Origin of the sequence: Acidovorax sp. sif1233, from assembly GCF_019218755.1 — a bacterium.
Lineage (GTDB): Bacteria > Pseudomonadota > Gammaproteobacteria > Burkholderiales > Burkholderiaceae_C > Acidovorax.
This window is the reverse complement of record NZ_JAHUWZ010000001.1, coordinates 962021-1018935: the sequence shown is the minus strand read 5'-3', so window position 1 is coordinate 1018935 and position 56915 is coordinate 962021. Positions and strand designations below refer to the sequence as shown.

The window sequence follows — 56915 nt, the reverse complement described above, 5'->3', positions numbered from 1 at the left end:
GCAAGCCCGGGGGATTGGTTTCCGATTTGGGCAACGCTTCCTCCAGCAGACTCCAGCGCTGCAGCGCCTGCGTGTACTTGCCGTTCTTGATGAGCCCATTGGTGGCCAGCGTCAGCGCATCGGCCAGGCCCGAGCCCTTGCGCGTGGTGATGGCCACGTCGGACTTGAGCGGCCAGCCCGCGTTCACCGTGCCCACGAGCTTGATCTTGCCGTCCTTGGCCGCGTGGTAGGCCTGCGGCGCGTTGGGGTTGAAGTTGGCGTCGGCCCGGCCCGACACCACGCCCAGCAGCCGCGCGGCGTCGTCGTCGAAGTACACGGGCTCCACGGGCTTGAGGCCTGCGGCGACGTTCTGCTTGTTCCACTCCAGCAGGACGCGCTCCTGGTTGGTGCCCGATCCGGTGATGACCTTGAGCCCCGCAATGTCCTTGGGCTCCTTGATGGAGGTGATCTTGCTGTCGGCGCGCACATAGAAGCCGTGCAGCCCCAGGCGGTAGGTGGAGAAGTCGTACTTCTCCTTGCGCTGCTCCGTCACGCCCACGTTGGAGATCACCGCGTCGTACTTGCCCGAGGTGAGCCCGAGCGGCCAGTCGGCCCAGGCAATCGGCAGCAGTTCGAGCTTGAGCCCCAGCGCGTCGGCAATCAGCTGCGCATAGTCCGGATCGAACCCCACCACGGTCTTGGCGTCGCTGGCATACGTGGCGATGGGCGGCGCAAACGGCGCGATCGCCACGGTGAAGACGCCTTCCTTCACGAACTTGAAATTCTTCGGAATGGACTGGACGGCCGCTGCGTCTTTCTCGGCGCGGATGCGGCCCTTTTGCCCGGGGCTGAAGTCAAACGCGGTGGCCGCACCGGCCACGGTCCACGCGCAGGACAGCGCACACACAGAGGCAAGGGCCACCAAGCTGCGGCGCGACAGGGAATGGAGAGTCATGGATGGTCCTTGAAGGCTGCAGGCTTACTTCTTCGGCAAGCCAGGAGGGTTGGTGCGCGAGACCTGGATGGCCTCGGACTGCAGGTTCCAGCGCTCCAGCGCCTTGGCGTAGTTGCCGTTCTTGATCTGCGCGTTCAATGCCGTGGTGATCGCGTCGGCAATGCCCGAGCCCTTGCGCGAGGTCACGGCAATCTCGGCCGCCTGCGGCCAGCCGCCCGAGAAGGTTCCCACCAGTTTCGTCTTGCCATCGCGCGCGTTGTGCGCGGCGATGCCGTTGGGGGCCAGGTACGCGTCGGCGCGGCCCGAGGCCAGCGCCAGGTACAGCACCACATCGTCGTCGTAGTACTGGATGTCCACCGGCTTGAGGCCCGCGGCGATGTTCTGCTGGTTCCAGCGCAGCAGGATCTGCTCCTGGTTGGTGCTCGCGCCGACCACCACCTTCAAGCCCGCCACATCCTTGGGCTCCTTGACGGACGTGATCTTGCTGTCGGCCTTCACGTACACGCCCAGCTGGTCATTGCGGTAGGTCGAGAAGTCGAACTTCTCCTTGCGCTCCTCGGTCACGGTGACGTTGGAGATCACCACGTCGAACTTGCCGGATTGCAGGCCCAGCGGCCAGTCGGCCCAGGCCACGGACACCAGCTCCAGCTTGCGCCCCAGGCTATCGGCCACCAGCTGCGCGATGTCCGGCGCGTTGCCCACGGGCGTCTTGTTGTCGGTGGCATAGGCGCCGAACGGCAGCCGGCCCGTGGTGGTGCCCACGGTGAGCACACCCTCCTTCGCAAACTTGAAATCCTTGCCGACGAGCTTGATCGCCTCGTCCACCTTCTGCGAGCGGGGGCGCGTGGGCTGCTCGGGACTCAGGTCGATGGCCTGCGCAGCCGCGTGGATGGGTGCCAGTGCGGCGATGGACGCAGCGGCCAGTGCAAGGGCTGCGAGGGTTCGGTTCACAAGGGTCATGGATCGGCTCCGGGGATGAAATGGATAGGTCAGGAAAACAGGCAAAGGAAGGAAGCAAAAAAATCGGGCAGATCACAGCGGCGCCCATGCCGCAGCCCGGCCTGGGCCAACCCAGAGGGCCGCTGCGGGTGGGGGACGATGAGGGTGAGGCGGCCGGCGGCTCAGAGCACCTTGGCCAGGAACTCCGCCGTGCGGGGGTGGTCGGGCTGGCTGAATACCTTGGCGGGGGTGCCGGTCTCCAGCACGCGGCCCTGCTCCATGAAGACGACCGTGTCGGCCACCTCGCGGGCAAAGCCGATCTCGTGCGTCACGATGATGAGCGTGGTGCCGGTGCGTGCCAGTTCCTTGATCACATCGAGCACCTCACCCACCAGCTCCGGGTCCAGCGCAGACGTGGGCTCGTCGAACAGCAGCACCTTGGGCTTGAGCGCCAGGGCGCGTGCGATCGCCACGCGCTGCTGCTGCCCGCCGGAGAGCTGCCGCGGGTAGCTGTGCGCCTTGTCGGACAAGCCCACGCGCGCCAGCAGCTCCAGCGCCAGGGCTTCGGCCTCGGCACGCGGCAACTTGCGCACGGTGACCGGTGCTTCGACGATGTTCTCCAGCACCGTGAGGTGCGGGAACAGGTTGAAGTTCTGGAACACCATGCCCACGTCCACCCGGCGTTGGAGGATGTCCTTCTCGCCCAGCTCGTACAGGGTGTCCGCGTCCTGGCGGTAGCCGATCAGCTCGCCATCGATGGCAATGAAACCATCGTCCACCCGCTCCAGGTGGTTGATGGTGCGCAGCAAGGTCGACTTGCCCGAGCCGGACTGCCCCAGGATCACCGTGACGCTGCCGGGCGGCACCGTCAGAGTCACGTCCTTCAGTACGCGCAAGGCGCCGTAGCTCTTGGACACGCCGTGGATGGTGACTTCACCACCGCGGTTGCGCTCGCCCGTCCAGCGCGGCACGGTGGCGACGGCGGGCGCGGGCGCCGCCACGGTGCGTTCAGCTACTGCATCTCCCTGGACGGCCACGCGCCGCGCAGGCCACAGGCGCTGCGCCATGCCGCTGAAGATCGACGGCGGCAGGCTGCGCAGCGCGCCCTTGGAAAAATGGCGCTCGATGTAGTACTGCAGCAGCGACAGCACCGTGAGGATCACCAGGTACCACACGGTCGCCACCATCAGCAGCGGAATCACCTCCAGGTTGCGGCGGTAGATGATCTGGATGGTGTAGAACAGCTCGGGCAGGGCCAGGATGTACACATTGGACGTGCCCTTGGCCAGCCCGATGATGTCGTTGAAGCCCGCGGGCAAAATGGACCGCATGGCCTGCGGCAGCACGATGCGAAACGCCTGGCGGCGGCGCGGCAGGCCCAGTGCGGCCGCCGCTTCAAGCTGCCCCTGGTCCACCGACAGGATGCCGCCGCGCACGATCTCCGATGCAAACGCTGCCTGGTTCAGCGTGAGGCCGATCAGCGCCGCCACGAAGGGGCTGATGAGCTGCGTGGTGGGGTACGAGAAGAACGCCCAGCCGGTGAAAGGCACGCCCAGGCTCACGGTCTCGTACAGGTAGCCCAGGTTGTTGATGATGAGCAGCAGCACGATGACCGGGATGGACCGGAAGATCCAGATGAAGGTCCACGACAGCCCCGCCAGCAGCGGCGAGCGCGACACGCGGGCCAGCGCCAGCGCCGTGCCCAGCGTGAAGCCGAACAGCGCCCCCAGCGCGGTGAGCAGCAGGGTGCGGCCCAGGCCCACCAGCACGGGCTCCGAGAAGAAATACTCGCCGAAGATGCTCCAGCCCCAGCGCGGGTTGGTGAACACCGAATACAGCACCAGCCCAATGACCACGGCGGCAAACACCGTGCCGGCCGCCCGTGCCCGGTAGCGCGCGGGCACGACTTTGTAGTGCGAATAGTCACCCTTCACCGGGGCAGGTGCGGGGGAGGACGAGGGTGTCGGGGCAGGCGTGCTGAGCGCATGGCTGTGGACACCAGGGGGCGCGGCATGGCCGGGGCCCAGCGGCAGACCGGCAGCGGCGTCCAGGGTGGTGGAGGTGGACATGGTGGTGAGGTCTCGCGGTCTGTCGAGGTTCGTGGAAAAGAGCGGGGTGGGCTGGGCAGGTGTCTGTGGCGGGCTTCAGGCCGCTTGCGCCACGACTGCAGCGGGTCCCACGCCCAGGGCGTGCGGTGTGGCGTGTGCCGTCAACGTGGGGGTGGACTCCAGGCCGTCCACGGCGCGCAGAGTCTTCTCGAACGGCAGGTGGCGGTACGTCGCGTGCGGCAGCGATGTGTCGAACAGTGCCGTGTACCCATGGCCCAGATACAGCCCGACGGCCTCGGGCTGGCGAAAGCCGGTGGTGAGGTACAGCCGGGCATAGCCCTGACGCAGCGCCTGCGCTTCGAGCTCCAGCAATACCTTGGCGGCGACCCCCTGGCGGCGGTGGGCCGAGTGCGTCCACACGCGTTTGAGCTCCGCCGTGTGCGCGTCGCTGTGGCGCTTGAAGGCACCGCCGCCAATCGCCTGTCCGCTGCGCAGCAGCAGTACAAAGTTGCCGCCATGCTCCGGCGTGAACAGCTCGGGCGGGTACTTCTCCATCTCACGCTGCCCGCCTTCGCGGTCGTAGAACTCGCCGTAGCGCGACTCGTACTCGTGCGACAGCTCGTCGATGAGCGGGCGGGCCAGGGGATCGGCGGGCGAGGTGTAGATGAAGCTGTCATTCATGGGGAGGGCTTTCTCGTGAAAGGGTCTCAGGCCAGAAACCGCTCGGCCAGCCGCACCCAGTACGTGGCCGAGGGCGCCAGGATGGCGTCGTTGAAGTCGTAGTACGGGCTGTGCAGCGATGCGCCATCGCCATTGCCCACGAACACGTAGCTACCCGGGCGCTTGAGCAGCATGAAGGCGAAATCCTCGCTGGCCGTGCGCGGGCGAAAGCCTGCGTCCACGCGGGCTGCGCCGAAGGTGTCGATGGCCACACTGCGTGCCAGCTCCGTCTCGGCTTCATGGTTGAGCACCGCCGGGTAGCCGGGCCGGTACAACACATCGGCCGTGGCGCCAAAGCTCTCGGCCTGCGCGCGGGCGATGGCCGGAATGCGCTCCTTGAGCACCTCGCGCACCTCGGGCTTGAAGGCGCGGGCCGTGAGCTTGAGCTCCACGCTCTCGGGCACCACGTTGGGTGCGTTGCCTCCGTGGATCGAGCCCACCGTGACCACGCCCATGTCGAGTGGATCCACGTTGCGCGAGACCACCGTCTGCAGCGCGGTGATGATGTGCGCGCTGGCCACCACCGGGTCCACCGTCTCGTGCGGTGCGGCGCCGTGGCCACCCTTGCCGCGCACGGTGATGGTGATCTGGTCCACCGAGGCCATGGCCGGCCCCGTCACGCAGCCGAAGTGCCCCGCGCCCACGCAGGGCCAGTTGTGCAGGCCAAACACCGCGTCGCACGGAAAGCGCTCGAACAGTCCCTCGCCGATCATGCGATTGGCGCCGCCGCCGTTTTCCTCGGCGGGCTGAAAGATGAGGTTCAGCGTGCCGTCGAAGCGGCCCGACTCGGCCAGGAAACGCGCGGCCGCGAGCAGCACCGTGGTGTGCCCGTCGTGTCCGCAGGCGTGCATCACACCGGCGTTCTGGCTGGCATAGGGCAGGCCCGTGGCCTCGGTGATGGGCAGTGCGTCCATGTCGGCACGGATACTCAGGGTCTTGGTGCCCTGCCCTTTGCGCAGCGTGCCCACCACCCCCGTGCCCGCGATGCCGGTGGTCACCTCGTAGCCCCAGGACGCGAGGCGCTCGGCCACAATGGCCGAGGTGCGGTGCTCCTGGAACGACAGCTCGGGGTGCTGGTGCAGGTCCCGGCGCAATGCCTGGAACTCGCCGATGAAGGCCGCAATGCCCTCTTCCACACTTTTCACCCGCTGCACGTCGTGCGCCGAAGCCGCTGCAGGCAATGCTGCGCCCATCACGCCACCTTCTTCTCTGGCGCCGTGGCTGCGTCCGCATCGGCCTGCGCATACCGGCTGGCCTTGCGCGGCAGGCCCAGGTGGTCGCGCAGGGTGTGGCCCGGCAGCGTGCGCTGGTAGCGGCCGCGCGCCTCCAGCACGGGGATCACGTGGGTGATGAAATCATCAAGCCCCTGCGACAGCACGGGGAAGCCCAGGATGAAGCCATCGGCCGCGCCCTCATCCACCCAGCGGATGATCTCGTCGGCCACGCGCTCGCCGGTGCCCACGAACTGCGAGCGCGGCGTGGCGGCCTCCAGCGCCACCTGGCGCAGTGTCAGGCCGCGCGCCTTGGCGTCGGCCTTGATGCGGTCGGTGGTGGAGCGAAAACTGTTGCGGCCTATCTCGCCCAGCTCCGGGAAGGGCGCGTCCAGCGGGTACTGGCTGAAGTCGTGGTGGTCGAAGTAGCGGCCCAGGTAGGCCAACGCTTCATCGACCGTGAGCAGCTCGCGGATGGCCTGGTACTTGGCGTCCGCCTCTTCCTGCGTGGCGCCCACCACGGGCCCGATGCCGGGGAAGATCTTCACATCGTCGGCCTGGCGGCCATGCACCACGGCGCTGGCCTTGACCTTGCGCAGAAAGCTGCGCGTCTCCTCCACCGAGGGCGAATGCGTGAACACCGCATCGGCGTACCTGCCCGCCAGGCCGATGCCGGCGTCGGAGGAACCCGCCTGGAAGATCACCGGCTGCCCCTGCGGCGACCGGCCGATGTTGAGCGGCCCCGCCACCTGGAAGAAGCGGCCCTTGTGGTTCAGCGTGTGCAGCTTGGCGGGGTCGAAGAACTGGCCCGTGGCGCGGTTGCGCACCACGGCGTCTTCGTCCCAGCTGTCCCACAGGCCTTGCGTCACCTGCAGGTATTCGTCGGCGATCTCGTAGCGCAGCGCATGGTCGGGATGGTTGCGGCTGTAGTTGCTGGCCGTGCCCTCCAGCGGTGTGGTCACCACGTTCCAGCCGGCGCGGCCCTTGCTGATGAGGTCCAGCGACGCGAACTGCCGCGCCACCGTGAATGGCTCGCTGTACGAGGTGGAGATGGTGCCCGCCAACCCGATCTTCGACGTCGCCACGGCCAACGCCGACAGGATGGAGATGGGCTCGAAACGGTTCAGAAAGTGCGGGATGGACTTCGCATTGATGAACAGCCCGTCGGCCACGAAGGCGAAGGCGATGCCGTTGGCCTCGGCCTTCCGCGTGGTCTCGATGTAGAAGTCGAGGTTGACGCTCGCGTCCGCGGGGCCTGCGGGGTGCTTCCACGAATTCATGTGGCCGCCTGCGCCATGCAGCATGACGCCGAAGCGGATGGGTTGTGGGGTGTTGCTCATGGTGTCTGTTCCTGGGAAAAAGGGGGCGGCCAGCGGGTCAGGCCTCGGCGGTGGCGTAGGCGCCCGCCAGCAGCTCCACCGAGGCCAGGCGCTCGGCAAAGCCCGTGACCGGCGTGTCGACCACGAACTCTTCGATGCCGTAGCGCTCACTGAGCGCATCGAGCTGCTCGCGCACATGCTCGGGCGAGCCGGCAATCACGTGGGGCCGGGTTTCTTCGAGCCGGTAGTCCGCCACGCCGGCCTGGCGCGCAAACTCGGCGGCGGCCTGGGCGCTGGGCAGGTTCACGCTCTGTCCGGTGGACAAATGCAGCTTGAAGACACGCAATGCGCCCACCAGGCTGTCGGCCTGCGCCTGGGTAGGGGCCACGAGCGCATAGAGCGCCAGCGAGGGGGCGCGGCCAGCGGCTTCGCGGTACACGCGCACCGTGCGCTCGATGTTGACGGGGTCGCCATTGAAATGGCCCGCGTACGTGAAGTGCCAGCCATGGCGCGCCGCCAACGCCGCGCTGTCGGGGCTGCCGCCGAGCAGGTGGCGCTCGGGCAGGCTGGGCGGCGCGGGGTAGGCAACGGCACCCGCCAGCGCGTGGTCCGGGTCCAGCGTGCCGTGCAGAAAGGCGTCCAGCTCCGCAAAGCGCGCGCCAAAGTCCGCAGGCCGGGATTTATCGTGCAGCGCCTGCAGCGCCCGGGTGGACAACGGCAGGCCGCCGGGCGCCTTGCCCACACCCAGGTCCACGCGGCCGGGCGCCAGGGATGCGAGCACCTTGAACGCCTCGGCCACCTTGAAGGGGCTGTAGTGCTGCAGCATCACACCGCCAGAGCCGATGCGAATGCGCGAGGTGCGCGCCAGCAGGTGGGCCACCAGCACTTCGGGCGCCGAGCCGGCCAGGCCCGGGTTGCCATGGTGCTCGGCCACCCAAAAGCGGCGGTAGCCCAGCTGCTCGGCGCGCTGAGCCAGCGCTACGGTGCGCTGCAGCGCCTCGGCCGCCGTGGCCCCGTCGGGGATGGGACTTTTGTCGAGGAGGGAAAGGGCGTAGGACACGGTGGAGGCAGCGATTCGCGCATGGGTGATCAATGCGACAAATTCTGTGGCCCGACGGCCTGCACCGGTTGCGCTAACTTTTCATATCGATATGCGGCGCGCGCTGCGCAGGCAGCACTGCACACGCTCGCGAGGCTCTGCGCTCCCCTCTGGCGCGCGCTCCGTGCATGAGCATGCGCCCCGTCAGAGCCACCGTGGAACTGGCTTTGCCAGGCCACGGGTGGCGTCCCCCTGCGGGGGAAGGCGCCGAAGGCGACTCAGGGGGGTTTAGAACCTTGTCATGGTGCAGCTGTGGGGCTGCTGCGCCTTGGCGGCAGGGATCTGCCGCACCACGCGAAAGCCGTAGCCCGAGCCTTCCACATCGAACTTCACGCCCGGTGCGCCCTTCTTGTCCATCACGCCCACCACCAGCGCCTGCTGGAACTGGTGGTCCGCCGCGCGCATGCTGCCGCCCTGGCCCGACAGCTGCACGTTGGCGCTCTCCATCTGCCGCGCCACGGCCACGGCGTCGGTGCTGCCCGCGCGTTCGATGGACTGGGCCAGCGCCTCGACCATGAGCTGCATGCGCATGTGCACGTAGTCGTCCTGCGGCTTGGGAAAGCGCGTGCGGAACGACTGGTAGAACGCCTCGCTCTGCGCGCCCGGCACGTTGGGCAGCCAGTCGGCCACGGCCACCACCTTGCCGATGCCCGCGTCGCCGATGGCGGCGGGCGCACCCAGCGCATTGCCGTAGAAGGTGTAGAAGCTGCCTTCGTAGCCCACTTCGCGCGCGGCCTTCACCAGCAGCGTGAGGTCGTTGCCCCAGTTGCCGGTGACCACGGCCTGCGCGCCGCTGGTCTTGATCTTCACGGCATAGGGCGCGAAGTCCTTCACGCGGCCGATGGGGTGCAGCTCGTCGCCCACCACCGTCACATCGGGGCGCTGGGCGGCCAGCTGCTTTTTCGCCTCGCGCAGCACGGCCTGGCCGAAGCTGTAGTCCTGGCCGATGAGGTACACGCTCTTGATGCCCTTGTCTTCGCGCATCACTTCCATGAGCGCGGCCATGCGCATGTCGGCATGGGCGTCGAAGCGAAAGTGCCAGAAGCTGCATTTCTCGTTGGTGAGGATGGGGTCCACCGCCGAGTAGTTCAGGAAGATCACGCGCTTGTTCGGCTCGCGCTCGTTGTGCTTGTTGATGGCTTCGATCAGCACCGCCGCCGTGGCCGACGAATTGCCCTGCAGGATGACCTGCGCGCCGTCGTCGATGGCCGCGCGCAGTGCCGACAAGGCCTCCTCGTTCTGGCCCTTGCTGTCGTAGCGCTCCAGCGCCAGCGGGCGGGGGCCGCCGCTGCTGGCGGGCAGCTGCACGCCGCCGCGTGCGTTGACGCGCTCCATGGCCCAGTAGACGTTGCGGTACACGGCCTCGCCGGTGTTGGCGAACGCGCCCGAGAGGCTTTCGATGAGCGCCACCTTCACCGGTTTGGCCGGGGCCGCGGCCGTGGTGCCGGGCGCGGTCTGGGCATGGCTGGCGGAAAGGGGGGCCACAGCGCAGACCAGCGCCGCGGCCAGCGCCAAAACCGGTTGACGTAATGCCGCTGCGCCTGTTTTCAAGCCCACGGAGCGCAATTTATTCATGCCATTTTTCCCTTGAAAAGCAACCCGGCCGTACACAACTCCTTGGCATGCGGCGACCACGTCGAGAGCCGCGCAGTTTATAGGAGTTACCCATGATCTTCGCCCCCGTGATCCGCCGTGCCGCTTATGCCCAGTCCCCCCGTTCCGCCGACCTGGCGCTGCAGCGTTTCCTGATGGGCGCACTGGCCGCACCCGCAGCCCCGGCCTCTGCCGGCTGCGCCGTGACGCAGGACGAAAAGACCACCACCTTGCAGCTGGATGTACCGGGCCTGGCCCGCGAGCAGCTGTCCATCAGCATCGAAGGCAACCAGGTGCGCCTGCAAAGCGTGGAGGGCGCGCCCCGTCAGGTGCAGCGCGCCTGGGAGCTGGCCACTGATATCGACGTGGCCAACAGCTCCGCCAAGCTGGAAAACGGCGTGCTGACGCTGACGCTGGCCCGCCTGGAGCCCGTGAGCCGGGCCACATCGCTGAGCATTCAGTAAACGGCAGCGCCTGCACAGTTACCCGCCCGCCCGCACAGGGCGGGCCGCCTGTTGCCAGCACGAATGCTATTGATTCAGTAGCTGAAAGCGCCCCTGCCGCAAGCGGCAGGGGCGCTTTTTCTTATGAAGCGACCTGCCGACAGGCCTGCGCAGCGGCCGGAGAGCGCGCTCAGTGTGGCAATGCCGGAACCCGGGCCCGCGTGCGGTATTCGCTGGGGCTGCAGCCCACATGTGCGCGGAACACACGGCTGAAATGGGCGCTGTTGGAGAAACCCCAGGACAGCGCAATGTCAGTCACCGACCGCTGCGCCTGCGCGCTGCTGCGCAGGTCTTGCAGGCACGCCTCCAGCCGCCGGTGCTGGATCATGGTGGCCAGCGTGTTCTCCTCGTCCGCCACCGCGTTGTACAGGTGCCGCTTGCTGCAGTTGAGCGCCTGCGCAATACGGTCGATGGTGAGGTCCGGGTCTGCGAGGTGGCGGTCGATGTACTGGCCGATACGGTCCCGCAGGGCCTCGCGCTGCGACACGGCGCTGTGCTGGCCGTTGCGCTCCAGCAGCGACAGCTGCACCAGGTGCGTGATCACGTCGGCCACGCCGTCGGCAGCGGCGTCGGACATGCTGGGCAGCTCGGTGAACGCCGCGCGCATGGTGTCCCACGCCAGGCGCGACACGCCCGTGGTGCCTGAAAACCGCTGCACCATCAGGTCGTCGAGCTTGAGCTTGCGCTCGGGCAGTTGTTCCTTCGGGATCATCAGCACCATCTGGCGCACGGCCTCGGGATTGCTCACGGCGTAGGCGCGCGTGGTGTCGTACACGCTCCACTCGCCGGGCGACAGCCACACCTGGCGGCCGTTCTGCTCGAAGCAGGCGCGCCCTTCGAGCTGCGCCACCACCTTGATGTAGGCCCGGTCGCTGCTGCGGATGAGGCTGGGGGTGCGCACCACGCGGTGGCGGCTCACGTCGAGCTGGCACAGGTTGACGTAGCCCGCGTGGCCCGACGTGATGTGGCCCGCGAAGGCCTCGTCGCCGAAGGCATCGGACTCCAGCCCGCCAATGAGGCGCCACACCGCATCGCCCCAGAGGTGCAGGCGGTCGCGCGGTGGCACGGTGTCGGTCGATACCTCGGTCAGAGGGTGGGCCATGGGTGTCTCCAGTCGTCATGCAGACGGTGCCGCCTGTCTCAGCGGGATTATCGGCCGCGCCGCTATTCCTGCGGCGGGCACGGAAATCCGGGTAAACCCCCTGCGCCGTGCACGCTGGGACAAAGCTTTTGTGCACGCTCAGCCCAGCGTACCGGGCGGCGTCTTCCTACGATCCGGGTACGGCCTGCACTGCGCGGGCCTCCCATCCGAGGAGACACACAATGACAACGCATTCACCATCCCAACCCTCCAAGCGCCAATGGATCAAGGGGGCCGCCGCCACCGTGGGCGCGCTGGCCGTGGCGCCGCAGCTGCTGGCCCAAGGCAGTGGCAGCGCCCCCGTGCGCATCGGCTACGCGATTGCCCGCACGGGCCCCTGGGCCGCAGGCGCCCAGGTCAGCCAGGAGCCCAACTACCTGCTGTGGGCCGAGCAGGTCAATGCGGCGGGCGGCCTGAGCATCAAGGGCGCCAAGCGCCCCATCGAGCTCATCGGCTACGACGACCGCAGCGAGACCGAGACCTGCGTGCGCACCTTCGAGAAGCTCATGGGCAGCGACAAGGTGGACCTGATCCTGCCGCCCTGGGGATCGGGCGCCAACTTCGCCATCGCACCGCTGGCCAACCGCTTCGGCTACCCGCTGCTGGCGCCCACGGCGCTGTCGCGCAAGCTGATCGACATGAATCTGCCCTACTTCTTCTCCCTGCTGCAGCAGCCCGACAAGATGATGGGCGCGCTGGTGGACATGCTGGTGGCCAACGGCGTCAAGTCGGTGGCCATCGTCTACATGGACGACCTGTTTGGCCTGGAGAACTTCGCGGCGCTGAACAACGCGCTCAAGAAGACCAGCATCCAGGTGGTGGAACGCAAGAGCTACCCGCTGGGCGTGAAGGACCTGGCGCCCGTGCTGCGCGGCATCAAGGACCTGAACCCCGATGCCTTCATCGGCATCACCTACCCGCCCGACACCATCTTGGCCAGCCGCCAGGCGCGCGAGGTGGGGCTGAACCCCAAGTTCTTCTACGCCTCGGTGGGCACCGCCTTCCAGCTGTACAAGAACGTGATGCAGGCCAACACCGAAGGCGTGATCGGCATGGGATCGTGGAGCGTGAAGACCAGCCCCGAGGCCAAGGCGTATTTCGACGCGCATGTGAAGAAGTTCAACAAGGAGCCCGACCGCTGGGCCAGCGGCCATGCCTGGGCAGGCCTCGAAATCCTGCAGCAGGCCGTGGAGAAGGTGGGCCTGGACCGCAAGGCGCTGCGCGAGCACATCGCCAAGAACGAGTTCAAGACCATTCTGGGCGGCATCCGCTTTGCGGGCAGCGAGAACGCCTCCATCCCCGGCACCGTGAGCCAATGGCAGGGCAGCGACTTCGAGGTGGTCTGGCCCAAGGACCGCGCCACGGCGCAATTGAACACCAACAAGCCTGCCTGGAAGTAACACGGAATGTCCCTGACCTCCTGGGCCGAACTGGTCGCCAGTGGCCTCATTACCGGCGGCATCTATGCGCTGGTGGCCATGGGCCTGAACCTGCAATACGGGCTGATGCGCATCATGAACATCTCGCATGGCGAGTTCCTGATGCTCGGTGCCTTCATCACCTGGTGGGCGCACACCGCCTGGGGCTGGTCGCCGTTGCTGCTGATGCCCATCGCCTTCATCGCGCTGTTCGTGCTGGGGGTGGCGGTGCATGCGCTGTGCTTCAAGCGCCTGGCGGCGCGCGCGCCGAACGTGGACGTGTTCGAGGCGCGCAGCCTGATGGTGGGCTTCGGCCTGATGTTCCTGGTGCAGAACACCGCCCTCTTGATCTGGGGTGGCGACCTGCGTGGCTACGAGTACCTGGCCGACCCGGTGCAAGTGGCGGGCATGCGCTTCACCGAAAACAAGCTGGTGCTGTTCGGCGTGGCGCTGGCGCTGTCGGCCGCGCTGATCGCGCTGCTCAAGCTCACCTTGCTGGGCAAGGCCGTGCGGGCGCTGATGCAGTCGCCCACGGGGGCGCAGCTGGTGGGCATCAACACCCGGCGCCTGCACCCCATGATGTTCGGCATTGGCCTGGGCCTGTCGGGCGTGGCGGGGGCCCTGCTGTCGATGACCTACGAGATCTCTCCCTCGATGGGCGAGCCCTATACCGTGACGGCGCTGATCGTGATCACGCTGGGCGGCTTCGGCAGCCTGGCGGGCAGCCTGGCCGGCGGCCTGCTGCTGGGTGTGGTCGAGGCCCTGGGCATGCACTTCAGCAGCCCGTCTCTCAAGATGCTGCTGAGCTATGCGGTGTTCATCGGCGTGCTGATCTGGCGCCCCAACGGACTGTTCAAGAAATGACACCCCCTGAGCCGCTTCGCGTCTTCCCCCTCTCCTTCGGGAGGGGGACGCCACCCCTGGCCTGGCAAAGCCAGTTCCACGGTGGCACTGGCCTTGATCGCGCCGTATCCCATCGCCCATGGCGAAACAAAGCACAACCAACAACTCCATGAATAATTCATCCTCAAGGCCCTGGCTCGCGCTGGCCGCGGGCACGGCCGTGGTCGGCACCCTGCCCTGGCTGGTGTCCGAGTTCGTGGCCTCGGTGCTGCTCAGCTGCCTGATGTACATCGCGCTGGCCACCAGCTGGTCGCTGTTCTGCGGCGCCACGCGCTACCTCTCGCTGGCCACATCGGCCTTCTTCGGCATCGGGGCCTATGCCAGCGCCACATTGCTGGAAGTGCTGCCCTGGCCGTTGGTGATCGTGGCCGGCGCGCTGATCGCCGCCGTGGTGGCCGTGGTCATGGGTGCGGCGGTGCTGCACCTGCGCGGCACCTACTTTGCGGTGCTGACCTTCGGCATGACGGAGCTGATCCGCCATGCGGTGACCTTTGTCGAAAAGCAGGTCTCGGGCACGGTGGGCCGTGTGCTCACGGTGGTGCCCAGCAACGAGACGGTGTACCTCACGGTGCTGCTGATCGCGGCGGCGGCCATTGCCACGGCCATCGCCATCCAGCGCAGCCGCTTCGGCCTGGCGCTCTCGGGCATCGGCGCCGACGAGCAGCGCGCGCAGACGCTGGGCGTGGACACGCGCCTGGCCAAGATCGCGGGCTTCGGCATCACCGCGGCCTTCGCAGGCGCTGTGGGCGCGGCCATGGCCGTGCGCTGGACCTACATCGAGCCGGCGGCAGTATTCAGCCCCTTCATCGGCTTCCAGACGGTGCTGATCGCGCTGATCGGTGGCGCGGCCAGCATCGGCGGCCCGGTGCTCGCGGCCATCGTGTTCAGCCTGCTGGCCGAGACGCTGCGCCTGCAGCTGCCCTACGGTTACATGATGGTGCTGGGGCTGCTGCTGATCCTGTGCGTGATGTACCTGCCCAACGGGCTGGCCACGCTGTGGCAGCGCAAGCGGGCGGCCACGCCTGCCACGGAGGCCGGCCATGTCTGAAGCCCTGCTGACCATCGACAGCGTGACCGTGCGCTTTGGCGGGCTGACCGCCGTGGACGGCGTGAGTGCCACGCTGCATGCCGGCGAGCTCATCGGCATCATCGGCCCCAACGGCGCGGGCAAGACCACGTTCTTCAACGCCATCTCGGGCGTGCAGCCACCGACCTCGGGCACGCTGCACTGCGGGGCCGACAACCTCACGGGCAAGGGCCCCCACCACTATGCGGCCCACGGCATCGCGCGCACCTTCCAGACGCCGCGCGTGTTCCCGGACATGACGGTGCGCGACAACGTGCGCTTCGGCATGCAGTTCGCGGGCCGCCACCGCCAGGGGCCTGTGGGCCTGCGCAATGAGGACGAGATCCTGGCCATGTTGGGCCTGTCAGCCCTGGCCGACCGGCCCGCTGCCGACGTGACGCCCTCGCAGCAGCGCCTGCTGGAGATCGGCATGGCCCTGGGCACGCGCCCGCGCCTCTTGCTGCTCGACGAGGTGGCCGCCGGCCTGACCGAGGCCGAGGTCGACGCCATGGCCCAGCGCATCCGCCGCCTGCGCGACGACTGGGGCCTCACGGTGGTGTGGATCGAGCATGCGGTGACCACGCTGCTCAAGTACGTGGAGCGCGTGCTGGTGCTGCACCAGGGCCGCAAGATCGCCGATGGCACGCCCGCCGAGGTGGTGCGCAACCCGGAGGTGATCGAGGCCTACCTGGGCGATGAGATGGGCACACAGGCAACGCCCGAAGGAGCCACGGCATGAGCGGCGCACACCTCACGGTACAAGGGCTGGTCACGGGCTACAACGGCTTCCAGGTGCTGCCGGACCTGTCGCTTGAGGCCCAGCCCGGCATCACGGTGATCGTCGGCCCGAACGGTGCCGGCAAGACCACGTTGCTCAAGGCCCTGGCCGGCCTGCTGCCGCGCCAGGGCACGGTGCAGCTCGACGGCCAGGCCGTGCCGGCCCTCAATGCGACCGCCTGCGTGCAGCGCGGTCTGGCCCTGGTGGCCGAGGGCCGCCAGCTGTTCCCGCAGATGACGGTGACCGAGAACCTGGAACTCGGCGGCTGGCTGGTGCCCTCGCGCGTGCGCGCCGAGCGCCTGGCCCAGGCCTTCGAGGACTTTCCGCGCCTCAAGGAGCGTGCCCAGCAACTGGCCGGCACCATGAGCGGTGGCGAGCAGCAGATGGTGGCCGTGGCCCGCGCCATGATGAGCGGCCCGCGCCTGTTGATGCTGGACGAGCCCTCGCTGGGGCTGGCACCGCGCATGGTGGACGAACTGCTGGCCATCGTGCAGCGCATCGCGGCACAGGGCGTCACCGTGCTCATGGTGGAGCAGAACGTGCGCAAGGCGCTGCAGGTGGCCCAGCGCGGCTATGTGCTGGAGCGCGGGCGCATCGTGGCCTCGGGCGATGCCGCCACGCTGCTGCAGTCCGACGCCGTGCGCCAAGCCTACCTGGGCGTTGCCTGAACGTCCCGCACCCCATCCCCATCCGACTTTTCCTTCCTATTCATCCAGGAGACATTCCATGATTGCCATTTCCATGCTGATCAACGGCGAGCGCGTGCAAGCCACCGGCGGCGCGACTTTCGAGCGCCGCAACCCGCTGGGCGGCTCCGCGGCCACCACGGCCCCAGCGGCCACCGTGGCCGATGCCAAGGCCGCCGCCGACGCCGCCGCCCAGGCCTTCCCGGCCTGGTCGGCCCTGGGGCCCAACGCGCGCCGCGCGCTGCTGCTCAAGGCGGCGCACGCACTCGAAGCCAAGGGCGATGCCTTTGCTGCCGCCATGGCCGCAGAAACCGGCGCATCGGGTCTGTGGGCCGGCTTCAACGTGCACCTAGCGGCAGGACTGCTGCAGGAGGCTGCGGCCCTCACCACGCAGATCGCCGGCGAGGTGATTCCGTCGGACGTGCCCGGCAGCCTGGCCATGGGCGTGCGCCAGGCCGCGGGCGTGGTGCTGGGCATCGCGCCGTGGAACGCGCCCATCATCCTGGGGGTGCGCGCCATTGCCACGCCGCTGGCCTGCGGCAACACGGTCATCTTGAAGGGCTCGGAGCTGAGCCCGGCCACGCACGGCCTGATCATCGAGGCGCTTCAGGAGGCCGGCCTGCCGCCAGGCGTGGTGAACTTCGTGACCAATGCACCCGCAGACGCCGGTGCCGTGGTCGAGGCCATCGTGGCCCACCCGGCCGTGCGCCGCGTGAACTTCACGGGCTCGACCAAGGTCGGCCGCATCATCGCGCAGACGTGTGCCAAGTACCTCAAGCCCGTGGTGCTGGAGCTGGGTGGCAAGGCACCCTTGCTGGTGCTGGACGATGCGGACGTCGATGCCGCCGTGGCCGGCACCGTGTTCGGCTCGTTCGCCAACTCGGGCCAGATCTGCATGTCCACCGAGCGCATCATCGTGGACAACGCCGTGGCCGACGAGTTCGTGGCCAAGCTCGGCGCGCGCGCCAAGGCCCTGCCCCTGGGCGACCCGCGCAAGGGCCCGGTGGTGCTCGGCTCGGTGGTGGACATGGCCACGGTGCACCGCTGCAACGCGCTCATCGACGACGCGCTGGCCAAGGGCGCCACGCTGGTGTGCGGCGGCAAGAGCGATAGCACGCTGATGCAGGCCACCGTGCTCGACCACGTGACGGCCGAGATGGACATCTACCGCGAGGAGTCGTTCGGTCCCGTCAAGCCCGTGGTGCGCGTGAATGGTGTGGAAGAAGCCATTGCCTGCGCCAACGACAACGAGTTCGGCCTGTCATCCGCCGTGTTCAGCCGCGATGTGGCCAAGGCGTGGAACGTCGCGGCGCGCATCGAGTCGGGGATCTGTCACATCAACGGGCCGACGGTGCATGACGAGGGGCAGATGCCGTTCGGTGGGGTGAAGAGTTCGGGGTACGGGCGGTTTGGGGGGATGGCGGGGGTGCGGGAGTTCACGGAGCTGCGCTGGATCACGGTGCAGACAACCCCGAGGCACTATCCATTTTGAGGGCGTTGAAACGGCTCCCATGTACGGTGGACGGGCATGAGCGTCCACCTGAATGCCGCGCGCCTGGTCAATGTCGGTCAAGCCGCCATTCACCCCCCTGCGTCCGAGCTTGAGAGGCGTATTCAAAGGTTTCTGGGAAAGGTGCACAGAAATCAGCGCCCGTCGCACAACCCCGCGGGCATCGCCGATGCCTGCGCTTTTTTTCTTGACAGCTGGTAGCCCACCCCATAAGGTTGTTAGCGATTGTTTCAGCATTCATCGGCTAGTGCGCCGGCCCGGAAATAGCTGCATGCAACGAAGTCGATGGCTTCATTCTCAAAAAAGCAGGCGCCCCCCTCAGTGACCACCGCAGCGGTATCGAGGACTTGCAGTGCGGTACCGAGTGTGAAAATCCGATTTCGTGAACATGTGGCTTGAGCGGTGACAGCACACTAGATTCGCGCAATGTGCTGTCCAGCATGAATGGCGCGACAAACGAACCGCCGCAAATGTGCCTCCCACGGGAGCGGACACGCATCAGCGTTGTCAATCACTACAGCGGACAGCCAGACATGAGCAGGATTTGTTTTCGTATTGCCACAATGATTCTCTTTGTGGTTGGTTTTTCCAGCCAGGCCTGGGCCCAGGCATTCACAGAGGATTTTGACAACATCACGTTGCTCACGGGCAATGGATGGTTCATGCAGAACAACAGCACCCCGGCCGGCTCAACCAGCTGGTTCCAGGGGACAGCAACCACAGCGACGCCAACCCCCGGCCCCTTCAACGCGTATAGCGGCGCAGCCAATGCATACATTGGCGCCAACTACAACAACACCGGCAGCACCGGCACCATCAGCAACTGGCTCGCGATGCCAAACCGGACGCTGCGCAATGGGGATGTGCTGACCTTCTTCACAAGAAAACCCACGGGGACCGACTATCCCGATCGGCTGGAAGTCCGGCTGAGCACCAATGGCGCAAGCACAAATGTGGGATCAGGCGCCACCGCCGTGGGGGACTTCACGGCGCTGCTGCTCAGCGTCAACCCAACGCTGGTGGCCGGCGGCTATCCCCAGACTTGGACGCAATACACCATCACTATCTCGGGACTTCCAGCCCCCACCTCTGGACGCATGGCGTTTCGCTATTTCGTCACCTCGGCCGGTGCTCTCGGAACGAATTCCGACTACATCGGTATCGACAACACGGTGTACACACCCTATGTGTGCCCGGCATTCACGATGACACCGGGGGGCGCGCTGGCCCCGGCTGTCTGGGGTCAGGCCTATAGCACCCCCCTTTCACAGACGGGTGCACTGGGAGCGCCAAGCTATGCGGTGACTGCTGGTGCTTTGCCCCCCGGGTTGACGCTGGGTGGTAGTGGCACCATCTCCGGCACGCCAACGGCCACTGGAACCTTCAACTTCACAGTGACAGTCGCGGACGCCAGCGGCTGTTCGGGTTCGCAGTCCTACTCCATCCAGGTCGAGGCCAACGTGCCTGGTGCGCCCCAGAACGTCAGCGTCACGGCTGGCAACGGGCAAGCGACCGTGAACTGGCAAGTACCATCCCACGATGGCGGCAGCGCCATCTCCGGCTACACGGTCACAGCGGTGCAAGACGGCAGCAAAACGTGTACGACCTCGGGTGCGCTCGGCTGCACGGTCTCTGGCCTCACCAACGGATCGGCGTACAGCTTCCGCGTCGTGGCTACCAACAACAAGGGGCCTTCCGCCGCAGGCATCAGCAATGTGGTCACACCAACACTTTCGACGGTGACCGGCACGGTACCTGGCATGTCAGGCACCGGCTCAGTCACCCTCGCTGGCGGAGGCGCAAGCTGTACGCTGGATTCCAGCTCCGCATTCACGGTGCCTTCTACGGCCCCCGCCAACCGCACCTTGCCTCATGGCGCGTTCGAGTTCCTCGCCACCGGCTGCACCGGCAGCGTCACCATCTCCATCACGTACCCGACTCCGTTGCCTGAAGGCGTGCAGTTCTGGAAGTTCGGACCGGCTGCGGCAGGAGCACAGACCTCCACCTGGTTCTTATGGACCGAGGCAGTGCTCAGCCCGGACCGCCGCACAGTGACGTACAGCATCACTGACAACGGCATAGGTGATTCAGACATTGCCGCAGGGCGTATCCGCGATCCGCTGGCTCCGGCACTGGGCTCTGATCCCACCAGCATCCCGGTCAACAACCCGTGGGCACTGGCTGCACTGGCTGCCATCCTGGGTTGGATGGGACTGCGCAGGCAACAGCGCGGTTCTGCAGGATAGTTTTGTCGACGGGGCTGGAATGACCAGCCCATTTCAGCCGACTGGCACGATGGAATCCAGCGGCCACCGCGGCTTCACATCAAACGCATAGTCGGTGTTCGCCTCCTGCTGCCCCGCCTGCAGCCGCATTGCCGCCGCCATGGCGATCATGGCCCCGTTGTCGGTGCACAGGTGCAATTCGGGGTAGTGCACCCGCACCCTGGCCGCCGCGCAGGCGGCATTGAGCTGCGCCCGCAGATGCCGGTTGGCGCCCACACCACCGGCCACCACCACGCGCTTGAGTCCGGTCTGCTTGAGCGCCGCCAGCGTCTTTTTCACCAGCACCTCGACGATGGCGGCCTCGGTGCTGGCCGCCAGGTCGGCCTTGCGCGCTTCGAGCCCGTCGCCCAGTTTCTTGGCCTGGGTCAGCACGGCGGTCTTGAGCCCGGCAAAGGAGAAGTCGAGATTGCCGCTGTGCAGCAGCGGGCGCGGCAGCTTGAAGGCCGCCGGATCGCCCTGCTCGGCCAGGCGTGACAGCGCCGGCCCTCCCGGGTAGCCCAGGCCCATGAGCTTGGCCGACTTGTCGAAGGCCTCGCCCGCCGCGTCGTCGATGGTCTCGCCCAGGATCTCGTAGCGGCCCACGCCGTCCACCCGCATGAGCTGGGTGTGGCCGCCGGAGACCAGCAGGGCCACGAAGGGGAACTCGGGCGGGTCCGCGCTCAGGAAGGGCGAGAGCAGGTGCCCCTCCAGGTGGTGCACGCCCAGCACCGGCTTGTCCAGCGCCGCGCCCAGCGCGCAGGCCACGCCGGCCCCCACCAGCAGGGCACCCGCCAGGCCCGGGCCGCGCGTGTAAGCAACCACGTCCACGTCCGCCAGCGTCTGGCCGGACTCCGTCAACACTTGCGTGGTCAGCGGCAGCACGCGGCGGATGTGGTCGCGGCTGGCCAGCTCGGGCACCACGCCACCATAGGCCTGGTGCATCTCGATCTGGCTGTGCAGGGCGTGGGACAGCAGGGTGGGAACGGCATCGCCCGTGGAGCGCACCAGCGCCACGCCGGTCTCGTCGCACGAGGATTCAATTCCGAGGATCAACAGACTCATGCCCCGAGTGTAAAACCCGGGCTCGCGGGGGGCCTGATGCAAAAACCCCTGCCGGCGGTGGCCGGCAGGGGTCGTGCATCCCCAGGGTCGCAGGCCGCGCCTACCAGCGGTCCGAGCGCATGCGCAGCTCCCAGCTGCCGCTGCGCAGTTCGTACACGCCCACCGCGCCGTAGCGCTGCTCGCCCTTGTCATCCCAGGTCATCGTGCCGATCACGGGCGCGTAGCCGTTGATGCCGTGCATGGCCTTGGTGATGTCCTTGGGGTCCGCGGACTTGGCCTTCTGGATGGCCGCCGAGAGCACGTACATGCTGTCGTAGCTGTAGTGCCCGCCGTACGCGGGCGGCTTCTTGTAGGCATCGATGTACTTTTCCAGGAAGGGCTTGCCCGTGGAAAACTCCTTGGCTTCCAGCACGGGCGAGGTGGCATAGACGCCCTCGACGATGCCGGCCCCCTTGGTCATGTCGGTGGTCTTGATGGTGTCGCCGCCCAGCAGGCTCACCTTGGTGTGCCCCACCTTGCGCAGTGCTTCCAGCAGCGCCAGCGCCTGGAAGTCATTGAGGGTGGAGACGATCACCTCCACCTTCGCGGCCTTGAGTTCGCCGGCCAGTTCGTCGAATGCCGTGGTCTTGTCGTCGAACGACTTGCGCACCACCACCTCTTTCTTCTCGGCCTTGAGCTGCGCGGCGGCCCCGTCGGCCAGGCCCTTGCCGTAGGGCGTGCCATCGTCCAGCGCGGCATAGCGCGCGGCGCCCAGCTGGGTGGCGGCAAACGAGCCGATGGCGCGCGCCTGCAGCGTGTCGTTGCCCACCATGCGGAAGGTGGTGGAAAAACCCAGCTGCGTGAACTTGGGGTTGGTGGAGATGGCGATCTGCGCGATGTCCTTGGCCGCGTAGATGGGCGCGGTCTCGATGCTCACGCCCGAGTTCAGGTGCCCGATGACGGCCACCACGCCGGCATCCACCAGCTGCTGGGCCACCGTCTTGCCGGTGGCCGCGTCGGCCTTGTCGTCCACCGCCACCACCTCCAGCGTTACCCGCTTGCCGTCCACGGTGTAGCCGCCCTTGTTCAGTTCGGCCACGGCCAGGTTCACGCCATTGAGCAAGTCCTGCCCGAGGGCGCCCAGGGGGCCGCTCAAGGGCTGCGCCACGCCGATCTTGATGGTGTCGGGCACCTTGCCGCACCCGGACAGGAGCAGCAGCGCCATGGACGCGGCGGTGGTCAAGGCCAGCCCGGCGGCGAAACGGCGCCGGTCAATATGCTTGTTCATGCGGAATCCTCATCAATATGTCAATGTGACCAGATGTATATGCGACGACGGAGGAAAGGCGCTATCGGGTATGCCCTGCCAATCGGCAAACTATTAGCAAGTTTCAGACCCTGCAAGACAAGGCCCTTGCCGGGACCGGGCGCCCGCCCGGGGCGCACCGCTTCGGCGCACCAATTTGTGGCGTAAAAATTGCTTATGCTCCGGGGTATGAACGAGTCTCTGCGCATCGTGGTGGTGGCCCCGGACCTGGCCATTGCCGACCCCGACGACGAACACGCCGTGCTGCAGGCGGAGCGTTCGCGGGCGCTGCGCATCGGGCTGCTGGAGAACAATTTCAACCTGATCGCCACGCTGCCCGCGGATGTGTTCCTGAGCGAGCGGATCGCCCAGCTGCAGCCCGACCTGATCATCGTGGACGCCGAGAGCGAGGCCCGCGACGCGCTGGAACACGTGGTGGTGGCCACGCGCGACGAACGCCGCCCCATCGTGATGTTCACCAACGACGAGGACACCTCGCACGTCAAGGACGCGGTGGCCGCGGGCGTGTCGGCCTACATCGTGGCCGGCCTCGCGCCCCAGCGCATCCGCCCCATCCTGGACGTGGCGATGGCGCGCTTCCAGCACGAGCAGGCGCTGCGCGCCGAGCTCGCCGATGCCAAGACCGAGCTCAAGGACCGCAAGACCATCGACCGCGCCAAGGGCCTGCTCATGCAGCGCCAGGGCCTGACCGAGCAGGCCGCGTACGAGAAACTGCGCAAGACCGCCATGGACAAGGGCCTCAAGCTCGTGGATGTGGCCCAGCGCATGCTCGACGTGATGGACCTGCTCGGGTAAGCAGGTGACATCCTCCTGAGGCGCTGCGCGCATCGGTGCAGCCGCCAGAGGCCGCCCGCTCTCGGGGACCGTCCAGACTGCGCAGGCAGTCTTGGAGCCGCGGCCCTTGGCCCCTCCTCTCGAATCGCTGCCCGGCATCCCCGGCCTGGGCCACGCCCAGGTCCACCGGCTTCTCCCGGATGGTGCGCCGCACAAAGGCAGTGCGGCATTCACCGCGCGCACAACCTCCGCGCGTTTGCAGGTCAAAAAGGCCCCCAGCGCTTGATCCATTTGCGCAAGCAGCTATTAATTCAATAGCAAACCATGCGCCGAACTGATGCGGAGCCCGTGCGGCAAGGCCTGGCACGCCACTTGCATTAACCCCTGCGAGACCAATGGCGGTCTCACCCCCACACAGCACGGGCCCAAAGGCGGGCCGGTGCTGGGCGAGCCCTTCATCGGGTATCGCCATGGACAGAGGCGTCCCTCACCGACCGGTGCTGCATGTATGCAGGCTGCTCGGGAGGACGCCTTTTTTGTTTTCAACGCTATGAGGAAGTGCCCCATGACCGATCTGCTCAAAACCAGCCTCAACCGCCGCACCGTGCTGCAGGCCGCCACCGTGGGCGCCGTCGGCGTCAGCCCCGCGCTGCGTGCGCTGGTGCACGCCCAGGGCTCGGACGCGCCGGAGAAGAAGGAAGTCAAGATCGGCTTCATCCCGCTGACCGACTGCGCCAGCGTGGTGATGGCCTCGGTGCTCGGCATCGACAAGAAGTACGGCGTGACCATCATCCCCACCAAGGAAGCCTCCTGGGCCGGTGTGCGCGACAAGCTGGTCAACGGCGAACTCGACTTCGCCCACGTGCTGTACGGCCTGGTCTACGGCGTGCACCTGGGCCTGGCCGGGCCCAAGAAGGACATGGCCGTGCTGATGAACCTGAACCACAACGGGCAGGCCATCACGCTGTCCAAGAAGCTCGCCGACAAGGGCGCCGTCAATGGCGCGGGCCTGGCCAAGCTGATGGCCAGCGAGAAGCGCGAGTACACCTTCGCGCAGACCTTCCCCACCGGCACGCACGCCATGTGGCTGTACTACTGGCTGGCGGCCAACGGCATCAACCCGATGAAGGATGCCAAGGTCATCACCGTGCCCCCGCCACAGATGGTGGCCAACATGCGCGTGGGCAACATGGACGGCTTCTGCGTGGGCGAGCCCTGGAACCACCGCGCCATCATGGACGGCATCGGCGTGACGGCCACGACCACGCAGGACATCTGGAAGGACCACCCCGAGAAGGTGCTGGGCACCACGTCCGAATTCGTGCAGAAGTACCCCAACACGGCCCGTGCCGTGACGGCCGCCATCCTGGAGGCCAGCAAGTGGATCGACGAAGGCCTGGCCAACAAGAACAAGATGGCCGAGACCATTGCCGGCAAGGCCTACGTGAACACGGGCGTCGATGCCATCAACCAGCGCATCCTGGGCCGCTACCAGGACGGCATGGGCAAGACCTGGGACGACCCCAACCACATGAAGTTCTTCAACGAGGGCACGGTGAACTTCCCCTACCTCACGGACGGCATGTGGTTCCTCACGCAGCACAAGCGCTGGGGCCTGGTCAAGGACCACCCCGACTACCTGAACGTGGCCAAGGCCGTGAACCGCATCGACGTCTACAAGCAGGCGGCCACCGCTTCCAAGACACCGCTGCCCAAGAGCGAAATGCGTACGAGCAAGTTCATGGACGGCGTGGTGTGGGACGGCAAGGACCCCGCCAAGTACGCCGACAGCTTCAAGATCAAGGCGTAAGCGCCCTGCCCCGTCCACCCTGCACAGGAGAACACCATGGTCAGTGCCGTCTTTCACTCCCCGCTGGATGCAGCCCCCGTGGTTGCACAGAACGCTATGAATAATGTAGCTAGCAGCGCTTCGTCCGCAAGCGCTAGAAGCCAAAAACAGTCAAAAACGGCTATGGCGGCAAGCCCTGCGCCCACGGCACCTGCAGCCCCCGCCGGTCGCGACTGGGCGGCGCTGTCGCGCGGCTTCTGGATGGCGGTGCTTCCGCCGCTGTGTGGCCTGGGCTTGCTGGTGGGTCTGTGGGCCGTGGTGTCAGCCACCACGGGCAACAGCATTCCCGGCCCGGTGGAAACCTGGAAGCAGGCGCAGGAAATCTTCAGCAACCCGTTCTACCGCAACGGTCCCAACGACCAGGGCGTGGGCTGGAACGTGCTGATGTCGCTCGAACGCGTGGCCGTGGGCTTTGGCATGGCGGCGCTGGTGGGCATTCCGGCGGGCTTCGTGATCGGGCGCTTCAACTTCCTGTCGCGCATGTTCAACCCGCTCATCAGCCTGCTGCGCCCGGTGTCTCCATTGGCCTGGCTGCCGATCGGCCTCCTGGTGTTCAAGGGTGCCAACCCGGCCGCCATCTGGACGATCTTCATCTGCTCCATCTGGCCCATGATCATCAACACCGCCGTGGGCGTGCAGCGTGTGCCGCAGGACTACATGAACGTGGCCCGCGTGCTCAACCTGTCGGAGTGGAAGATCGCCACCAAGATCCTGTTCCCCGCCGTGCTGCCCTACATGCTGACCGGCGTGCGCCTGGCCGTGGGCACCGCGTGGCTCGTGATCGTGGCCGCCGAGATGCTGACCGGCGGCGTGGGCATCGGCTTCTGGGTGTGGGACGAGTGGAACAACCTCAACGTCAAGAACATCATCATCGCGATCTTCGTGATCGGCATCGTCGGGCTGGTGCTGGAGTTCGCGCTCATCAAGCTGGCCACTGCGTTCACCTTCGAAGAGGTCAAAACCTGACCCACCCCTGAGCCGCGCCTGCGGCGCGTCATCCCCTCAGGTGCCCCCCAGTGGCCCGGCCAAGCCGGTGCCGCGGCGGTCCTCGAAACAACCCGGAGTTCCTCATGCACACCTCTCTCACCACCAAGTTCATCGAAGTCCATGGCGTGGAGCAGACCTTCAAGACCGCCAAGGGCCTGTTCCCGGCGCTGCGCGACATCAACCTCACCATCGCCAAGGGCGAGTTCGTCGCGCTGATCGGCCACTCGGGCTGCGGCAAGTCCACGCTGCTGAACCTGATCGCGGGGCTGACCACGCCCACCAACGGCGCACTGCTGTGCGCCAACAAGGAGATCAGGGGCCCGGGGCCGGAGCGCGCCGTGGTGTTCCAGAACCACTCGCTGCTGCCCTGGCTCACCTGCTTTGACAACATCTACCTCGCCGTGGAACGCGTGTTTGGCGGCAAGGAAACGAAGGCCCAGCTCAGGGCCCGCACCGATGCGGCGCTGGCGCTGGTGGGCCTCACGCACGCCGGGCAAAAGCGCCCCGGCGAGATCTCGGGCGGCATGAAGCAGCGCGTAGGCATCGCCCGTGCGCTGGGCATGGAACCCCAGGTGCTGTTGATGGACGAGCCCTTCGGCGCGCTCGATGCCCTGACCCGCGCCAAGCTGCAGGACGAGCTGCTGGAGATCGTGGCGCGCACACAGAGCACCGTGGTCATGGTCACCCACGACGTGGACGAGGCCGTGCAGCTGTCCGACAAGATCGTGATGATGACCAACGGCCCCGCCGCCACCATTGGCGAGGTGCTGGCCGTCGACCTGCCCCGCCCCCGCCGCCGCGTGGAGCTGGCCGAGGACCCGCGCTACGTGCAGTGCCGCAAGGCGGTGATCGACTTTCTGTACACGCGGCAGGCGCATGTGGAGAAGGCGGCCTGACGGCCAGAGCCTCCGGGGCTTTTCCCCGGCGGGCATCGGGAAGCGGCCTTGGCTTGGGCCAATACGGCACAATGCGGCCCCATCCGCAGGCCGCATTCGCTTCTTGTGGAAGACGGGCCTGGCATCCCGCATCCATGGCGACTTTCCACATGACATCTCCCCCTTTTTTCAGGCCCCACCAGCCCACCGCAAGCGCCGCCTTCCAGATTGACCAAGCCTTCCAACAGGCCCTGACCCTGCATCGCAGTGGACAACTGCAGGGCGCTGCCAACCTCTACCAGCAGATTCTGGCCAGGAGTCCCCATCATCCTGGTGCATTGCACATGCTGGGCGTGGTGGCGCTGGGCAGCGGCGCATTTGCAGACGCGCAACGGCTGATTGGGCAGGCAGTGCGGTTGTTGCCACAGGATGCGGGTGCTCACGTGAATCTGGCTCTGGCACTGGCCGGGGGCGGCAAGCCCCAGGAGGCCCTAGAGCGCATCAATCAGGCTCTAGATCTGCAGCCAGAAATGCCCGCCGCACAAATGAACCGCGTGGGCATCCTCATCAAGGCAGGTTTTCACGAAGAAGCCCTGTCCAGCGCTAGCCAACTTATCGAAGCGGGGCACGACCACCCCGAGCTACGGGTCAACCAGGGGATTGCCCTGCTGGAACTGAAAAGGTCCGAGGAAGCGATTGCCGCTTTCGAGCACGTGCTGGCGGCAGCCCCTGAAAACCTCAAGGCCCTCAACAACCTGGCGTGCGCCCTCATAGAAACAGCTCAGCTTGATGCGGCCATCGCTGCAGCCGACCGGGCGCTGGCGATTCACCCTCAGTATGCAGAGGCGTGTTTGACCAAAGCCCGCGCGCTCGCTGCGCAGGGCCTGCTTTTAGAAGCAGAACCTTTGCTGCGGCGTGCCGCCGAACTGCAGCCTGGCAATGCGCAGGTGGTGCTGGACCATGCAGGCTGCCTTCTGGACCTGCACCTCCACGAACAGGCCATTGCGCAAGTGGAAAATGCCCTTTCCATCAATCCGCAGCAAGCCAGCGCCTACGTCATCGGCGGACGGGCTCTGGCAGGAATGGGAAGGCACGATGACGCGATCGCCAACTACCAAAAGGCCCTGGAAATCGACCCCGCGCTGGAGGCTGCCCACTTTCACAAGGCGGCATCGGAAATCGACCTCAAGCGATTCACCGCCGCCATTGACAGCCTTGCGCATTGCCACGCCGATCCAGCCGTCGCGCAACCCGTGCGCATGCATATCTGCGACTGGACAGGATTCGATTCTTACCTGGAGGAATTGCGGAGCAAGGGTGCGCTGCAAAGAAGCAGCCCCTTTCCCTTCCTTGCGATAGTGGACGACCCACTCCTTCACCTCCAGCTGGCGCGTGCATATCTGAAATTGCATCGGCTGGACAAAGCTGCACAGCACAGCTTCCCTGCACGGCGGCCCGGACGCATCCGAGTGGGGTACTTCTCTGCAGACTACTTCACACATGCCACCACCTACCTGATGGCCGAACTGTTCGAAAGCCACGCCAAGGAACAGTTCGAGATTCATGCGTTTTCGCTTGGCCCCCAGGTGATGGATGGCATCCGCCGCCGTATCGAGCAGAGTGTGGACCATTTTCACGAGGTCGATGGGCGCACAGATCAGGAGATCGCCGCCATGGCTCGGGGCCTGGGAATCGACATCGCGGTCGACTTGAAAGGATTCACCCGGGATGGGCGCATGGGCATTTTTGCCAACCGCTGCGCACCCGTTCAGGTGAGCTATCTCGGCTACCCCGGCACCACCGGTGCCGATTACATGGACTATGTCATTGCAGACGAAGTCGTCATCCCCCCGGAGCACCAGGGATTCTTCACCGAAAAAGCAGTCTGGATGCCGTACAGCTACCAGGTCAACGACAGCCGCCGCCCCATCTCCGACCGCCAGTTCACACGCGCGGAACTGGGCCTGCCAGACAGCGGATTCGTTTTCTGCTGCTTCAACAACAACTACAAAATTCTTCCGGACACCTTTGACTGCTGGATGCGCATCCTGAAGGCGGTACCTGGCAGCGTTTTGTGGCTGTTCAAGGACAACGAGGCCGCCGCCGAGAATCTCGTCAAGGAGGCCGAAAAGCGCGGCGTGGGTGGCGCTCGCCTGGTCTTTGCACAGCGGATGCCGCTGGACGACCATCTTGCGCGCCATCGGGCGGCAGATCTTTTCATCGACACCCTGCCCTACAACGCCCACACCACTGCCAGCGACGCGCTCTGGGCCGGGCTACCCGTGCTCACGCTCGCGGGCCAGGCCTTCGCGGGACGAGTGGCCGCCAGCCTGCTCACCGCAGTGGGTTTGCCCGAATTGATTACCCACACCCCGCAGGACTACGAAGCCCGTGCCATTGAACTTGCCAGCCAACCCGAGACCTTGGCGGCCGTTCGTGCCAAGCTTCAAAGGCTGCGCACCAACTCGCCGCTGTTTGATGGTCAACGCTTCACACGCGACCTCGAAACGGCCTACCGGATCATGTTCGAGCGCCAGCAAGCCGGTGAGGCTTGCGAGCCGATTCTCGTCGCCGGCTAGCAGCGGCTTCTCGGCCGATCCAGGCTGCCGGCCAACCGGTTTTCTCGCCCACGCGCCTGGGCTGCCGGGCATCTCCTGCCGTCAGCGCGCCCCGGTGATGTACTGCTCCAGCTGCTCGATGATGAATTTCTGCTCGGAAATGATGTCCTTGACCAGGTCACCGATGGAAATCATGCCCACGAGCTTGCTGCTGTCGTCCACCACGGGCAGGTGGCGCAGCCGGTTGCCGGTCATCAGCTGCATGCACTGCTCGCTGGTGTGGTCGGGCCGCACGAACAGCACGGCGGTCGTCATCACGTCCCGCACCTGGGTGACCGAGGACGTGCGCCCCATGAGCGCGATTTTTCGCGCGTAGTCCCGCTCGGTGAAGATGCCCACGATGTCGGCGCCTTCGGTCACGATCAACGCACCGATGCCCTTGTCCGCCATGAGCTTGAGCGCATCGAACACCGAAGTGGCGGGCCCGATGGTATGCACGGTGGCATCGGGTTTGGATTGAAGAATCTTGGCGACTACGGTCATTGGAACCTCCCTCGTGATGGCTGAAACAGGTACAGAGTGATTTCAGCCCATAAGCCTTGCCGATGCAACCCGCGCAAGTGCCATTCACCACACCTTTGGCGCGTTCCCCACGGACTCGATGCACATGTTTCGAACTTGTTGCATTCGGGAGAACCCGAAACAAACCGAAAAGAACCGAAACCGCGCTGAGACGACGCATGCCGCGCCGCCCGGCACGATACAGCCCATGTCCAACGCGCTTTCGAAAGGATTCACCGCCCACCTCTCCTGCCACCACGATCGCTTGCGACTGGCTACCGGCCCTCGGGCCGCAGGCAGAAAGACAGGCGTCTGGATTGTTTCCAAAACTGGAACAGTTAGTTTGCGACCAAATAGTTTTTCTTTGTACCACCGCGGCGTACAGTTCATCCCATCGATGAGCCGAACCCGCAAGGCGACTCACCGAACCCGGTTCAGAAATGGTTTTTGTCCCGGCTTTTTTGAGACGCTTTTTTCTTCCTGAAGGATTTCATCATGAACAAGACCGCCCGCTTCCTCTCCATCGCCGCCGTGGCTGCTTTCGCTTCGTTCGGTGCCCAGGCCGACGAGGCCGATGCCTCGCAGTTCGCCACGAAGTTCGAGACGAACCGCACCCGCGCCGAAGTGGCCGCCGAAGCCGCCACCGTGGCCCAGACCCGCTCCATCGAGCCCGCAGGTTCGCGTGTGGTGACGTATCAATCCACCGCCGACCGCGCCGCCGTGCGTGCCCAGGCCGCCGATGCCGTGCGCACCGGCCAGATCCCTTCGGGCGAGCGTGGTTGATCAGCGTTTGATTCGCTGAATCCAGGCCCTCTCCTGCTGCGTATTTCCAAGTACATCGCCCTCATTTTTTTGAATTTCACCGGAGTTTCACCATGAATAAGACCGCACGCTTCCTCTCCATCGCCGCCGTGGCCGCTTTCGCTTCTTTCGGTGCACAGGCCGACGAAGTCGATGCTTCGCAATTCGCCACGAAGTTCGAAACGAACCGCACCCGTGCCGAAGTGCAAGCCGAAGCCTCGGCAGTGCCCCAAACCAGCGGTGCCATCCCCGTCGGTTCGCGTGCCTTGGTCTACACCTCCACCGCTGACCGCAACGCGGTGAATGCCCAAGCTGCAGACGCCCTGCGCACTGGCAAGATCTCGTCCGGCGAAATCGGCTCCCTGTAATCCGTCCTGCCCGCGCCGCAAGGCGGTGCGGGCAGGCAGTTGCAAATGCAAAAAGGCCGAGGCCCCTTTCGGGGCCTCGGCCTTTTGTCTTTGGGAGCCGCAATGGCGTTGCGGCAGCCGCGTCTCACCCAGGCTTATTTGCTCCCACGCGCCTGCGCCACGGCGCCCTGCACGTCCTTCCACAGCGCCTCGCCCACGTTGGCGGCAATGCTGGTATTGACCGCCCCCAGTTTCTCGCGCATGCGGCTGGCTTCTGCGGGCGACAGTTCGTTGACCTGCATGCCCTTGGCCTTGAGGTCGGCCAGCGCCTTGTCGGCCTCGGCGCGCGTATCCTGGCGCTCGAAGTCGCGGCTCTTCCTCGCGGCATCGAGCAGCACCTTCTGCTCGGCCTTGTTGAGGCCGTCCCAGTACTTCTTGCTGACCAGCACGATCCAGGGGCTGTAGACGTGGTTGGTCACCGTGAGGTACTTCTGCACCTCGTAGAACTTGCTCGACAGGATGGTGTTGTAGGGGTTCTCCTGGCCGTCCACGGTGTTGGTCTCGAGGGCGGTGAACAGTTCCGAGAACGGCAGTGGAACGGCATTGGCTCCCAGGGTCTTGAAGCTGTCGAGGAACACGTTGTTCTGCATCACGCGCAGCTTGATGCCATTCATGTCCTCCAGCTTGGTGACAGGGCGCTTGCTGTTGGTCAGGTTGCGAAAGCCGTTCTCCCAGTACACGAGGCCCACGAGGCCCTTTTCCTGCAGCTTGTCCATCACCTTCTGGCCCACGGGGCCGTCCAGCACCACGTCGGCCTCCTTCGCGTTGTTGAACAGGAAGGGGGTGTCCCAGATCGCCATTTCCTTGGTGATGCCCACCAGCGTGGCGGTGGAGCCCACCATCATCTCCTGCGCACCGCCGACCAGCGCCTGCTGCATCTGCACGTCCGAGCCCAGGGCGGCGGCGCCGATGGCGCGCACCTTCATCTTGCCGCCCGAGGCCTTTTCGACCTCTTCGGCGAACAGCTTGGTGGCACGCCCCTGGTTGGACACTTCGTTGAGGCCGTAGCCAAACCGGATGATGCGCGGCTTGAAGTCCTGCGCGGCGGCCTGGAACGAGCAGGCAAGGGCGGCCACCGACAAGGCGGCCAGAAGGGTGCGGCGGAAAGTTTTCATGGTTGTCTCCATTAGCGGGGGGGAAAGGAAAAAAGAGAGGAGGAAACGGGCGGTCAGCGCAGCCACACCACGGGGGCGGTGACGATCTGTGGAAAGGCGACCAACAGGGCCAGGATCAGCACGTAGGTGAAGAGGAACGGGTTCACGCCCTTGATCACGCTGTGCATCGATATCCGCCCCACCCCGGCCACCACGTTGAGCACCGTGCCCACCGGCGGCGTGATGAGGCCGATCGCGCCGTTGAGCACGAACATCAGGCCGAAATACACCGGGTCGATGCCCGCCTTCACGGCGATGGGCAGCATCACGGGCGCGAAGATCAGGATGGTGGGCGTGAGGTCGAGCGCCGTGCCGATCAGCACCAGCACGATCATCATCACCGCCATCAGGAGGCGGGGGTTCTCCACCAGCGGACCCAGCCAGCTGGTCAGCACATTGGGCAGGTCGGCCAGCGTGATCATGTAGCTGGCCACCTGGGCGCCCGCGCAGAGGAACATCACGATGGAGGTGGTCTTGGCCGCACGCACCAGCACGCCGTAGATTTCCGCGATCTTCATTTCGCGGTGGACGAACAACGCCACCACCAGCGCGTAGAACGCGGCCACCACGGCGGCCTCGGTGGGCGTGAAGACGCCCGACTTCATGCCGCCGATGATGATCAGGGGCATCAGCATGGCCCAGAAGGCACGCACCGTGGCGCGCAGGCGGTCCTTGACGGGCAAGGGTTCGCCCTGCGGCAGGTCCATGCCGCGCAGCACCCAGCGCCAGGCGAAGATGAGGCCCGCGCCCATCATCAGGCCCGGCACGATGCCGGAGACGAACAGCGCAGAGATGGAGGTGTTGGTCGTCACGCCGTAGATCACGAACGGCATGGAGGGTGGGATGATGGGCGCGATGATGCCGCCCGAGGCGATCAGCCCGGCCGACGTGTTCATCGGGTAGCCCTGCTGGCGCATCATGGGCAAGAGGATGGTGGCCAGCGCGGCCGTATCGGCCAGCGCGGAGCCGCTCATGCTGGCCATGAGCACCGCCGCGCCGATGGCCACGTAGCCCAGGCCGCCCCGGATGTGCCCGACCCAGGCCTGCGCCATGTCGATGATGCGGCGGCTGATGCCGCCTGAGTTCATCAGTTCGCCAGCCAGGATGAAGAACGGCACGGCCAGCAGCGGAAAGCTGTCCACCCCCGCCACCAGGTTCTGGGCCAGCAGCTGCGCATCCCAGAAGTCGAGCACCCATGCCATGCCCGCGCCCGTGAGCACGAGGGCCAGGCCCATGTTCATGCCCGTGCCCATGAGCACCAGCATGCCCACGGAGAAAACAATAAAAGCCTGCGCTTCGGGTCCCAGGGACATCATCGGTTACTCCACCTCGGCGCCGTGACCCAGGTCCAGCGGCTTGCGTTGAATCAATTCGATCAGCGCCATGACGCCGATGGCGACAGCGCACAGAAAGGCGGGCAGCGGCAACAGGGCCGCCGGGTAGCCCAGCACCACGGAATGGCTGTCCATGCCGACGATCACCTGGTGCCAGGCGCCCCAGGCCAGCATCGCGCAGGCCGCGATCACCAGCAGCCGGATCAACGCCGTGAGCGCGCCAAATGCCAGGGGACGCTTGGCGAGCAGGCCCGCCAGGCTGGTGAAGGCCATGTGCTCGCCGGCGGGGTAGGCCGCCGCGGCGCCAATGAAAACCATCCACACGAAAAGCAGGCGCGAGAGTTCTTCGCTCGCCACGACGCCACTGCCAAAGCCGTAGCGCAGCACCACATTCACGAACACGGCCACGGCCATCACGGCCAGGCAGGCGGCCATGAGCACCTGGGAGGCGGCGACGTACCGGCTGGGCCGCACGGGGGTGGAGTCTTCCGGGGTGGTCATGCGGCCTCCGTGGCGGCGATCCAGGCCGAGGCCTGCTGTTGAAGAACGGCCAGGGCGGCCAGTGCATCCAGCCGCAGCACGCCCGCCTCGCCCACGGGCGACTCGAGCGTGGCGAACTGGCTGTCCACCAGCGCGCTGGAAAAGAAATGGGTCCCGGCACGGTCGGCCACGCGCTGGCCCGCGCTGGCACGGTCGATCTCCAGGAAAACGAACCGCAGCCCCGGGCAGGCGTCGCGCAGGCGGTCCCGGTAGGACTTCTTGAGCGCGGAGCACGTCAGGACCGCGCCATGGGGCTGCGCCTGCAGCAGCTGCCCGAGCGTGGCGAGCCACCCCTCGCGGTCTGCATCGGTCAGCGCGATGCCCTGGCGCATCTTTTCACGGCTCGCCGGGCTGTGGTGGTCGTCTCCCTCGATCAGCGGCAGGCCCTCGGCTTGCGCCAGGGCCGAGCCCAGGCTCGACTTGCCGCAGCCCGCCACGCCCATGACCACCAGAAAAACCGTTGACGGCAAAACACTCATGTTGGTAGCGCTATCCAATTGATCCATAAAAAAGGCACCCTGGCTGGATGCCGCAATAACCGTGGCAACTTTTGCAACTTCGTCCAAAATGGGCGTCAATGTCTTGTCCCATCGTTTGGACAGCGCTATCCTAACCACATCGATCCGCACCCCAATGAGGGTTAACCCTTGAACAAACCCGAGACAAGGCGCCGCTCCAGCGGCCGCATGACACTGAGCGACGTGGCCCAGGCCGCCGAGGTCAGCCCCATCACCGCCTCCCGCGCGCTGCGCGGCGAGCGCGGCGTGGCGCAGGAACTGGTGCAGCGCGTGAAAGACGCCGCCCAGCGGCTGGGCTACGTGCCCGACCCCGCCGCCAGGGCCCTCGCCTCCCAGCGCAGCGTGCAGGTGCCCGTGCTCGTGCCCCTGCTGTCCAACGCCCTGTTCGTCGACGTGCTGGAGGCCGTGCACCGCGCGCTGTTCCCCCACGGCTACCAGGCGCTGATCGGCGTGACCCACTACGACCCGCAGGAAGAAGAGCAGCTGCTGCGCACCTACCTGGCCCACCGCCCGGCGGGGCTGCTGGTCACCGGCTTCGACCGCACCGAGGCATCGCGCCAGATGATCGCCGCCAGTGGCGTGCCGTGCGTGCACCTGATGGAGATGACCTCCGCGCCCGGCGTGTACTGCGTGGGCTTTTCGCAGCAGGACGGGGGCCACGGCATGACGGCCCATCTCCTGGCCCGGGGCCGTCGCCGCGTGGCGTTTGTCGCGGCCCAGCTCGACCCCCGCACCATGCAGCGCGCCGAAGGCTACCGCCGCTGCCTGAAGGAAGCGGGCCTGTACGACCCGAAGCTGGAACTGCTCAGCCCCCAGCCCTCGTCCATGCGGCTGGGCGGAGAACTGCTGGAGGAACTGCTGCGCACCCGCCCGGGCGTCGATGCCGTGTTCTTCTGCAACGACGACCTGGCGCAGGGCGGCCTGCTGGCAGCGCAGCGGCTGGGCCTGCAGGTGCCCGGCCAGGTCGCCATCGCGGGCTTCAACGACCTGGCCGGCAGCGACCAGATGCTGCCGCCGCTGACCACGGTACGCACGCCACGCTCGGCCATCGGCGAGGCCAGTGCGCGCATGCTGCTCGCGCTGATGCGCGGCGAGGCGCCCGAGCGGAACTCGGTCGACCTGGGCTTTGAGTTGACCGTGCGGGGGAGCACCTGAAGGGAGGAGCAGCACAGGGGCCGGAAACCCTGGATTTTTAGCCTTTTTGGCCTCCAGCCCTCATGCACAAAGCGCTAGCCGCTATGGTTTTTGATTTCACCAAGAACCCCGCCGCGCCCAGCCCACATCCTCAGCCCGCGCCCATGGCCTCGTGCCAATACCCGACCGTTGCGCCCCGGGCCAGAAGGTGCGCCACGGCCGAGCCAGGAGCCACCCAGCGAATGTAGGGCGTGGGGTCGCCGGCCAGCACCTTGAGGCCCACGGCCGTGCCAGAGGAGTCGGGCACGCAGGGGATGGGATTGGCCAACGTGCCCGGCACCAGTTCGGCGTATTCCGCCAGCGTGTCCTCGTGCTCGCGATAGCCGCGGTAGCGGTCGTATGTTTCGCGGTCCACCCGGGCCCAGCAGATGAAACCCAGCGGCTTGAGGTCATCGGCCTTGAACGGGACTTCCAGCTCACAGCTGATGAAGTACTGCTCGTCGCCGATGCGGCAGGTGAAGTCGTCGTCGAACACGAGTTCATGCTCACGCTCGAGGGCCGGGTCCGGCAGCCGCCACATCATGTAGGGCGAGAGTTCATCGTGGTCCTTGCCGCAGCTCGCGCAGGTGTATGCCATAGGGATCGACTCCTGTGATGTGCGCACTATGCACCGGCGTGGCGTGCCACGGACACCCGCGCGTCCTGGTACGGCAACAGCGGCGTGCCGCTTGGCCACGCCTTCAGCGCACCGGCCCGCACAGGGCGGCTGCCCAGTTTGCCGACGCACTCCAGCCCCCGGCCACGGGCCGATGGAGGTACGGCTGCACCAGGCCCCAGCCCTGCGCCGCACAGCGGTGCCTGCGTTCTCTTGCAGCAGGCGCGCACGCAGCCATGCAGGCAGGTCGCGATGAATCGTTCGGTGGTTGAAAGTGCCATGGTCTCCATCAGCAGGCAGGCACCCGCGCCCCGCCCTGGCCGCGAAGGCTACCGCAAACCGCCGGCCGCGGCCACCCTACCGGCGGGGGGGAGGGCGTGCAAGAACCCATGTCCCGCGAGGCCGCGGGCCGCCGCCCACGCAACCGGCCGCCCGGCGCCTGTCAGACGGGCGCCAGCGCGCGGCTGGAAGACTTTGCCGCCTGGCCGCCCTTCATCTCCTTGCGCAGCGCCACCGCATCGCGCGTCTGCGCGGGCGCCGAGGCATCGATGCGGAACACCTGCACCGTCTCGGTCATGGTCTGGGCCTGGCCGTTGAGCTGCATGGCCGACGCGGCGTTCTCCTCCACCAGCGCGGCGTTCTGCTGCGTGATGGTGTCGAGCTGGGCCACCGCCGAGTTCACCTGCGAGATGCCGCTGAGCTGTTCGTTGGACGCGCTGTGGATCTCGCCGATCAGCGTGTTCACCCTGCGCACCAGCTCCAGCGATTCGGCCATGGTCTTCTGCGCGGCGTCGGTTTTTTCATGGCCCTCGCTCACCTTGGTGGCGGAGTCGTCGATCAGCTGGCGGATTTCCTTGGCGGCGGACTGCGTGCGGTGCGACAGGCTGCGCACCTCCGACGCCACCACCGCGAACCCCCGCCCCTGCTCGCCCGCGCGCGCGGCCTCCACGGCCGCGTTGAGCGCCAGGATGTTGGTCTGGAACGCGATGGAGTCGATGAGCTGCGTGATCTCGCTGATGCGGCCCGACGCGGCCTGGATCTGCTTCATCGTGCTGGCCACGCCATCCACGGCCTCGCTGCTGCGCTCGGCCACCCCGGTGGCCTGCGTGGCCAGCACCGTGGCCTGGCGCGCCGACTCGGCGGTTTGCTTGACGGTGCCGGTGATCTCCTCCATCGACGCGGCCGTCTGCTGCAGGTTGCCGGCCTGCGCCTCGGTGCGCGCCGACAGGTCCTGGTTGCCCTGCGCGATCTCGCGGGTGGAGACCTGCATGTGCTCGCTCTCCTGGCGCGCGTCGCGCACGATGGACAGCAGGTTCACGTTGAGCTGCGCCAGCGCCTTCTGCAGGTCGCCCACCGTGTCGCTGCGCGTGGCGCTGATCTTCTGCGTCAGGTCGCCTGCCGCCATGCGGTTGGCCCATCGCAGCATCTGCGCCAGCGGCGCGACCGTGACCTTGTGCAGGTAGGCCGCCATGGCCAGCGCCAGCAGCGCCACGGCCACCCACGCCACCCCGGACGCGAGCGTCACCGCATGCCCGCCCAGCCATGCGGCCCCGAACGAGGCGAGCACCAGCAGCAGCGTGCAGAGCATCATCTTGCCCAGGGGCCCCAGGCGCACCCAGCCGGCGACGCGCCCCCAGGACGTGTTCTTCACCAGCTGGCCCGCGCGCAGCACATGCACGGACGTGCCGGCCTGCTTCTCAGCCTGCATCTGCCGGTACAGCCGGTCGGCCGCCTGGATCTCTTCGCGCGTGGCCTCGGTGCGCACCGACATGTAGCCCGTGGGCTGGTCGCCCTGCATCAGCGGCGTCACGTTGGCCATCACCCAGTAGAAAGAGCCGTCCTTGCGCCGGTTCTTGACCGCCGCCGACCAGGGTGCGCCGCTGGCGATGGTGTCCCACATGTCGCGAAACGCCTCCTCGGGCATGTCCGGGTGCCGGATCATGTTGTGGGGCTGGCCCAGGAGTTCTTCCTTTTCGTACCCGCTGACCTCGATGAACATCGGGTTGCAGTACAGGATGCGCCCCTTGAGATCGGTGGTGGACACCAGGGTCTGGCCGGCGGGAAACGCATATTCCTGGGTGCTGACGGGCAGATTGACGCGCATGGTGGGTCCCTCATCAAAGAATGGGAATAGGCCGTTGCTCGGTCCACCGCCCCCTGGCACCACGAGACACGCCAGGCACGGATGCAAACCATGCTAATCCAGGAACTTGCAATCCTGAAACAAATTCGGGCCGTGCCGCGCCAAAAATCCCCAAACAGGTGCATCGCGCCCACACCGGGTTGGTGCGTTGCGCTGCACCATTCCAGGCACCCCGCCGGCCGGGCACCCATCCCGGCCGCAGCGAACGCTGGCGCATGACGGCGCCCGGGCTGGGTTCCTTTTGCGCTTTGGCAATGCACCGGCTTGGCACAGCCATTGCTTGAGGAAGCCTGCGGCCAATGCGGGCCGCGTGTCAGCCCGGTGCAACGGCGGATTGGGCGAACAGGACGTTGGCGTCTTCATGGGCAGGCACAGGCTGGGACACAGCCCGAGCAGTCCATGCAGGCGCCTTTTTGTTTTTCTGCCCGGCTGGGGTGTGCTTGCGGCAGGCACCACGGCCCTTTTGCGCAAGATCGCCATGCTTCAATTTCGCGAGTTCCTCAAGTCCGGCCACGCGCCCACGCTGTGGTCGTCCTTTTTGTATTTCGGTTTCTCGTGCGCAATCTGGGTGATCAACGGTGCCATGGCGCCGTTCATCCGCGAGGCCTTCCAGCTCACCCCCACGCAGATGGGCATGATGCTGTCCATCCCCATCTTCGCGGGCGCGCTCATGCGTTTTCCGCTGGGCATCCTGGCGCAGTACATCGGCCGCAAGAACGCCACGCTGGTCGAGATGGCCGGCATCTTCCTGGCCATGGGCTTTGGCTACATGTTCGTGCACACCTACAACGACCTGCTGGCCATGGGCATCCTGCTGGGCGTGGCGGGCGCCAGCTTTGGCGTGGCGCTGTCGCTGGGTTCGGGCTCGTTTCCGCCGCGCTACAAGGGCCTGGCCATGGGCATCGTGGGCGCCGGCAACGTGGGTACGGCGGTGGCCGCGCTGCTCGCCCCCGCACTGGCGCAAAAGTTCGGCTGGCAGGCCGTGTATGGCTTTGCCGCCGTGAGCGTGGCCATCCCCGCGCTGGTGATGGCCGTCTACGCGAAGGAACCTCCAGACCTCGCGGCCCACAGCAGCTTTCGTGAACACATTGCCTGCCTGTTCGAGAAGGACGGCTGGGCCTTCAGCCTGATCTACGCCGTGACGTTTGGCGGCTTCATCGGCCTGACCGCCTTTTTGCCCAGCTACTTCTACGACCAGTTCAGCGTGAGCAAGGTGCAGGCAGGCCAGCTCACGATGATGGCGGCCTTTCTGGGCGCGGCCCTGCGCATATTCGGCGGCTGGCTGTCGGACCACTGGGGCGGCGTCAACACACTGACGGGCGTGCTCGCCATCACGGCCGTGAGCATGGTGCTGTGTGGCCTGGCAGAGAACTCGCTGCCCATCACCATGCTGCTGTTCCTGGTGTGTTTTGCAGCGCTGGGCGCGGGCAATGGCGCACTGTTCCAGCTGGTGCCGCTGCGCTGGCCGCTGACCACGGCGGTGGCGGGCTCGATGATCGGTGAGATCGGCGCGCTGGGCGGCGGCCTCATCCCCAACGGCATGGGCATCTCGCGCCAGTACACGGGCACTTACCTGTGGGGTTTCGTGGGCATCGCGGTGTGTGCGCTGGCCATGCTGCTGCTGCTGCGCGTGATGCAGATCCGCTGGACGCGGACCTGGGCCGAACGCGGCGGACGGGCCAGGACTTCCTCCTGAGGCGTTGCGGCCTTGCCTTGTGCCTGCCCACGGAGGCGCGGGCACGGGCCGCCCGAAAGGAAAAGCCCCTGCCCGGCATCCCCGCAGGGGCCGGGGCGGCTTCAGAGGCCGCGCACCACCGCGATGTTATCTTGAAGGAAAAACAGGCCCTGGCGCTTTCTCCATCGGCGCCAGCAGCTATGTTTTCAATAGCAAAACACTACCATTGCCGCCCCCTACCGGGGCAGGAACAGCAGCCAGTAGATCAGCAGCAGATTCACCAGCACGCTTACCGCGAGCGCGATCTTCCACAGGGCCGTGGCATCGCGCTGCATCAGGGGCTGGGGGCCGGGGGCCGACAGGGGCCGCGACGCGCCGCGCTCCAGGGCCAGCAGCAGCTCCTCCGCCGTCTCGAAGCGCTGCGCGCGGTGGCGCGCCACGGCCTTCAGGGCGATCTGGTCGAGCCAGATGGGCACGCCCGGATTGTGGCGGCTGGGGGCCACGGGGTCGCGGTGGTAGCGGCCCAGCTGGTACTGCACCACCTCGCCATAGGGCAGGCGCCCGTGGCTGAGCAGCTGGTACAGCGTGACACCCAGCGCGAACAGGTCGCTGCCCGCGTCGGGCAGCTGGCCGGCGGGATCGCCGTTGCGTTCGTAGCCCGGCCACTGCTCGGGGTTCATGTAGCTGGGGGTGCCCGCGTGCAGGCGGCGCGTGGCCTCGGGCTCGCGGCCCGAGAGGGCCACGCCCAGGTCCAGCACGCGCAGCACGCCGTCGTCGCCCAGGTGCAGGTTGTCGGGCTTGATGTCGCGGTGCACCACGCCCTGGCGGTGCAGCCAGCCCAGCACGCGCGCGGCCTGCACGGTCACCGTCACGGCCTGCCCCACGGCCAGGTGCTGGCGGTGGCGCAGGCGCTGCCCCAGCGTGTCGCCGGAATGCCAGTCGTACAGCAGGTAAAACGCGCTGGTCCCCGCGCCGTCGCCCGTGCCGGTGGCACCCAATGGCCAGTCGTTGAGCCGCGCCAGATGGGCTGCGGCCTGGCCCGACTGCATGCGCCGCGCCACCCAGGCCTCGTGCGCCAGCGTGGCGCGCTCTTCCAGGTCGTGGGCGCGCGCGGGCAGCAGGGTCTTGAGGGCATACAGCCGCTGCGTGGCCCCGTCGCGCACCTGGTAGATGCGGTGGATGCCGCTGTCGGCCACCAGGGCCGTCACCGTGAGGCCATCCACGGTGTCGCCCACCTTGAGCAGGGGCAGCACGGGCAGGTCCTGCGCACGGCGGGATTCATCCTGCAGCGTGGCCTCCAGAACGCCCTGCACCTGCACGATCAGCGCGGTCACGTTGTCGCTGCTGCCACGGCGCAGCGCGGCCTGCACCAGCCCGTCGCTCAGGGCCTGCGCCGGCCCGCCCTGGCGCAGCAGCTGGCGCAGTTCGCGCACGGGAAGGCTGCCGTGCACGCCATCGGAGAGCAGCACGAACAGGTCGCCGCTGTGCAGTTCGCCCTGGCTGTAGTCCACCACCACATGGTCATCCAGGCCCATGGCGCGGGTGAGCTGGTGGGCGAAGTCGTGCTGCGACATCACGTGGTCGGCGGTCAGCTGCTGCAGCCGGCCGCCGCGCAGCAGGTAGGCCCGCGTGTCGCCCACATGGGCCAGCGTATACGACTGGCCGCGCAGCACCAGCGCGGTCACGGTGGTCAGCCCCACCGCGGGCTGGCGGCGCCGGTTCATGGACGCGAGCCAGCCGTTGTGGGCGGACAGGATGCGGTCCAGCGCCACCGTGGTGTCCCAGGTGTCGGGCGTGGCGAAGTAGTCGTTCACCAGCGTGTTGACCGTGGTCTGGGCGGCCTCGCGGCCGTTGCCGCCCGTGCTCACGCCATCGGCGATGGCGGCGATGGCACCCCGCTCGCGCTCGCGCCCCTGCCCGGACACCAGCGCGGCGAAGTCCTCGTTCAACGCCTTGCGCCCGGCCTGCGAGGTGTAGCCAAAGTCCAGTTCAAAACTCATGCACCAGCTCCATGCAGGTTTCATGCCCAAGGTGGTGCATGCCGCGCCCGCCGGGGGCGCGGGGCGGCACGGGTCCGGCCCCGGCCTGCCCCATTCTCCGGGCCCGGCGCCAGCCCGCGCCCCAGATGCGTGCAGGGCGACTGGCACAAGCATTGCTTAACGTAGGCAACGACCCTGCGGGGTCCCGCAATTCAGCCGTGCAATGGCGCACCGAGGAGTTGTACGGACAAAGGCGTCCCCACATGCCGTTTCGAATCGCATTCGAAGCAGCATCGTGTGGACGCCTTTTTTGTTTTTCGCGCCGCCCCGGCGGCGCAACGGACGGAGTCACGATGAAAAAGCTCAAGCTGGTGATGGTGGGGAACGGCATGGCCGGTGTGCGCACGCTGGAAGAGCTGCTCAAGATTGCCCCCGATCTGTACGACATCACGGTGTTCGGCGCCGAGCCGCATCCCAACTACAACCGCATCCTGCTCTCGCCCGTGCTGGCCGGCGAGCAGACCATCGACGAGATCATTCTGAACGACTGGTCCTGGTATGCCGACAACCACATCACGCTGCACACCGGCTTCACGGTGACCGACGTGGACCGCGTGCGCCGCGTGGTCAGCGCGACCAGTGCCGCAGGCGATGTGATCACCGCCGAATACGACCGCCTGATCATGGCCACCGGCTCGAACCCGTTCATCCTGCCCGTGCCGGGCAAGGACTTGAAGGGTGTGCTGGCCTACCGCGACATCGCCGACACCCAGGCGATGATCGACGCCGCCGCCACCTACAAACACGCCGTGGTCATCGGCGGCGGCCTGCTGGGCCTGGAGGCCGCCAACGGCCTCATGAGGCGCGGCATGCAGGTCACCGTGGTGCACGTGGCGGGCTGGCTCATGGAGCGCCAGCTCGACGACGTGGCGGGCAAGATGCTGCAGGATTCGCTGCAGCAGCGCGGCATGCAGTTCCTGATCGGCGCGCAGACGCAGGAACTCGTGGGCAACGCCGATGGCCGCGTGGCCAGTGTGAAATTCAAGGACGGCACCGAGGTGCCCGCCGACCTCGTGGTGATGGCCGTGGGCATCCGTCCCAACACCGCGCTGGCTGAAAAGATGCGTCTGCACGTGAACCGCGGCATTGTGGTGAGCGACACGCTGCAGACCACCACCGACGCGCGCATCTACGCCGTGGGCGAGTGCGCCGCGCACCGGGGCATCGCCTATGGCTTGGTGGCCCCGCTGTTCGAGCAGGGCAAGGTGCTGGCCAACCACCTGGCCGAGTTCGGCATCGGCCGCTACCAGGGCTCACTGACCTCCACCAAGCTCAAGGTCACCGGCATCGACCTGTTCTCGGCCGGCGCCTTCCAGGGCGGCGAAGGCACCGAGGAAATCGTGATGAGCGACCCCTTCGGCGGCGTGTACAAGAAACTGGTGCTCAAGGACGACAAGCTCGTGGGCGCGTGCCTGTACGGCGACACGGTGGACGGCAGCTGGTACTTCAAGCTGCTGCGCGACGGCCGCACGGTGAGCGACATCCGCGACCGGCTCATGTTCGGCGAATCCAACATGGGCGACACGGGCCACCAGGGCCAGAGCAAGGCCGCCGCCATGCAGGACAGCGACGAGGTCTGCGGCTGCAACGGCGTGACCAAGGGCGCCATCTGCAAGGCCATCAAGGAAAAAGGCCTGTTCACGCTGGACGAAGTGCGCAAGCACACCAAGGCCAGCGCATCCTGCGGCTCGTGCACCGGTCTGGTGGAGCAGATCATCATGTTCACGGCGGGCGGCGACTACAGCGCCACGCCCAAGACCAAGGCCATGTGCGGCTGCACCGACCACGGCCACCAGGCCGTGCGCGATGCGATCCGCACAGCCAAGCTGGTGACCATCGCCGACGTGTTCAGGTTCATGGAATGGAAGACGCCCAACGGCTGCGCCAGCTGCCGCCCCGCGGTCAACTACTACCTCATCAGCACCTGGCCCAAGGAGGCCAGGGACGACCCGCAAAGCCGCTTCATCAACGAACGCAGCCACGCCAACATCCAGAAAGACGGCACCTACAGCGTCATCCCGCGCATGTGGGGCGGCGAGACCACGGCCGACGAACTGCGCCGCATCGCCGATGCGGTGGACAAGTACAAGATCCCCACCGTCAAGGTCACGGGAGGCCAGCGCATCGATTTGCTGGGCGTGAAGAAGGAAGACCTGGTCAACGTGTGGAAGGACATCGGGATGCCCAGCGGCCACGCCTACGCCAAGGCCCTGCGCACCGTGAAGACCTGCGTGGGCAGCGAGTGGTGCCGCATGGGCACCCAGGACAGCACGCAGATGGGCAAGGACCTGGAGCGCGCCATGTGGCGCATGTACGCCCCGCACAAGGTCAAGTTCGCCGTGAGCGGCTGCCCGCGCAATTGCGCCGAGGCCGGCATCAAGGACGTGGGCATCATCGGTGTGGACTCGGGCTGGGAGATGTACGTGGCCGGCAACGGCGGCATCAAGACCGAGGTGGCGCACTTCTTCACCAAGCTCAAGACGTCGGAAGAAGTGCTGGAGTACACGGGCGCGTTCTGCGAGCTGTACCGCCAGGAAGGCTGGTACCTGGAGCGCACCGTGCACTACGTGGACCGCGTGGGCCTGGACTACGTCAAAAAACGCATCCTCGAAGACCACGAAGGCCGCAAGGCCCTATGGGAGCAGCTGCAGTTCGCGCTCGATGGCGAGCCCGACCCCTGGTTCGAGTTCGACAAGGCGGCGGTGGACACCCGCCAGTTCGCCCCCCTGGGCGCCTGAGCCCCCACGGAGCACACCCCATGCAACGCAGAACCCTCCTGACCGCCGCGGCCTGTGGCGCCCTGGCCCCGCTGGGCAACGCCCACGCCCAGGTCACCGACCTCAACGACGCCATCAACAAGGCCGGGCGCCAGCGCATGCTGAGCCAGCGCGTGGGCAAGGCCTGGCTGGCCCTGTCCCACAAGGCCGACACGCCCACGGCGCGCCAGGTGCTGGGCCAGTCCATCGCGCTGTTCGAGCGCCAGCTGGCGGAGCTCAAGGCCTTTGCGCCCTCGCCCGCCATCCGCGAGACCTATGTGAAGCTGGAAACCGCCTGGGCCGCCCACAAGGTCACGCTGGCGGCCGAAACCTCGTCCGCCGACAACGCCAGCGCCATGCTGCAGGCCGATGCCAAGGTGCTGGCCCTGGCCCATCAGGGCACCACGCAGTACGAAGCCGCGCTGGGCAAGCCCGTGGGCCAATTGGTCAACGTTGCGGGCCGCCAGCGCATGCTGAGCCAGCGCATGGCCAAGTTCTACCTGGCCGCCATGCTGCCCGTGGACGCGGCCACCGCCACCACCGAGATCGCCAAGGCGCGCGGCGAATTCATCGCCGCCACCGAGCTGCTGCGCAACGCCCCCCAGGCCACCAGCCGCATCCGCCAGGAGCTGCAGCTGGCCGACGGGCAGTGGGTGTTTTTCGACGCCGCGCTGCAGCGCATGCAGGGCGGCGGCAACGTGAACCGCCAGGTGGCCGAGGTGTTCGTGGCCAGCGAGAACCTGCTCTCCAGCATGGACCGCGTGACCGGCCTGTACGCCGCGCTTTCCGCCTGAGCCCGGCTGTTCGTCCGGTACCCCGTCCCACGGCCCCCACGCCCCCGCAACACAAAAAATCGAAGGAATCATCGCCATGACCATGACCACGACCACCCCCGCCGACTGGAAGCTGATCTGCCGCGTGGACGACATCCCCGAGCTGGGCTCGCGCCGCGTGGCGCGCCCCCAGGGCCTGGACGTGGCCGTGTTCCGCAACGACGCCGGGGGCGTGTTCGCGCTGCTGGACCGCTGCCCGCACAAGGGCGGTCCGCTGTCGCAGGGCATCGTGTTTGGCACCCACGTGGCGTGCCCGCTGCACAACTGGACCATCGGCCTGTGCGACGGCCAGGCCTCGGCGCCCGACGAAGGCTGCACGCCGCGTTTCGCCGTGAAGGTGGAAGACGGCAGCGTGTACCTGGACGCCACGGAACTGGCCTCGCACGCGCTGGACCTGGCACGGCCGCTGGCCGGGCCCGCGCGGCGCGGCGTGGCGGCGTGAAGAAGAAGCCCCGGAGCCAGCTCCGCGCCAGAAGGCCTGTCGCCCGAAAACGCTAACAAATTCATAGCTTTCAGCGCTTACCACACAAGCGCTGGAGCACAAAAACACCGGAATCCACGCCATGCAAGAAACCAAATCCACCTGCCCCTACTGTGGCGTAGGCTGCGGCGTGATCATCGAAAGCGACGGCCCCCAGATCACCGGCGTGCGGGGCGACCCGGACCACCCCGCCAACTTTGGCCGCCTGTGCACCAAGGGCTCGACCCTGCACCTCACCGCCAGCAGCCCCATCACGCTGCAGACCCGGTTGCTGCAGCCGCAGCAACGTCTGCAGCGCAGCGATGCTCCACGCGCCATCTCATGGGACACGGCCCTGGGCCTGGCCACCGAGAAGTTTGCCCACACCATCCAGCAGCACGGCCCCGACGCCGTGGGCTTCTACGTGAGCGGCCAGTTGCTGACCGAGGACTACTACGTCTTCAACAAACTCGCCAAGGGCCTGATCGGCACCAACAACATCGACACCAACTCGCGTCTGTGCATGAGCAGCGCCGTGGCGGGCTACAAGCAGACGCTGGGCGCCGACGCACCGCCCGCCTGCTACGACGACGTAAAACACGCGCAGTGCCTGTTCATCGTGGGCAGCAATGCGGCCTGGGCGCACCCCATCCTGTTCCGCCGCATCGAGGACGCGCGCGCCGCCAACCCCGGCATGAAGGTCATCGTGGCTGACCCGCGCCGCACCGACACGGCCGGCATGGCCGACCTGTTCCTGCCCATCCAGCCGGGCAGCGACGTGATGCTGTTCAACGGCATGCTGCACATCATGCTGTGGGAAGGCTGGATCGACGCCGCCTACATCGGCGCGCACACCACGGGCTTCGACGAACTCAAGGCCCTGGTGCGCGAAGCCACGCCCGACCGCGTGGCCCAGGTGTGCGGCATTTCGGTGGCCGACCTGACCACGGCAGCCAAGTGGTTTGCCACGTCCAAGGCTACGTTGAGCCTGTACTGCCAGGGCCTCAACCAAAGCAGCAGCGGCACGGCCAAGAACGCAGCGCTCATCAACCTGCACCTGGCCACCGCGCAGATCGGCAAGCCCGGCGCGGGCCCGTTCAGCCTGACCGGCCAGCCCAACGCCATGGGCGGGCGCGAAGTGGGTGGCCTGGCCAATCTGCTCAGCGCCCACCGCGACCTGGCCAACCCGCAGCACCGCGCCGAAGTGGCCGCGCTGTGGGGCGTGGCCGACGTGCCCAGCAAGCCGGGCAAGACGGCCGTGGAGATGTTCCAGGCCGCCGCCGACGGCGAGATCAAAGCCCTGTGGATTGCCTGCACCAACCCCGCGCAGAGCATGCCCGACCAGGCCACCGTGCGCCGCGCGCTGCAGCGCGCCGAGTTCGTGGTGGTGCAGGAGGCCTTTGCCACCGCCGCCACCGCGCAGTACGCCGACCTGCTGCTGCCCGCCACCACCTGGGGCGAAAAAACCGGTACCGTGACCAACAGCGAACGCCGCATTTCGCGCGTGCGCTCTGCCGTGCCCGCCCCCGGCGAAACACGCCACGACTGGGCCATAGCGGTGCAGTTCGCGCACCAGCTGGAGGCCCGCCTGCGGCCCGGCCAACCCACGCTGTTCCCCTACGCCACTGGCGACGCCGACCAGGGCGCCGAAACCGTGTGGAACGAGCACCGCGAGAGCACGCGAGGGCGCGACCTGGACATCACCGGCCTGTCGTGGGAGATGCTCGAATCCCAAGGGCCACAACAGTGGCCGCTGCCCGAGGGCGCCGCCACCGGCAAGGCGCGCCTGTACGAAGACGGCGTGTTCCCCACCGCCGATGGCCGCGCACGTTTTGCAGCACACGCCTGGTTGCCCACGGCCGAACAACGCGAATCGCGCTACCCCTTCAGCCTGACCACGGGCCGCCTGCGCGACCAGTGGCACGGCATGACCCGCACGGGCACCCTGGGACGCCTCTTCGGCCACGTGGCCGAGCCCAGCGTGCAGCTGCACCCGCAGGACATGGAGCGGCGCGGCCTGAAGAACGGCGACCTGGTCTATGTGACGAGCAAGCGCGGCACCATCGTGGTGCCCGCGCAGGCCGACACCACGGTGGGCCTGTCGCAGGCCTTCATGGCGATGCACTGGGGCAGCGAGTTCTTGAGCGGCTGCTCGTCCACCGGCGAGCGGCTGGCGGGCGTGAACGCACTCACCACCTCGGCCTACTGCCCCACGTCCAAGCAGCCTGAGCTCAAGCACGCGGCCGTGAAGGTGCTCAAGGCCGAGCTGCCCTGGACGCTGCTGGCCATGGCCTGGCTGCCCGCCAGCAGCGCCCAGGCCACGCGCGAGGCGCTGTCCGCGCTGATGGCGCAGTTTCCGTTTGCCAGCTGCGTGCCCTTCAGCAACAACACGCCGCTGGGCGAACCCGGGCGCGAGCGCGTGGGTGTGCTGCTGCGCGCCGCCGCGCACGAAGCCCCGCCGGACGCCACGGTGGGACACATCGAAGCCCTGATGGGCCTGGCCACCACCGACACGCTGCGCTACGCCGACAAGAAACGCGGCCAGCGCCGCGCCGCGCGGCTGGCACGCCACGGTGACACCACCACGCTCGAAGGCATCGTGCTGGCGGGCGACACCAGCGCCGAGGGCTGGCTCAAGACCCTGCTGCAGGAAGAACTGCCCGCGCAGACCTACGGCCGCCTGCTGCTGGTGCCCGGCGCCAAGGCCCCCGTGGCCGTGCAGTCGCGCGGCAAGTCGGTGTGCACCTGCTTCAACGTGACGGACACCGCCATCACCGCCGAGCTGGCGCGCTGCCACGGCACCGACGACGACCGCCTGGCCCAGCTGCAAGGCAAGCTGCGCTGCGGCACCAACTGCGGCTCGTGCCTGCCCGAACTCAAACGCATGGTGCGCGCCACCGGCCCATTGGCGTCCAAGCCCCTGGCGCAGGCCACCATATAACCAAAAGTTCTCTGGGTTGCAGGAAAATAGCGGCTCAGTTCCCCCTAGAACCCCCACAAGGACTTGTGCAACAGGGCTCCAGCTAGGCATTTTCGGCGCAGACAGTACGCCTGTACGGCAAGCCGAAATAACGACGCTGGAGCCCTGTTTCACAAGTCCGCAAAAAAATACCATGGGCATCAGTCAGTACATCAAGGAGATCGGGCGCGGCGCGCGCGGCGCCAAGCCACTCGCGCGCGCGCAGGCCACGGATCTGTTCGGCCAGGTGCTGGATGGGCAGGTGAGCGACCTGGAGATCGGCGCCTTTTGCCTGGCCATGCGCATCAAGGGCGAGACCTCGGAGGAGATGTGCGGCTTCCTGGATGCCACGCACCAGCGCCTGGCCCTGCTGCCCGCCACCGACCGACCGCTCATCGTGCTGCCCAGCTACAACGGTGCGCGCAAGCTGCCCGTGCTGACGCCGCTGCTGGCCCTGCTGCTGGCGCGCGAGGGCCTGCCCGTGCTGCTGCATGGCATGCGCACCGAGGCGCGCCGCATTCTGGCATCGGATGTGCTGCTGGCCCTCGATGTACCTGCGCTGACAGCTCCTGAAAAAATAGCAAACGGCAGCGTGCGCCACATCCATACCCAGCACCTGCATGCGGGCCTGGCGCGCCTGCTGGCCGTGCGCGAGGTGGTGGGCCTGCGCAACCCCGGGCACAGCGTGGTCAAGCTGATGAGCCCGTGCGCGGGGCCCTCGGTGGTGGTCACGGCCTACACCCATCCTGAATACTTCGAGATGCTGCAGACCACCTTCCACACGCTGGGCATGAGCGCGCTGCTCTCGCGCGGCCTGGAAGGCGAGGTCGCCACCGACCCCCGCCGCACGCCCCGCTACGACGGTTTCGTGCACGGCGTGCACAAGGTGCTGGAAGCGCAGCAGCCCGGCACGGCCAGCGAGGTGCCGGGCCTGCCGGCCGAGATCGACGTCGCCACGACCGCCACCTACACGCGCCGCGTGCTGGCGGGTGAGTTGCCGGTTCCACCCGCGATTGCGCGCCAGGTGGAACATATCTTGCAACTTGCCGATCAAACAGTTTCGGAGACATCCCCATGAGCCGCCCCACACCCCCCGCCACCCTGCCCCCCTCCAAGCCCCACCTGGGCACCGGCGGCAGCTGCACGCTGGTCGGCGCGGGCCCGGGCGACCCGGAGCTGCTGACGATCAAGGCCCTCAAGGCGATCCAGGCAGCCACCGTGCTGCTGGTGGACGACCTGGTGAGCGATGCCATCGTGGCCCACGCATCTCCCACGGCACGCATCATCTACGTGGGCAAGCGCGGCGGCTGCAAGAGCACCCCCCAGGCCTTCATTGAAAAGCTGATGCTGATGGCGGTGAACGAAGGCGAGAACGTGGTGCGCCTCAAGGGTGGCGATCCGTTCATCTTTGGCCGTGGTGGTGAAGAAGTGGAGCACCTGCGCGCCGCCGGTGTGCCCGTCACCGTGGTCAACGGCATCACGGCGGGCCTGGCGGGCCTGACCTCGCTGGGCGCACCGCTCACCCACCGTGAGCATGCCCACGGCGTGGTCTTCGTCACCGGCCACGCCAAGCCCGGCGACGCGGGCACCGACTGGCGCCAGCTGGCCGCCACGGCCCGCGACGCCAGGCTCACGCTGGTGATCTACATGGGCGTGAGTGGCGCTGCCACCATCGAGCAGGAGCTGCTCACCGGCCTGCCGGCCGACACCCCCGTGGCCATCATCCAGCACGCCAGCCTGCCGCACCAGCGGCAGGCCGTCACCACGCTGGGAGCGCTGCATGCCACCATCACCCACGAAGGGCTGGCCAGCCCGTCGGTGATCGTGGTGGGCGATGTGGTGCGCGGCGTGGCCCTGGCATCGCAGGACGCTCCCCTGGCGCGCCGCGCCGTGTAGGCCGAGGACGCCACGCCGCCTCCCCACGGTCCCGGCCGGGGCCGCCGCACCGTGCGCCCCACGGCCAACGGCACACCGCTGGCGGTCCCATCGTTCCCCCGCACGGCGGCCATCCGGCGGCCACGCGCTGGCCCGGCTATTGCTTGAAGTATGTATCTGAATGCAATGAGCACAAGGACCACCATGGCAGCCTATTCCCTCTCCCCACGCCCGGGCACGTCCGCACCGCCTTCCACCCTGCCCATGCCTTCGCCACCGGCGGCACGCGATGCCGAGATGTCGCTGGTCAACCTCGCCGCCCGCCAGCGCATGCTGTCCCAGCGCATGGTGCTGCAAACCGTGCTGGCCGCCGGCGGCAGCGACCTGCACCTGAAGGCCGCGCGCGGCACCCTGGCCCTGTTCACCGCCAGCCAGGCCCGGCTGGTGGACACGCCCCGCCATTTCAACGCTCCCGACGCCGACCGCATCCGCAAGGTGTATGGGCAGCCCGGAGGCGTGGGCACCGTCATCGATGCCTTTGCCCAGCAGGTCGCCACCGCGCTGGACCTGACGGAGCGCCGCAGCCCACGCGTCGAGGAAGTGCTCGCGCGGCTGGTGGAGACCACCGACGGCGTGCTGGAGGCACTCAACACCGCCACCACGGTGTTCGACCAGGTGGGCAAGGCCCAGTCCGAAACCCTCATGAAGGAACTGGCGGGCATCGTGGAGTCCATCCAGACGGTGGCCCGCGAGGCCAAGGTGGTCAGTTTCAATGCGCAGGTCATGGCGGCGCGCGCGGGCCAGCACGGGCGGGAATTTGCCGTGGTGGCGAACGTGCTTTCGGGCATCACCCACGAAATCGACGGCCTTTCGCTGCAGGCCGTGTCGCTGGCAGGCCGCACCCGCAACGCGGCCTGACCCCCATTCCGCAAAGATGGCGCGAACGCCCTGGAAGACCGCGAACAGCCTCTTACAATTGGCATCCATGGAAACGCCGCCGGTGCGCGGGGCGCCCACACTGCGAGAGCGCAGGCCCGCCCGCCAGGGGCCTGCCCGCTGACTGCCAGACACAACACCATTTTCGGGAGATGCGCGAGCCATGAAGATCACCACCCTGTGCAAGAGCCTGGCGTTGGCCGGCTGCCTGCTGGCCAGCGCCAGCGCGGCCTGGAGCTACGAAATCAACGCCGGCAAGGTGCTGGACGGTGCGGGCAAGGCCATCCAGCTGCGCGGCGTGAACTGGTTTGGCTTCGAGACCAGCAACCATGTGGTGCACGGCCTGTGGGCACGCAACTGGACCGACATGATCACGCAGATGCAGGCCCAGGGCTTCAACGCCGTGCGCCTGCCCTTCTGCCCCGCCACCTTGCATGGCTCCGCCACGCCCAGCAGCATCGACTACGGCCGCAATGCCGACCTGCAGGGCCTGTCGGCCATCCAGGTGATGGACAAGGTCGTCGGCGAGCTGAGCAACCGCGGCATGTATGTGCTGCTGGACCACCACACCCCCGATTGCCAGACCATCAGCGAGCTCTGGTACACCCCGGGCTACAGCGAGCAGCAGTGGATCAGCGACCTGACCTTTGTGGCGCAGCGCTATGCGGGCGTGCCCGGCGTGATCGGCATCGACATCAAGAACGAACCCCACGGCGCGGCCACCTGGGGCACCGGCAACAACGCCACCGACTGGAACCGCGCGGCCGAGCGCGCCGCGGCGGCCGTGCTGCAGGTGGCGCCCCAGTGGCTGATCGCGGTGGAAGGCATCGGCGAAAACCCCAGCTGCTCGGGCGGCAACGCGCACTTCTGGGGCGGCAATCTGGAACCCCTGGCCTGCACGCCGCTGAACATCCCGGCCAACCGCCTGCTGCTGGCGCCGCACACCTACGGGCCGGATGTCTACGTGCAGCCATACTTCAATGCCGCCAATTTCCCGAGCAACATGCCGGCCATCTGGGAGCAGCATTTCGGCCAGTTCGTGCAGGCCGGTCATGCCGTGATGCTGGGCGAGTTCGGCGGCAAGTTGGGCCGTGGCGATGCGCGCGACGTGTTGTGGCAGAACGCGCTGGTGGACTACATGGTCGGCAAGGGCATGCGCAGCGGCTTCTACTGGTCGTGGAACCCCAACAGTGGCGACACCGGCGGCATCCTGGATGACGACTGGACCACCGTGCGCGCCGACAAGGTCCAGTTGCTGCAACGGCTGTGGGGCGATGCAACCACGCCCACACCCACGCCAACCCCTACGCCGACTCCGACCCCCACCCCGACGCCAACGCCCACCCCGGCCGCGAACTTCTCCGTCCTGCAGACGACGGACAGCGACTGGGGTTCCGGCTATTGCCAGCGGGTCCAGATCGTGAACACGGGCACCACCCAGGGCAACTGGGCCATCACCGTCCCGGTGAGCGGCACCGTCAACAACCTGTGGAACGCCACCTGGTCCCAGGCGGGCAGCAACCTCAACGCCTCTGGCGTGGAGTGGAACAAGACGCTCTCTCCCGGAGCGGCGGCCGAATTCGGCTTCTGCGCCGTCCGCTGATCATCACCCCGCGCCGCCGTCGCGCGGCGGCGCGCATACCTCCAGCCAGCCCGTCCATCAAGCCGTCAGGTGCCCGCCGACTCGCGCACCTGCTGGAAGCGTTGCGCCAGCTCTTTGCGCAGCGCCTTGCGCAGCAGGGCCGCTTCCCAGCGGCGGCGTTCGTCGGCCGTGGACGGCGACAGTGCCGGCACCGTCACCGGCTTGCGCGATTCATCCACCGCCACCATGGTGAAGAAGCAGCTGTTCACATGGCGCACCACCTGCGAGCGGATGTCCTCGGCCACCACCTTGATGCCGATCTCCATGGACGATGACCCCGTGTAGTTCACGCTGGCCAGGAAGGTCACCAGCTCACCGACATGGATGGGCTGCAGGAACATCACCTGGTCCACGCTCAGCGTGACCACGTAACACGCCGAATACCGGCTGGCGCACGAATAGGCCACCTGGTCCAGCAGCTTGAGAATGGCGCCACCGTGCACATTGCCCGAGAAATTGGCCATGTCGGGCGACATGAGCACGGTCATGCTGAGTTGGTGGGAAGGGATGTTCATGCCGCGATTCTAGGGGCCGCACCGTCTCGGCGGCACAACGCCACGGCCGCTACACTCCCGCCACACAAGCCAGTTCAAGGCACCGGGTGCCGGAGGGAAAACATGCTCGAAATCGACAAGCTCAATGAATTCACCGAAAGCCACGGCGCGCTGCGCACGGGGCGCGGACTGGTGTCGGGCGTGATCGCGCTCACGCTCGCGATCCTGTGCTTCCTGGGCGTGCTGGCCTTCCACTTCCCCGAATACCTGACCACGCCACAGCTGCGCAAGAGCTACGACGTGACGGTGATCCGCACCATCATGCTGGCGGCCATGGCGATCGCGGGCGGCATCTCGCTGGTCAACATCCTGTTCAACCGCTCGCGCTGGCTGGCCACGTTTGCCTTCGCCATGGTGGCGCTGGCCGCCTTCCTGGGCGGCCACAAGGTGGAGGTGGACCCGAACTTTCCCGACAACACGCCCTACATCGGCCTGGACTGGTTCATCCTGGACCTGCTGGGCAGCTCGCTGATCTTCATCTTCATCGAGAAGCTGTTCGCGCTGCGCAAGGACCAGCCCATCTTCCGCGCCGAGTGGCAGACCGATTTCCACCACTTCATCGTGAACCACATGGTGGTGGGCTTCGTGCTGCTGGCCACCAACCTGCTGGTGCACAAGTTCTTCGGCTGGGCCGCCAACGACGGCATCCGCGGCTGGGTGCAGGGCCTGAACTTCTGGGTGGCGCTGTTCCTCATCGTGCTCGTGGCCGATCTCGTGCAGTACTGGACACACCGCGCCTACCACGAGGTGCCGCTGCTGTGGCGCCTGCACGCCGTGCACCACAGCGTGAAAAGCATGGACTGGATGGCCGGCTCGCGCCAGCACATCCTGGAGCTGCTGATCACGCGCACCCTGGTGCTCGCGCCCATCTACGTGCTGGGCTTTTCCAAGGAGGTGATCGACGCCTACATCGTGGTCGTCGGCTTCCAGGCGGTGTTCAACCACGCCAACGTGAGCGTGCGCCTGGGGCCGCTGCGCTACGTGCTGGTCACGCCCAACTTCCACCACTGGCACCACAGCCAGGACCAGGAGGCGCTGGACAAGAACTACGCGGCGCACTTCGCGTTTCTCGACTACCTGTTCGGCACCGCCGTGAAAAGCACCAAGCTCTGGCCCGAGCACTATGGCGTGCTGGGCGACTACGTGCCCAACGGGTTCGTCAAGCAGTTCAAGTTCCCGTTCACCTGGAAAGGGTGAGGCGGGTTCGTCCGACGCACTACAGCTTGCCGAGCTCGGCTTCGAGCGACTTCAGCTGGTTGCGCAGCTCGTTGGTTCGCGCCTCGCACGCGGCCTTGTCCTTGTCGGCACCGGCGGCGCGCTCCTGCGCGAACTGGGAGCCTGAGGCCAGGGTGCTGCGCCGCAGCGGGCCGGCGTGGGCCACGGCGGTATCCGGCGCCGTGGCCGCACATTCCTGCTGGCTGCGCTCGACGGCCGCGCGCGCCTGGGGCACGCCCTGGTTCTGCAGATAGTGCTTGCGCTGCCAGGTCGCGCCGAAGGCACCTTCCTTCGCGGTGGAAGGGGCAGGCTGCACGGGGGTGGCGCCCTGCATGGCGGGCCGCACCTCGACCTTCTCGCCCTGGCCCGGGCAGGGCCCGTCCTGGAACGACACCTTGCCATCGGCGTCCGTGCATTTGTTGATGGCCCAGGCCGGGGCCAGAAAGCCCAGCAGCAGCAGGGCGCAGGCGGCATAGCGGATCGGATTCATGGAACAGTCCTTGGCGGATGGATGGCGCATGCTAACGCCCCGCGCGGCCAGTCCCCCGGGCGACGGTGCTTGCGGGGAAACCCCGTGGCCGCCCGCGCGGCAACCTTCCTACCATGGGCTCCCCCTGCCGCCCCTGGAGACCCCATGCCCGTTGTGCCGCCCTCCGACGCCCGCCTCGCCCTTGCCGCCAGCGCCGCCCGCGCCCCCTTCGGCCCATGCCGCCGCACCCTGCTGTGCTGGGCCGCCGCCGCGCTGTCGCCACTGCCGGCCATGGCCCAGGCGCAGCCCCGCGCAGACGTGAGGGGCGACATCCTGATCGGCAGGTCCACCGCGCTGTCGGGCGGCATGGCACCGTTTCTGCAGCCCATCCATGAAGGCCAGGATGCCGCCATCGAGGACGCCAACGCCAAGGGCGGCATCGGGGGACGCAAGATCCGCCTGGTGACCATGGACGATGGCTTCGACCCGCGCCGCACGCTGGAAAACGCCGTGCAGCTGAGTGAAAAAGAAGGCGTGGTGGCCCTGTTCGGCGTGTCGGGCACCTCGCAGGTCATCGGGCTGCTGCCCTACCTCGCGCAGGCCAGGCTGCCGCTGATCTCCGTGTACACCGGCAGCCCGGCGGTGCGCGCGCAGCAGCACCCGTACCTGTTCACCACGCGCGCCAGCTATGCCGATGAGCTGGTCAGGATCG

At 67.1% G+C, this 56915-nt stretch carries 49 protein-coding genes (2 of these 49 running past the window's edge); 28 read left to right on the top strand and 21 right to left on the bottom strand.

Translation table 11 applies throughout. From position 1 onward, the window contains the following. The 8 genes from KW843_RS04580 to KW843_RS04545 form a co-directional block, all read right to left on the bottom strand. Positions 1 to 934, bottom strand: partial view of an ABC transporter substrate-binding protein gene (locus KW843_RS04580; RefSeq protein WP_218293903.1) — the 5' portion only. 11 nt of this gene lie to the left of the window's left edge; the window shows 934 of its 945 coding nt (coding positions 1–934); its start codon is at positions 932 to 934; its stop codon lies off the left edge, out of view. Positions 935 to 958: 24 nt separating this feature from the next. Next, positions 959 to 1894: an ABC transporter substrate-binding protein gene (locus tag KW843_RS04575; protein ID WP_218293902.1), complete on the bottom strand. Its 936-nt coding sequence runs from the start codon at positions 1892 to 1894 to the stop codon at positions 959 to 961. A gap of 161 nt (positions 1895 to 2055) precedes the next feature. Continuing rightward, complete coding sequence (locus KW843_RS26910) at positions 2056 to 3942, bottom strand: amino acid ABC transporter permease/ATP-binding protein (protein WP_218293901.1); 1887 nt, start codon at positions 3940 to 3942, stop codon at positions 2056 to 2058. Between the two features lie 75 nt (positions 3943 to 4017). Then, positions 4018 to 4602: a GNAT family N-acetyltransferase gene (locus KW843_RS04565; RefSeq protein ID WP_218293900.1), complete on the bottom strand. Its 585-nt coding sequence runs from the start codon at positions 4600 to 4602 to the stop codon at positions 4018 to 4020. Between the two features lie 26 nt (positions 4603 to 4628). Beyond that, positions 4629 to 5834 (bottom strand): M20 aminoacylase family protein, encoded by a 1206-nt coding sequence (locus tag KW843_RS04560; protein ID WP_218293899.1) that lies wholly within the window; start codon positions 5832 to 5834, stop codon positions 4629 to 4631. After that, positions 5834 to 7192 (bottom strand): LLM class flavin-dependent oxidoreductase, encoded by a 1359-nt coding sequence (locus tag KW843_RS04555; protein WP_218293898.1) that lies wholly within the window; start codon positions 7190 to 7192, stop codon positions 5834 to 5836. The genes KW843_RS04560 and KW843_RS04555 overlap by 1 nt, the downstream gene beginning before the upstream one ends. A gap of 37 nt (positions 7193 to 7229) precedes the next feature. Further along, positions 7230 to 8231 carry an LLM class flavin-dependent oxidoreductase gene (locus tag KW843_RS04550; protein WP_218293897.1) on the bottom strand — a complete coding sequence of 334 codons (1002 nt, stop codon included), beginning with the start codon at positions 8229 to 8231 and terminating at the stop codon, positions 7230 to 7232. A gap of 267 nt (positions 8232 to 8498) precedes the next feature. Next, positions 8499 to 9845 (bottom strand): branched-chain amino acid ABC transporter substrate-binding protein, encoded by a 1347-nt coding sequence (locus KW843_RS04545; protein WP_218293896.1) that lies wholly within the window; start codon positions 9843 to 9845, stop codon positions 8499 to 8501. A 92-nt stretch (positions 9846 to 9937) separates the two neighbouring features. On the opposite strand from KW843_RS04545, the gene KW843_RS04540 reads away from it, so the two are divergent. After that, the gene (locus KW843_RS04540; protein ID WP_218293895.1) at positions 9938 to 10327 is read left to right on the top strand and encodes an Hsp20/alpha crystallin family protein; all 390 of its coding nucleotides are present in this window, start codon (positions 9938 to 9940) and stop codon (positions 10325 to 10327) included. 169 nt (positions 10328 to 10496) lie between these two features. Here KW843_RS04540 and KW843_RS04535 read toward each other — a convergent pair whose 3' ends face one another. Further along, entirely contained in the window at positions 10497 to 11468 is a 972-nt protein-coding gene (locus KW843_RS04535; protein WP_218293894.1) for a helix-turn-helix domain-containing protein, read from the bottom strand. Between the two features lie 221 nt (positions 11469 to 11689). Between KW843_RS04535 and KW843_RS04530 the strand changes: the two genes are divergently transcribed. The 8 genes from KW843_RS04530 to KW843_RS04495 all read left to right on the top strand — a co-directional run bounded on the left by KW843_RS04530 (position 11690) and on the right by KW843_RS04495 (position 20114). Next, positions 11690 to 12907 (top strand): amino acid ABC transporter substrate-binding protein, encoded by a 1218-nt coding sequence (locus KW843_RS04530; protein ID WP_218293893.1) that lies wholly within the window; start codon positions 11690 to 11692, stop codon positions 12905 to 12907. Between the two features lie 6 nt (positions 12908 to 12913). Next, positions 12914 to 13789, top strand: a complete 876-nt coding sequence (locus KW843_RS04525) for a branched-chain amino acid ABC transporter permease (protein ID WP_218293892.1) — start codon at positions 12914 to 12916, stop codon at positions 13787 to 13789. Positions 13790 to 13937: 148 nt separating this feature from the next. Further along, positions 13938 to 14876 (top strand): branched-chain amino acid ABC transporter permease, encoded by a 939-nt coding sequence (locus tag KW843_RS04520; protein WP_218293891.1) that lies wholly within the window; start codon positions 13938 to 13940, stop codon positions 14874 to 14876. Then, positions 14869 to 15633: an ABC transporter ATP-binding protein gene (locus KW843_RS04515; protein WP_218293890.1), complete on the top strand. Its 765-nt coding sequence runs from the start codon at positions 14869 to 14871 to the stop codon at positions 15631 to 15633. The genes KW843_RS04520 and KW843_RS04515 overlap by 8 nt, the downstream gene beginning before the upstream one ends. After that, on the top strand, positions 15630 to 16340 hold the full coding sequence (locus KW843_RS04510; protein ID WP_218293889.1) for an ABC transporter ATP-binding protein: 711 nt from the start codon (positions 15630 to 15632) through the stop codon (positions 16338 to 16340). Before KW843_RS04515 ends, KW843_RS04510 begins: the two co-directional genes overlap by 4 nt. A gap of 58 nt (positions 16341 to 16398) precedes the next feature. Beyond that, positions 16399 to 17850 (top strand): aldehyde dehydrogenase, encoded by a 1452-nt coding sequence (locus tag KW843_RS04505; protein WP_218293888.1) that lies wholly within the window; start codon positions 16399 to 16401, stop codon positions 17848 to 17850. Between the two features lie 36 nt (positions 17851 to 17886). After that, on the top strand, positions 17887 to 18069 hold the full coding sequence (locus tag KW843_RS04500) for a hypothetical protein (RefSeq protein WP_218293887.1): 183 nt from the start codon (positions 17887 to 17889) through the stop codon (positions 18067 to 18069). Positions 18070 to 18401: 332 nt separating this feature from the next. Further along, positions 18402 to 20114: an IPTL-CTERM sorting domain-containing protein gene (locus KW843_RS04495; protein WP_218293886.1), complete on the top strand. Its 1713-nt coding sequence runs from the start codon at positions 18402 to 18404 to the stop codon at positions 20112 to 20114. A gap of 33 nt (positions 20115 to 20147) precedes the next feature. Here KW843_RS04495 and tsaD read toward each other — a convergent pair whose 3' ends face one another. Both tsaD and KW843_RS04485 read right to left on the bottom strand, forming a co-directional pair. Continuing rightward, complete coding sequence (tsaD, locus tag KW843_RS04490; protein WP_218293885.1) at positions 20148 to 21194, bottom strand: tRNA (adenosine(37)-N6)-threonylcarbamoyltransferase complex transferase subunit TsaD; 1047 nt, start codon at positions 21192 to 21194, stop codon at positions 20148 to 20150. Between the two features lie 100 nt (positions 21195 to 21294). Beyond that, on the bottom strand, positions 21295 to 22461 hold the full coding sequence (locus KW843_RS04485; protein ID WP_218293884.1) for a branched-chain amino acid ABC transporter substrate-binding protein: 1167 nt from the start codon (positions 22459 to 22461) through the stop codon (positions 21295 to 21297). Positions 22462 to 22668: 207 nt separating this feature from the next. Here KW843_RS04485 and KW843_RS04480 point away from each other — a divergent pair, with 207 nt between their 5' ends. The 5 genes from KW843_RS04480 (at position 22669) to KW843_RS04460 (ending at position 29564) form a co-directional block, all read left to right on the top strand. Beyond that, entirely contained in the window at positions 22669 to 23295 is a 627-nt protein-coding gene (locus tag KW843_RS04480; protein ID WP_218293883.1) for an ANTAR domain-containing response regulator, read from the top strand. A gap of 544 nt (positions 23296 to 23839) precedes the next feature. Next, positions 23840 to 25084, top strand: coding sequence for a CmpA/NrtA family ABC transporter substrate-binding protein (locus KW843_RS04475; RefSeq protein ID WP_218293882.1), 1245 nt, complete (start codon positions 23840 to 23842; stop codon positions 25082 to 25084). 36 nt (positions 25085 to 25120) lie between these two features. Continuing rightward, positions 25121 to 26089 (top strand): nitrate ABC transporter permease, encoded by a 969-nt coding sequence (ntrB, locus tag KW843_RS04470; RefSeq protein WP_218293881.1) that lies wholly within the window; start codon positions 25121 to 25123, stop codon positions 26087 to 26089. A gap of 104 nt (positions 26090 to 26193) precedes the next feature. Continuing rightward, positions 26194 to 27006, top strand: a complete 813-nt coding sequence (locus KW843_RS04465) for an ABC transporter ATP-binding protein (protein WP_218293880.1) — start codon at positions 26194 to 26196, stop codon at positions 27004 to 27006. 149 nt (positions 27007 to 27155) lie between these two features. After that, positions 27156 to 29564, top strand: coding sequence for a tetratricopeptide repeat protein (locus tag KW843_RS04460; protein ID WP_218293879.1), 2409 nt, complete (start codon positions 27156 to 27158; stop codon positions 29562 to 29564). Between the two features lie 81 nt (positions 29565 to 29645). Here KW843_RS04460 and KW843_RS04455 read toward each other — a convergent pair whose 3' ends face one another. Continuing rightward, positions 29646 to 30086 (bottom strand): CBS domain-containing protein, encoded by a 441-nt coding sequence (locus tag KW843_RS04455; protein WP_218293878.1) that lies wholly within the window; start codon positions 30084 to 30086, stop codon positions 29646 to 29648. 513 nt (positions 30087 to 30599) lie between these two features. Here KW843_RS04455 and KW843_RS04450 point away from each other — a divergent pair. After that, positions 30600 to 30887 carry a DUF4148 domain-containing protein gene (locus tag KW843_RS04450; RefSeq protein WP_218293877.1) on the top strand — a complete coding sequence of 96 codons (288 nt, stop codon included), beginning with the start codon at positions 30600 to 30602 and terminating at the stop codon, positions 30885 to 30887. A 92-nt stretch (positions 30888 to 30979) separates the two neighbouring features. Beyond that, entirely contained in the window at positions 30980 to 31273 is a 294-nt protein-coding gene (locus KW843_RS04445) for a DUF4148 domain-containing protein (protein WP_218293876.1), read from the top strand. Positions 31274 to 31407: 134 nt separating this feature from the next. On the opposite strand, the gene KW843_RS04440 is transcribed toward KW843_RS04445, so the two are convergent. From KW843_RS04440 to KW843_RS04425, 4 genes are read right to left on the bottom strand one after another with little or no spacing between them, the layout of a single operon-like run. Then, the gene (locus KW843_RS04440) at positions 31408 to 32427 is read right to left on the bottom strand and encodes a TRAP transporter substrate-binding protein (protein WP_218293875.1); all 1020 of its coding nucleotides are present in this window, start codon (positions 32425 to 32427) and stop codon (positions 31408 to 31410) included. A gap of 53 nt (positions 32428 to 32480) precedes the next feature. Next, a complete protein-coding gene (locus KW843_RS04435; RefSeq protein ID WP_218293874.1) occupies positions 32481 to 33779 on the bottom strand; it encodes a TRAP transporter large permease in 1299 nt (432 codons plus the stop codon). 6 nt (positions 33780 to 33785) lie between these two features. Continuing rightward, on the bottom strand, positions 33786 to 34301 hold the full coding sequence (locus tag KW843_RS04430; RefSeq protein ID WP_218293873.1) for a TRAP transporter small permease subunit: 516 nt from the start codon (positions 34299 to 34301) through the stop codon (positions 33786 to 33788). After that, positions 34298 to 34783: a gluconokinase gene (locus KW843_RS04425; protein ID WP_218294444.1), complete on the bottom strand. Its 486-nt coding sequence runs from the start codon at positions 34781 to 34783 to the stop codon at positions 34298 to 34300. The genes KW843_RS04430 and KW843_RS04425 overlap by 4 nt, the downstream gene beginning before the upstream one ends. Before the next feature lie 243 nt (positions 34784 to 35026). On the opposite strand from KW843_RS04425, the gene KW843_RS04420 reads away from it, so the two are divergent. Continuing rightward, positions 35027 to 36013 carry a LacI family DNA-binding transcriptional regulator gene (locus KW843_RS04420; RefSeq protein WP_218294443.1) on the top strand — a complete coding sequence of 329 codons (987 nt, stop codon included), beginning with the start codon at positions 35027 to 35029 and terminating at the stop codon, positions 36011 to 36013. Between the two features lie 130 nt (positions 36014 to 36143). On the opposite strand, the gene KW843_RS04415 is transcribed toward KW843_RS04420, so the two are convergent. Then, positions 36144 to 36629 (bottom strand): DUF2199 domain-containing protein, encoded by a 486-nt coding sequence (locus tag KW843_RS04415; protein WP_218293872.1) that lies wholly within the window; start codon positions 36627 to 36629, stop codon positions 36144 to 36146. A 460-nt stretch (positions 36630 to 37089) separates the two neighbouring features. Then, positions 37090 to 38751, bottom strand: a complete 1662-nt coding sequence (locus KW843_RS04410) for a PAS domain-containing methyl-accepting chemotaxis protein (protein ID WP_218293871.1) — start codon at positions 38749 to 38751, stop codon at positions 37090 to 37092. 517 nt (positions 38752 to 39268) lie between these two features. On the opposite strand from KW843_RS04410, the gene KW843_RS04405 reads away from it, so the two are divergent. Beyond that, positions 39269 to 40486 (top strand): nitrate/nitrite transporter, encoded by a 1218-nt coding sequence (locus tag KW843_RS04405; RefSeq protein ID WP_218293870.1) that lies wholly within the window; start codon positions 39269 to 39271, stop codon positions 40484 to 40486. 215 nt (positions 40487 to 40701) lie between these two features. On the opposite strand, the gene KW843_RS04400 is transcribed toward KW843_RS04405, so the two are convergent. Then, entirely contained in the window at positions 40702 to 42465 is a 1764-nt protein-coding gene (locus tag KW843_RS04400; RefSeq protein WP_218293869.1) for a bifunctional protein-serine/threonine kinase/phosphatase, read from the bottom strand. A gap of 332 nt (positions 42466 to 42797) precedes the next feature. Between KW843_RS04400 and nirB the strand changes: the two genes are divergently transcribed. From nirB to KW843_RS04360, 8 genes are all read left to right on the top strand, one after another. After that, positions 42798 to 45242 (top strand): nitrite reductase large subunit NirB, encoded by a 2445-nt coding sequence (gene nirB / locus KW843_RS04395; protein ID WP_218293868.1) that lies wholly within the window; start codon positions 42798 to 42800, stop codon positions 45240 to 45242. 20 nt (positions 45243 to 45262) lie between these two features. Further along, positions 45263 to 46054, top strand: a complete 792-nt coding sequence (locus tag KW843_RS04390) for a type IV pili methyl-accepting chemotaxis transducer N-terminal domain-containing protein (protein ID WP_218293867.1) — start codon at positions 45263 to 45265, stop codon at positions 46052 to 46054. Positions 46055 to 46136: 82 nt separating this feature from the next. Further along, positions 46137 to 46535, top strand: coding sequence for a nitrite reductase small subunit NirD (gene nirD, locus KW843_RS04385; RefSeq protein ID WP_218294442.1), 399 nt, complete (start codon positions 46137 to 46139; stop codon positions 46533 to 46535). 121 nt (positions 46536 to 46656) lie between these two features. Next, entirely contained in the window at positions 46657 to 49494 is a 2838-nt protein-coding gene (locus KW843_RS04380; RefSeq protein WP_218293866.1) for a nitrate reductase, read from the top strand. Positions 49495 to 49666: 172 nt separating this feature from the next. Beyond that, entirely contained in the window at positions 49667 to 50590 is a 924-nt protein-coding gene (ybiB, locus tag KW843_RS04375; RefSeq protein WP_218293865.1) for a DNA-binding protein YbiB, read from the top strand. Further along, positions 50587 to 51408 carry a uroporphyrinogen-III C-methyltransferase gene (cobA, locus tag KW843_RS04370; RefSeq protein WP_218293864.1) on the top strand — a complete coding sequence of 274 codons (822 nt, stop codon included), beginning with the start codon at positions 50587 to 50589 and terminating at the stop codon, positions 51406 to 51408. Before ybiB ends, cobA begins: the two co-directional genes overlap by 4 nt. A gap of 183 nt (positions 51409 to 51591) precedes the next feature. After that, positions 51592 to 52305 (top strand): type IV pili methyl-accepting chemotaxis transducer N-terminal domain-containing protein, encoded by a 714-nt coding sequence (locus tag KW843_RS04365; protein ID WP_218293863.1) that lies wholly within the window; start codon positions 51592 to 51594, stop codon positions 52303 to 52305. A 181-nt stretch (positions 52306 to 52486) separates the two neighbouring features. Next, entirely contained in the window at positions 52487 to 53926 is a 1440-nt protein-coding gene (locus KW843_RS04360) for a cellulase family glycosylhydrolase (RefSeq protein ID WP_218293862.1), read from the top strand. Between the two features lie 65 nt (positions 53927 to 53991). On the opposite strand, the gene KW843_RS04355 is transcribed toward KW843_RS04360, so the two are convergent. Next, positions 53992 to 54480 (bottom strand): acyl-CoA thioesterase, encoded by a 489-nt coding sequence (locus KW843_RS04355; RefSeq protein ID WP_218293861.1) that lies wholly within the window; start codon positions 54478 to 54480, stop codon positions 53992 to 53994. A gap of 102 nt (positions 54481 to 54582) precedes the next feature. Here KW843_RS04355 and KW843_RS04350 point away from each other — a divergent pair, with 102 nt between their 5' ends. Then, complete coding sequence (locus KW843_RS04350; protein ID WP_218293860.1) at positions 54583 to 55716, top strand: sterol desaturase family protein; 1134 nt, start codon at positions 54583 to 54585, stop codon at positions 55714 to 55716. 19 nt (positions 55717 to 55735) lie between these two features. Here KW843_RS04350 and KW843_RS04345 read toward each other — a convergent pair whose 3' ends face one another. Further along, on the bottom strand, positions 55736 to 56224 hold the full coding sequence (locus tag KW843_RS04345; RefSeq protein WP_218293859.1) for a DUF4124 domain-containing protein: 489 nt from the start codon (positions 56222 to 56224) through the stop codon (positions 55736 to 55738). A 144-nt stretch (positions 56225 to 56368) separates the two neighbouring features. Here KW843_RS04345 and KW843_RS04340 point away from each other — a divergent pair, with 144 nt between their 5' ends. Further along, positions 56369 to 56915: the 5' end (the start) of an ABC transporter substrate-binding protein gene (locus KW843_RS04340; RefSeq protein WP_218293858.1), read on the top strand. Its footprint extends 656 nt past the window's final position; the window shows 547 of its 1203 coding nt (coding positions 1–547); the start codon lies at positions 56369 to 56371; the stop codon falls past the right edge of the window.

Coding starts and splice junctions, on each gene's coding strand:
- KW843_RS04510 (WP_218293889.1), top strand. CDS start 15,630: ATGAGCGGCGCACACCTCACGGTACAAGGGCTGGTCACGGGCTACAAC.
- tsaD (WP_218293885.1), bottom strand. CDS start 21,194: ATGAGTCTGTTGATCCTCGGAATTGAATCCTCGTGCGACGAGACCGGC.
- KW843_RS04530 (WP_218293893.1), top strand. CDS start 11,690: ATGACAACGCATTCACCATCCCAACCCTCCAAGCGCCAATGGATCAAG.
- KW843_RS04405 (WP_218293870.1), top strand. CDS start 39,269: ATGCTTCAATTTCGCGAGTTCCTCAAGTCCGGCCACGCGCCCACGCTG.
- KW843_RS04560 (WP_218293899.1), bottom strand. CDS start 5,834: ATGGGCGCAGCATTGCCTGCAGCGGCTTCGGCGCACGACGTGCAGCGG.
- nirB (WP_218293868.1), top strand. CDS start 42,798: ATGAAAAAGCTCAAGCTGGTGATGGTGGGGAACGGCATGGCCGGTGTG.
- KW843_RS04535 (WP_218293894.1), bottom strand. CDS start 11,468: ATGGCCCACCCTCTGACCGAGGTATCGACCGACACCGTGCCACCGCGC.
- KW843_RS04350 (WP_218293860.1), top strand. CDS start 54,583: ATGCTCGAAATCGACAAGCTCAATGAATTCACCGAAAGCCACGGCGCG.
- KW843_RS04445 (WP_218293876.1), top strand. CDS start 30,980: ATGAATAAGACCGCACGCTTCCTCTCCATCGCCGCCGTGGCCGCTTTC.
- KW843_RS04475 (WP_218293882.1), top strand. CDS start 23,840: ATGACCGATCTGCTCAAAACCAGCCTCAACCGCCGCACCGTGCTGCAG.
- KW843_RS04525 (WP_218293892.1), top strand. CDS start 12,914: ATGTCCCTGACCTCCTGGGCCGAACTGGTCGCCAGTGGCCTCATTACC.
- cobA (WP_218293864.1), top strand. CDS start 50,587: ATGAGCCGCCCCACACCCCCCGCCACCCTGCCCCCCTCCAAGCCCCAC.
- KW843_RS04460 (WP_218293879.1), top strand. CDS start 27,156: ATGACATCTCCCCCTTTTTTCAGGCCCCACCAGCCCACCGCAAGCGCC.
- KW843_RS04455 (WP_218293878.1), bottom strand. CDS start 30,086: ATGACCGTAGTCGCCAAGATTCTTCAATCCAAACCCGATGCCACCGTG.
- KW843_RS04515 (WP_218293890.1), top strand. CDS start 14,869: ATGTCTGAAGCCCTGCTGACCATCGACAGCGTGACCGTGCGCTTTGGC.
- KW843_RS04450 (WP_218293877.1), top strand. CDS start 30,600: ATGAACAAGACCGCCCGCTTCCTCTCCATCGCCGCCGTGGCTGCTTTC.
- KW843_RS04520 (WP_218293891.1), top strand. CDS start 13,938: ATGAATAATTCATCCTCAAGGCCCTGGCTCGCGCTGGCCGCGGGCACG.
- KW843_RS04410 (WP_218293871.1), bottom strand. CDS start 38,751: ATGCGCGTCAATCTGCCCGTCAGCACCCAGGAATATGCGTTTCCCGCC.
- KW843_RS04500 (WP_218293887.1), top strand. CDS start 17,887: ATGAGCGTCCACCTGAATGCCGCGCGCCTGGTCAATGTCGGTCAAGCC.
- KW843_RS04575 (WP_218293902.1), bottom strand. CDS start 1,894: ATGACCCTTGTGAACCGAACCCTCGCAGCCCTTGCACTGGCCGCTGCG.
- KW843_RS04390 (WP_218293867.1), top strand. CDS start 45,263: ATGCAACGCAGAACCCTCCTGACCGCCGCGGCCTGTGGCGCCCTGGCC.
- KW843_RS04420 (WP_218294443.1), top strand. CDS start 35,027: ATGACACTGAGCGACGTGGCCCAGGCCGCCGAGGTCAGCCCCATCACC.
- KW843_RS04505 (WP_218293888.1), top strand. CDS start 16,399: ATGATTGCCATTTCCATGCTGATCAACGGCGAGCGCGTGCAAGCCACC.
- ybiB (WP_218293865.1), top strand. CDS start 49,667: ATGGGCATCAGTCAGTACATCAAGGAGATCGGGCGCGGCGCGCGCGGC.
- KW843_RS04545 (WP_218293896.1), bottom strand. CDS start 9,845: ATGAATAAATTGCGCTCCGTGGGCTTGAAAACAGGCGCAGCGGCATTA.
- KW843_RS04480 (WP_218293883.1), top strand. CDS start 22,669: ATGAACGAGTCTCTGCGCATCGTGGTGGTGGCCCCGGACCTGGCCATT.
- KW843_RS04425 (WP_218294444.1), bottom strand. CDS start 34,783: ATGGGCGTGGCGGGCTGCGGCAAGTCGAGCCTGGGCTCGGCCCTGGCG.
- KW843_RS04400 (WP_218293869.1), bottom strand. CDS start 42,465: ATGAGTTTTGAACTGGACTTTGGCTACACCTCGCAGGCCGGGCGCAAG.
- KW843_RS04365 (WP_218293863.1), top strand. CDS start 51,592: ATGGCAGCCTATTCCCTCTCCCCACGCCCGGGCACGTCCGCACCGCCT.
- KW843_RS04360 (WP_218293862.1), top strand. CDS start 52,487: ATGAAGATCACCACCCTGTGCAAGAGCCTGGCGTTGGCCGGCTGCCTG.
- nirD (WP_218294442.1), top strand. CDS start 46,137: ATGACCACGACCACCCCCGCCGACTGGAAGCTGATCTGCCGCGTGGAC.
- ntrB (WP_218293881.1), top strand. CDS start 25,121: ATGGTCAGTGCCGTCTTTCACTCCCCGCTGGATGCAGCCCCCGTGGTT.
- KW843_RS04555 (WP_218293898.1), bottom strand. CDS start 7,192: ATGAGCAACACCCCACAACCCATCCGCTTCGGCGTCATGCTGCATGGC.
- KW843_RS04430 (WP_218293873.1), bottom strand. CDS start 34,301: ATGACCACCCCGGAAGACTCCACCCCCGTGCGGCCCAGCCGGTACGTC.
- KW843_RS04565 (WP_218293900.1), bottom strand. CDS start 4,602: ATGAATGACAGCTTCATCTACACCTCGCCCGCCGATCCCCTGGCCCGC.
- KW843_RS04465 (WP_218293880.1), top strand. CDS start 26,194: ATGCACACCTCTCTCACCACCAAGTTCATCGAAGTCCATGGCGTGGAG.
- KW843_RS04495 (WP_218293886.1), top strand. CDS start 18,402: ATGAGCAGGATTTGTTTTCGTATTGCCACAATGATTCTCTTTGTGGTT.
- KW843_RS26910 (WP_218293901.1), bottom strand. CDS start 3,942: ATGTCCACCTCCACCACCCTGGACGCCGCTGCCGGTCTGCCGCTGGGC.
- KW843_RS04345 (WP_218293859.1), bottom strand. CDS start 56,224: ATGAATCCGATCCGCTATGCCGCCTGCGCCCTGCTGCTGCTGGGCTTT.
- KW843_RS04415 (WP_218293872.1), bottom strand. CDS start 36,629: ATGGCATACACCTGCGCGAGCTGCGGCAAGGACCACGATGAACTCTCG.
- KW843_RS04380 (WP_218293866.1), top strand. CDS start 46,657: ATGCAAGAAACCAAATCCACCTGCCCCTACTGTGGCGTAGGCTGCGGC.
- KW843_RS04485 (WP_218293884.1), bottom strand. CDS start 22,461: ATGAACAAGCATATTGACCGGCGCCGTTTCGCCGCCGGGCTGGCCTTG.
- KW843_RS04440 (WP_218293875.1), bottom strand. CDS start 32,427: ATGAAAACTTTCCGCCGCACCCTTCTGGCCGCCTTGTCGGTGGCCGCC.
- KW843_RS04355 (WP_218293861.1), bottom strand. CDS start 54,480: ATGAACATCCCTTCCCACCAACTCAGCATGACCGTGCTCATGTCGCCC.
- KW843_RS04435 (WP_218293874.1), bottom strand. CDS start 33,779: ATGTCCCTGGGACCCGAAGCGCAGGCTTTTATTGTTTTCTCCGTGGGC.
- KW843_RS04540 (WP_218293895.1), top strand. CDS start 9,938: ATGATCTTCGCCCCCGTGATCCGCCGTGCCGCTTATGCCCAGTCCCCC.